This window comes from Streptomyces sp. VRA16 Mangrove soil (assembly GCF_017377775.1).
GTDB lineage: Bacteria > Actinomycetota > Actinomycetes > Streptomycetales > Streptomycetaceae > Streptomyces.
Map to the genome: position 1 here is coordinate 1 of NZ_JAFVLN010000008.1, position 57671 is coordinate 57671.

47 protein-coding genes and 2 tRNA genes (1 of these 49 running past the window's edge) are annotated in these 57671 nt (G+C 71.3%); 10 read left to right on the top strand and 39 right to left on the bottom strand.

From position 1 onward, the window contains the following. Positions 1-17: 17 nt before the first annotated feature. From J3486_RS22025 to leuS, 5 genes are all read right to left on the bottom strand, one after another. Entirely contained in the window at positions 18-2669 is a 2652-nt protein-coding gene (locus J3486_RS22025) for a ComEC/Rec2 family competence protein (protein WP_374194760.1), read from the bottom strand. Positions 2670-2890: 221 nt separating this feature from the next. After that, positions 2891-3970, bottom strand: a complete 1080-nt coding sequence (locus J3486_RS22030; RefSeq protein ID WP_207822843.1) for a ComEA family DNA-binding protein — start codon at positions 3968-3970, stop codon at positions 2891-2893. A gap of 263 nt (positions 3971-4233) precedes the next feature. Beyond that, entirely contained in the window at positions 4234-5082 is an 849-nt protein-coding gene (locus J3486_RS22035; protein WP_207822845.1) for a DegV family protein, read from the bottom strand. 84 nt (positions 5083-5166) lie between these two features. Then, positions 5167-5871 (bottom strand): hypothetical protein, encoded by a 705-nt coding sequence (locus J3486_RS22040; RefSeq protein WP_207822847.1) that lies wholly within the window; start codon positions 5869-5871, stop codon positions 5167-5169. Positions 5872-6011: 140 nt separating this feature from the next. Then, positions 6012-8912 (bottom strand): leucine--tRNA ligase, encoded by a 2901-nt coding sequence (gene leuS / locus J3486_RS22045; protein ID WP_207822849.1) that lies wholly within the window; start codon positions 8910-8912, stop codon positions 6012-6014. Between the two features lie 513 nt (positions 8913-9425). On the opposite strand from leuS, the gene J3486_RS22050 reads away from it, so the two are divergent. Together J3486_RS22050 and J3486_RS22055 are read left to right on the top strand one after the other, a co-directional pair. Beyond that, the gene (locus tag J3486_RS22050) at positions 9426-10574 is read left to right on the top strand and encodes a cytochrome b/b6 domain-containing protein (RefSeq protein WP_307804894.1); all 1149 of its coding nucleotides are present in this window, start codon (positions 9426-9428) and stop codon (positions 10572-10574) included. Then, entirely contained in the window at positions 10571-12154 is a 1584-nt protein-coding gene (locus tag J3486_RS22055) for an NADH-quinone oxidoreductase subunit NuoF family protein (protein WP_207822850.1), read from the top strand. Before J3486_RS22050 ends, J3486_RS22055 begins: the two co-directional genes overlap by 4 nt. Before the next feature lie 64 nt (positions 12155-12218). On the opposite strand, the gene J3486_RS22060 is transcribed toward J3486_RS22055, so the two are convergent. Continuing rightward, positions 12219-12291 (bottom strand) — tRNA-Ala (locus J3486_RS22060). A gap of 156 nt (positions 12292-12447) precedes the next feature. On the opposite strand from J3486_RS22060, the gene J3486_RS22065 reads away from it, so the two are divergent. Continuing rightward, a complete protein-coding gene (locus J3486_RS22065; RefSeq protein WP_207822853.1) occupies positions 12448-13638 on the top strand; it encodes a glycosyltransferase 87 family protein in 1191 nt (396 codons plus the stop codon). On the opposite strand, the gene J3486_RS22070 is transcribed toward J3486_RS22065, so the two are convergent. From J3486_RS22070 to J3486_RS22080, 3 genes are all read right to left on the bottom strand, one after another. Continuing rightward, positions 13607-13840 carry a hypothetical protein gene (locus tag J3486_RS22070; protein ID WP_207822855.1) on the bottom strand — a complete coding sequence of 78 codons (234 nt, stop codon included), beginning with the start codon at positions 13838-13840 and terminating at the stop codon, positions 13607-13609. The two genes, J3486_RS22065 and J3486_RS22070, sit on opposite strands and share 32 nt — an antisense overlap. A gap of 10 nt (positions 13841-13850) precedes the next feature. Continuing rightward, entirely contained in the window at positions 13851-14051 is a 201-nt protein-coding gene (locus tag J3486_RS22075) for a hypothetical protein (protein ID WP_207822856.1), read from the bottom strand. A gap of 89 nt (positions 14052-14140) precedes the next feature. Continuing rightward, positions 14141-15502: an MFS transporter gene (locus tag J3486_RS22080; protein WP_207823546.1), complete on the bottom strand. Its 1362-nt coding sequence runs from the start codon at positions 15500-15502 to the stop codon at positions 14141-14143. A gap of 231 nt (positions 15503-15733) precedes the next feature. On the opposite strand from J3486_RS22080, the gene J3486_RS22085 reads away from it, so the two are divergent. Then, entirely contained in the window at positions 15734-16609 is an 876-nt protein-coding gene (locus tag J3486_RS22085) for a helix-turn-helix transcriptional regulator (protein WP_307804911.1), read from the top strand. Positions 16610-16651: 42 nt separating this feature from the next. On the opposite strand, the gene J3486_RS22090 is transcribed toward J3486_RS22085, so the two are convergent. The 7 genes from J3486_RS22090 to J3486_RS22120 form a co-directional block, all read right to left on the bottom strand. After that, positions 16652-16724 (bottom strand) — tRNA-Ala (locus J3486_RS22090). Positions 16725-16866: 142 nt separating this feature from the next. Further along, positions 16867-17514 (bottom strand): histidine phosphatase family protein, encoded by a 648-nt coding sequence (locus J3486_RS22095; RefSeq protein WP_207822860.1) that lies wholly within the window; start codon positions 17512-17514, stop codon positions 16867-16869. Continuing rightward, positions 17511-17966, bottom strand: coding sequence for a ribosome silencing factor (gene rsfS / locus J3486_RS22100; protein WP_207822862.1), 456 nt, complete (start codon positions 17964-17966; stop codon positions 17511-17513). The genes J3486_RS22095 and rsfS overlap by 4 nt, the downstream gene beginning before the upstream one ends. 183 nt (positions 17967-18149) lie before the next feature. Then, the gene (locus J3486_RS22105; RefSeq protein ID WP_207822864.1) at positions 18150-19787 is read right to left on the bottom strand and encodes an LCP family protein; all 1638 of its coding nucleotides are present in this window, start codon (positions 19785-19787) and stop codon (positions 18150-18152) included. A 25-nt stretch (positions 19788-19812) separates the two neighbouring features. Beyond that, positions 19813-20475: a nicotinate-nucleotide adenylyltransferase gene (nadD, locus tag J3486_RS22110; RefSeq protein ID WP_207822866.1), complete on the bottom strand. Its 663-nt coding sequence runs from the start codon at positions 20473-20475 to the stop codon at positions 19813-19815. Positions 20476-20519: 44 nt separating this feature from the next. Next, positions 20520-20684: a hypothetical protein gene (locus tag J3486_RS22115; protein ID WP_181512755.1), complete on the bottom strand. Its 165-nt coding sequence runs from the start codon at positions 20682-20684 to the stop codon at positions 20520-20522. A gap of 163 nt (positions 20685-20847) precedes the next feature. After that, positions 20848-21006: a hypothetical protein gene (locus tag J3486_RS22120; RefSeq protein ID WP_207822868.1), complete on the bottom strand. Its 159-nt coding sequence runs from the start codon at positions 21004-21006 to the stop codon at positions 20848-20850. A 118-nt stretch (positions 21007-21124) separates the two neighbouring features. Between J3486_RS22120 and J3486_RS22125 the strand changes: the two genes are divergently transcribed. Further along, positions 21125-22228: a M48 family metallopeptidase gene (locus J3486_RS22125; protein ID WP_207822870.1), complete on the top strand. Its 1104-nt coding sequence runs from the start codon at positions 21125-21127 to the stop codon at positions 22226-22228. Between the two features lie 57 nt (positions 22229-22285). Here J3486_RS22125 and J3486_RS22130 read toward each other — a convergent pair whose 3' ends face one another. From J3486_RS22130 to proB, 5 genes are all read right to left on the bottom strand, one after another. Next, positions 22286-23362: a hypothetical protein gene (locus tag J3486_RS22130; protein ID WP_207822873.1), complete on the bottom strand. Its 1077-nt coding sequence runs from the start codon at positions 23360-23362 to the stop codon at positions 22286-22288. Between the two features lie 78 nt (positions 23363-23440). After that, the gene (locus J3486_RS22135) at positions 23441-24055 is read right to left on the bottom strand and encodes a hypothetical protein (protein WP_207822876.1); all 615 of its coding nucleotides are present in this window, start codon (positions 24053-24055) and stop codon (positions 23441-23443) included. 41 nt (positions 24056-24096) lie between these two features. Continuing rightward, positions 24097-25386, bottom strand: a complete 1290-nt coding sequence (locus tag J3486_RS22140; RefSeq protein ID WP_207822879.1) for a glutamate-5-semialdehyde dehydrogenase — start codon at positions 25384-25386, stop codon at positions 24097-24099. Positions 25387-25533: 147 nt separating this feature from the next. After that, the gene (locus J3486_RS22145; RefSeq protein WP_207822882.1) at positions 25534-26034 is read right to left on the bottom strand and encodes a hypothetical protein; all 501 of its coding nucleotides are present in this window, start codon (positions 26032-26034) and stop codon (positions 25534-25536) included. Positions 26035-26240: 206 nt separating this feature from the next. Continuing rightward, positions 26241-27347, bottom strand: coding sequence for a glutamate 5-kinase (gene proB, locus J3486_RS22150; RefSeq protein WP_207823547.1), 1107 nt, complete (start codon positions 27345-27347; stop codon positions 26241-26243). A 273-nt stretch (positions 27348-27620) separates the two neighbouring features. On the opposite strand from proB, the gene J3486_RS22155 reads away from it, so the two are divergent. Beyond that, positions 27621-29729, top strand: coding sequence for a hypothetical protein (locus tag J3486_RS22155; protein WP_207822885.1), 2109 nt, complete (start codon positions 27621-27623; stop codon positions 29727-29729). 108 nt (positions 29730-29837) lie between these two features. Continuing rightward, positions 29838-30830, top strand: a complete 993-nt coding sequence (locus J3486_RS22160; protein ID WP_207822887.1) for a teichoic acid biosynthesis protein C — start codon at positions 29838-29840, stop codon at positions 30828-30830. A gap of 77 nt (positions 30831-30907) precedes the next feature. Here J3486_RS22160 and obgE read toward each other — a convergent pair whose 3' ends face one another. The 7 genes from obgE to J3486_RS22195 all read right to left on the bottom strand — a co-directional run bounded on the left by obgE (position 30908) and on the right by J3486_RS22195 (position 41226). Then, positions 30908-32356, bottom strand: coding sequence for a GTPase ObgE (gene obgE / locus J3486_RS22165; protein WP_207822889.1), 1449 nt, complete (start codon positions 32354-32356; stop codon positions 30908-30910). A gap of 154 nt (positions 32357-32510) precedes the next feature. Continuing rightward, a complete protein-coding gene (gene rpmA, locus J3486_RS22170; protein ID WP_207822891.1) occupies positions 32511-32768 on the bottom strand; it encodes a 50S ribosomal protein L27 in 258 nt (85 codons plus the stop codon). Between the two features lie 16 nt (positions 32769-32784). Further along, positions 32785-33105, bottom strand: coding sequence for a 50S ribosomal protein L21 (gene rplU, locus J3486_RS22175; RefSeq protein WP_166630448.1), 321 nt, complete (start codon positions 33103-33105; stop codon positions 32785-32787). A gap of 198 nt (positions 33106-33303) precedes the next feature. Beyond that, complete coding sequence (locus J3486_RS22180) at positions 33304-34632, bottom strand: phospholipase D-like domain-containing protein (protein WP_207822893.1); 1329 nt, start codon at positions 34630-34632, stop codon at positions 33304-33306. A gap of 267 nt (positions 34633-34899) precedes the next feature. Then, positions 34900-38898 carry an Rne/Rng family ribonuclease gene (locus J3486_RS22185; protein WP_207822895.1) on the bottom strand — a complete coding sequence of 1333 codons (3999 nt, stop codon included), beginning with the start codon at positions 38896-38898 and terminating at the stop codon, positions 34900-34902. Between the two features lie 248 nt (positions 38899-39146). Further along, a complete protein-coding gene (locus J3486_RS22190; protein WP_207822897.1) occupies positions 39147-39950 on the bottom strand; it encodes a TIGR03936 family radical SAM-associated protein in 804 nt (267 codons plus the stop codon). A gap of 46 nt (positions 39951-39996) precedes the next feature. Then, on the bottom strand, positions 39997-41226 hold the full coding sequence (locus J3486_RS22195; RefSeq protein WP_207822899.1) for a hypothetical protein: 1230 nt from the start codon (positions 41224-41226) through the stop codon (positions 39997-39999). An 86-nt stretch (positions 41227-41312) separates the two neighbouring features. Between J3486_RS22195 and J3486_RS22200 the strand changes: the two genes are divergently transcribed. After that, positions 41313-41900: a TerD family protein gene (locus J3486_RS22200; RefSeq protein ID WP_207822901.1), complete on the top strand. Its 588-nt coding sequence runs from the start codon at positions 41313-41315 to the stop codon at positions 41898-41900. 96 nt (positions 41901-41996) lie between these two features. Here the strand turns inward: J3486_RS22200 and J3486_RS22205 are convergent, their stop codons facing one another. The 10 genes from J3486_RS22205 to J3486_RS22250 all read right to left on the bottom strand — a co-directional run bounded on the left by J3486_RS22205 (position 41997) and on the right by J3486_RS22250 (position 54868). Then, the gene (locus J3486_RS22205) at positions 41997-43952 is read right to left on the bottom strand and encodes a TIGR03960 family B12-binding radical SAM protein (protein ID WP_207822903.1); all 1956 of its coding nucleotides are present in this window, start codon (positions 43950-43952) and stop codon (positions 41997-41999) included. A 41-nt stretch (positions 43953-43993) separates the two neighbouring features. After that, a complete protein-coding gene (locus J3486_RS22210; protein WP_207822906.1) occupies positions 43994-45520 on the bottom strand; it encodes a CYTH and CHAD domain-containing protein in 1527 nt (508 codons plus the stop codon). A gap of 246 nt (positions 45521-45766) precedes the next feature. Beyond that, positions 45767-46972, bottom strand: coding sequence for a rod shape-determining protein RodA (rodA, locus tag J3486_RS22215; protein ID WP_207822908.1), 1206 nt, complete (start codon positions 46970-46972; stop codon positions 45767-45769). A 6-nt stretch (positions 46973-46978) separates the two neighbouring features. Continuing rightward, positions 46979-49162, bottom strand: coding sequence for a penicillin-binding protein 2 (mrdA, locus tag J3486_RS22220; protein WP_207822910.1), 2184 nt, complete (start codon positions 49160-49162; stop codon positions 46979-46981). 98 nt (positions 49163-49260) lie between these two features. Further along, positions 49261-49935: a rod shape-determining protein MreD gene (gene mreD, locus J3486_RS22225; protein WP_207822912.1), complete on the bottom strand. Its 675-nt coding sequence runs from the start codon at positions 49933-49935 to the stop codon at positions 49261-49263. A gap of 18 nt (positions 49936-49953) precedes the next feature. Continuing rightward, positions 49954-50892: a rod shape-determining protein MreC gene (gene mreC, locus J3486_RS22230; protein WP_307804895.1), complete on the bottom strand. Its 939-nt coding sequence runs from the start codon at positions 50890-50892 to the stop codon at positions 49954-49956. A gap of 176 nt (positions 50893-51068) precedes the next feature. Beyond that, positions 51069-52088 (bottom strand): rod shape-determining protein, encoded by a 1020-nt coding sequence (locus tag J3486_RS22235; protein WP_059131610.1) that lies wholly within the window; start codon positions 52086-52088, stop codon positions 51069-51071. Between the two features lie 307 nt (positions 52089-52395). Next, the gene (ndk, locus tag J3486_RS22240) at positions 52396-52809 is read right to left on the bottom strand and encodes a nucleoside-diphosphate kinase (RefSeq protein ID WP_207822916.1); all 414 of its coding nucleotides are present in this window, start codon (positions 52807-52809) and stop codon (positions 52396-52398) included. A 169-nt stretch (positions 52810-52978) separates the two neighbouring features. After that, complete coding sequence (locus J3486_RS22245; protein ID WP_207822918.1) at positions 52979-53326, bottom strand: DUF4233 domain-containing protein; 348 nt, start codon at positions 53324-53326, stop codon at positions 52979-52981. 6 nt (positions 53327-53332) lie between these two features. After that, entirely contained in the window at positions 53333-54868 is a 1536-nt protein-coding gene (locus J3486_RS22250; protein WP_207822920.1) for a folylpolyglutamate synthase/dihydrofolate synthase family protein, read from the bottom strand. A 144-nt stretch (positions 54869-55012) separates the two neighbouring features. Here J3486_RS22250 and J3486_RS22255 point away from each other — a divergent pair, with 144 nt between their 5' ends. Beyond that, positions 55013-56026, top strand: a complete 1014-nt coding sequence (locus J3486_RS22255) for a rod shape-determining protein (RefSeq protein ID WP_207823548.1) — start codon at positions 55013-55015, stop codon at positions 56024-56026. Positions 56027-56321: 295 nt separating this feature from the next. On the opposite strand, the gene J3486_RS22260 is transcribed toward J3486_RS22255, so the two are convergent. After that, a complete protein-coding gene (locus tag J3486_RS22260; protein WP_229378421.1) occupies positions 56322-57515 on the bottom strand; it encodes a sensor histidine kinase in 1194 nt (397 codons plus the stop codon). A gap of 111 nt (positions 57516-57626) precedes the next feature. Here J3486_RS22260 and J3486_RS22265 point away from each other — a divergent pair, with 111 nt between their 5' ends. Next, positions 57627-57671, top strand: the beginning of a protein-coding gene (locus J3486_RS22265) for a response regulator transcription factor (protein ID WP_207822924.1). The gene runs 699 nt beyond the window's last position; the window shows 45 of its 744 coding nt (coding positions 1-45); its start codon is at positions 57627-57629; its stop codon lies beyond the right edge, outside the window.

Consider the following 57671-nt stretch of genomic DNA (forward strand, 5'->3'; position numbering starts at 1 on the left):
CACCCCCACCCGCTCATTCAGGGGCCGATATGCGCCACCTCCAACCCCTCTCCCCCTCCCCCGTCCGCACCCCTCCCGCCGCCCACGACCGCGATCGCCCCGTCCCGGTCCGTGCGCAGCACCTGCGCGCCCCGGGACCGCAGCGCCGCCACGGTGCGCGGGGCCGGATGCCCGTACGGGTTGTCCGTCCCTACGCTGATCAGCGCGAGCCGGGGCGCGACCCGCCGCAGCAACTCCGGGTCCTGGTACGCCGACCCGTGATGCGCGACCTTGAGCACGTCCACCGGGGGCAGCCGGGCCCCCGCCTCGGTCCTCAACAGGGCGCGCTGCGCCGCCGGTTCGAGATCGCCGAGCAGCAGCATCGTCAGCCCTCCGACGCGCACCAGCAGCGTGACGCTCGCGTCGTTCGGCCCGTCCGGAGCGGGCGCGGGCCTCGGCGGCGGCCACAACACCTGCCAGTCGAGCGGCCCGCTCCTGCGCCGCTCCCCCGCCCCGGCCCGCACCAACGGAATCCCGCGCGCCGCCGCGAGCCCCCGCACGAACCGGACCTGGTCCGCCGGTTCGTCGAAGTCCGTCGTCTCGATCGCCCCGACCGACCGCCCCCTCAACACCCCCGCCAGGCCCGCCACATGGTCCGCGTGAAAGTGGGTGAGCAGCACGAGCGGGATCCGGGTCACACCCAGCGACCGCAGGCACCGGTCGACGAGCACCGGGTCGGGCCCCGCGTCCACCACGATCCCGGCACCCGCGCCGGCCGCGAGCACCAGCGCGTCCCCCTGCCCCACGTCGCACATCACCAGGCGCCATCCCGGCGGCGGCCAGCCCGTGACGATGCGGGCCAGCGGCGCCGGCTGCACCACGACCAGAAGCAGCAGCACCACGCAGGCTCCGCTGATCCAGGCCGACTTGAGCACTCTCCTTCCCACCACGACCAGCACCGCCGTACCGGCAGCGAGCAGCACTCCGCCGCGCCAGCCGCCCGGCCAGTCCACTCCACCGCCCGGCATCGACGCCCCGGTCCGCGCGATCCCGACGATCCAGCCGGTGGGCCAACTCGCGCACCAGGCAAGGAACTTCGCCACCGGCATCGCCACCGGTGCGGCCGCGAGAGCCGCGAAGCCCAGCACGGTCGCGGGCGCGACGGCGACTTCCGCCAGCAGATTGCACGGCACCGCCACCAGGCTCACCCGCGCCGCGAGCACGGCGACGACGGGCGCGCACACCGCCTGCGCCGCGGCCGCGGCCCCGAGCGCCTCGGCCACCCGCCCCGGCACCCCGCGCCGGTGCAGCGCCGCGCTCCAGCGCGGGGCGAGAGTGAGCAGCGCCCCGGTGGCGAGCACCGACAGCAGGAACCCGTAACTCCGCGCCAGCCAGGGGTCGTACAGGACGAGCAGCAGCACGGCCGTGGCCAGCGCGGGGATCAGCGATCTGCGTCGTCCGGTGGCGACGGCGAGCAGGGCGATCAGCCCGCACGACGCCGCCCGCAGCACGCTCGGTTCGGGCCGGCACACCACGACGAAGCCGAGTGTCAGCGCTCCCCCGCACAGGGCGGTCGTCCTGAGGGAGAGCCCGACGCGGGGTGCGAGACCCCGTCTCTCGGCGAGGTGCGCGGTGCCCGGTGGCCCGATCAGCAGTGCCAGCAGGATCGTGAAGTTGGCACCGCTGACCGCCATCAGGTGCAGCAGGTCGGTGGCCCGGAACGCCTCGTGCAGTTCGGGTGTGACCCGTGCCGTGTCCCCGACGACGAGTCCGGGAAGCAGCGCCCGTGCGTCCGCGGGCAGCCCGTCCGTCGCTGCGCGCAGTCCCGCGCGCAGGTCGCCGGCCAGTCGCTGCGGTCCGCTGGGCGCGCCGACCACGCGAGGTGTCTCCCCGTGCCCGACGCGCAGGACCGCCGCAACCGGGTCACCGTCCAGCAGGGGCGGTGCGAGCCCTCCCTCGACCCGTACCCGGGTGGACGGCAGCAGGGACAGCCAGGGGCTGCCGCGCGGGGCGCCGGACCGTGCCGTGGGCGCGTCCGCGACGGCCAGGACCGGAGATCTGGTGCGGGTGACCGCTCCGTCCGGCGCCGTGACCCGCACCAGGTCCGCCTCGATGAGCACGGCGGTCGGCGCGGTGTGGTCCCCAGTGATCCGGGGCCGGGTGAGCCTCGGGTCGGCGGTGATCTCCAACTCGGCTTCGACGTGGGCATATCGGGCGGCGAGCTCCGGCACGGGGCCACGTCCGAGATCGGCTCCGTGCAGTCCCGCGGAGGCCGCCGCCGCAGCGGTGCAGAGCAGCAGCACCGCGGCGGACGGGCCGCGCCAGGCACGGGACGGCCAGGTGTCGGGGTGGGGCGGGGTGAGTGGGGTCCGGTCGGGGGTGCGGTCTGAGGTGCGGTCACGGGTCGGGGCTGAGGTCCGGTCGGGGGTGCGGTCAGGGGTCGGGGCTGAGGTCCGGTCGGGGGCCCGGTCGGGGGCCCGGTCTGAGGTGCGGTCAGGGGCGCCGTCCGGGATCCGGTCAGCGGCGCCGTCTGATGTGCCTTCCGGTGTGCGGTCGGTCGAGGGTGGCGTTCCCCGCGTTTCGTCCAGGGTCCGGGTGCGGGACCGGGACCGGGACCGGGACCGAAACCGGGTGCGGGTCCGGGACCGGGTCAAGGTGCGGGTCCGGGTCCGGGTCCGGGTCCCGTTCATGCGCCTGCTCGTCCGTCCGGCCACCAGCAAGGCGATGCCGGCGGTCGCGCACAGGCCTGCCACGGCTCCGGCCCACCGTCCCGGGGCCGTCAGCAGCAGTGCCGCTGTCGCCCACGCGGCCAGTGCGGGCGGCACCAGTCGCAGGTCCGCGGGTCCTTCCTCCCGCGAGTCGGCGGTCCCGGGCCGGTCCTCGGCCCGCTCTCCCCTCACGTCCATAGGAGTCACGGGCGTACAAGATTCTGCAGGTCCTCGAAGCGGCGGTCCCCGATGCCGTTGACCTCGCGCAGTTCGTCGACCGAGCGGAAGCCTCCGTGCCGGGTGCGGTAGTCGACGATGTGCTGGGCCAGGACCGGTCCGACGCCGGGCAGCGTGTCGAGTTGTTCCACGTCGGCCGTGTTCAGGCTGATCGGTCCCGCGGGTGCCGCCGCCGGGTTCCCGGTCGTGCCGCCGCCCGGTGGGGCCACGCCCATGCCCGCCGGTGCGCCGACCAGGACCTGCTCGCCGTCCGTGAGCAGCCGCGCCCGGTTGAGGCCGGCGGTGTCCGTGCCGGGGCGTACCCCTCCGGCGGCCCGCAGCGCGTCCGCCACCCGGGACCCGGCGGGCAGCCGGTGGATGCCGGGGCGGCGCACCTTCCCGCTGACGTCCACGACGATGCCGACGGCGGCGCTCGGGGCCTGGCCCGGTGTCGGTGAGGGAGCGGGCTCGTCCGTGGGCTCGGCGGCGACCGGCCCCGCCGCCCGCACGGTCTGCGGGGGCCGGACCGGTTGCGTGCGTCCGGCCCAGAAGTGCTGGGCGGCGAGGAGTGCCGCGACGCAGAGGACCGCGACCAGGGCCAGCGCGCCCCGTCGTTCGACCGCGCAGCGGGTCTGCACCCACAGGGGCAGCCGGTCGCGCACGGTGAGGACCGTGCGCTCCCGCCACGAGGGTGCGGCCGGAGCCACAGGTGCGGTGTCCGGTCCCGGTCCCGGTCCCGGTCCCGGTCCCGGTCCCGGTCCCGGTGCTGGTGCCGGTGCCGATGCCGGTGGCTCGGGTTCGCCGTCGGGTGGCGGCGCGGGGGCTTTCGGCACCGGGTCCCGTGCCGAGGGGCCGTCCCAGCGGGCCGGGCCCGGCGCCCTCTCGTGGCGCGGCTGAGGAGCGAAGAGGGCCTCTGCCCGCAGTCGTGTCTCCTGGGCCGCGGCGCGGGTGCGTCCGCGCCGTGCGCGACGCCGGGCCTGCCGGTGCCGGACGCGGCCGTCGGAGGTGGGGCCGCGGCCGGGTCCGCTGGATACGTGTGCTGTTCGGGACAGTGATCGAAGTGCCATGTCCGAGACGGTAGGCGTCACGGAACGAGCCTGTGGATCTTGGTCAATTTCCGGGGACAACAAGGCAGTTGTGGATAACTCCGTCACTCACACAGGCGACAGAACCCACGGCCCGGTGACAGAACCCACGGCCCGGCGACGGAACTCACGCCGCGGCGCCAGAACCCACGGCCCCGCGACGCAACCCACAACCCGAGGACAGAACCCACGCCCCGGCGCCAGAACCCACCGCCTCAGCGAAGCCTTCCCCCCGCCCTCGACCACTACGTGCGCGGCGAGATCACCGCTCCGAGCAGCCCCGGCCCGGTGTGCGCCCCGATCACGGCCCCGACCTCGCTGACGTGCAGCTCGGCGAGGCCCGGGACCCGCTCGCGCAGCCGGTCCGCGAGGGCCTCGGCCCGTTCCGGCGCGGCCAGGTGGTGCACGGCGATGTCCACCTGCCCGCTGCCGGCCCGCTCGGCGACGATCTCCTGGAGCCGGGCGATCGCCTTGGACGCCGTACGGACCTTCTCCAGGAGTTCGATGCGGCCGCCGTCGAGCTGCAGCAGCGGCTTGACCGCGAGCGCCGACCCGAACAGTGCCTGCGCGGCGCCGATGCGGCCACCGCGGCGCAGATAGTCGAGGGTGTCGACGTAGAAGTACGCGGAGGTGCCCGCGGCCCGTTTCTCCGCCGCGGTCACCGCGTCGTCGACGGTGCCTCCGGCGTCGGCCGTCTCCGCGGCCGCGAGCGCGCAGAAGCCGAGCGCCATGGCGACCATCCCGGTGTCCACCACGCGCACCGGGACCGGGGCCTCACGGGCGGCCAGGACGGCGGCGTCGTAGGTTCCGGAGAACTCGGAGGACAGGTGCAGGGAGACGATCGCCTCGGCGCCGGACTCGGCGACCTGGCGGTAGTGCGCGGCGAACAGCTCGGGGCTGGGTCTCGACGTCGTGACCGGCCGGCGCTTCTGCAGGGCCTCGGCGAGCGAGCGGGCGGAGATCTCCGTGCCCTCCTCCAGCGCCCGGTCGCCCAGGACCACGGTCAACGGCACCGCCGTGATGTTGTGGCGCTCCATCGTCCGCTGCGGCAGGTAGGCCGTTGAATCGGTGACGATCGCGACATGGCGGGACATGCACCGGAGATTACCCGGCGCGGCCCGCCGTCGGCAGCCCGGCCCCCGGTGACCGGTGTCTGTCGGCCAACGGCCGGCCGTCGATCAAGTCGTGCTCTCCGGACGGGGGTTCTTCTGCCACGGATATACAGGGCGCACACCTGGCGGGGTGATCGAGGGCCGTTCGGGCTGCTGCTGCGCGGGCCCGGCCGTCTCGCTGTCGGCCGCCGTGCCCGGCGGCTCGGTGGGCTGCGTGGTCGGGGTGGGCTCGGTCGTCCAGTGCCGCAGCGCGCCCGCCTCGACGTCGATCTGGGTGCTCAGCGCGTCCAGGTCGTCGCTCGCGAACCTGCTGGCCCGGTCCCGGGCGGCGTGCCGCAGGGCGTCGGCGGAGTTCGTGATCTGCTCCGTGCGCACCCTCAGCTCCGGCAGCAGGCGTGCCACGTGCGTCTTGTCGGGCTCTGTCTCCAGACGCTTGAGCTCGTCGTCCAGTTCGTGTCCGTGCGTGCTCAGCCGCTCGAAGAGGCCGATGGACTCCTGGAGGCCGGCGTCGTCGGCCACGCGCGCGTGCAGCGCGTCCTGTGTGGCCCGCATGGAGCCGCGCAGCTTCAGCCGCAGCCGTGCCAGCTCGCTGGCCCCGCCGGGCTGGAAGCTCTTGGCGCGCAGCGTGGTGTCCTCGACGGTCCTGCGCGCCTGCGCCACCGTGCGGTCCACTCCGCGCTTGGCCGCGCCGACCGCTTTCACCGTCGCGTACGCCCCGAGCGCGACGAATGCGATGAAGATCAGCGCCACGATCACCAGCACAGCTTCCACGGCGCTCCTCCGATTCGTCCGTCCGCCCCGCCCGGCCTCCCGGCCCGTCTCTCCACCGTAAACGGAACGGGCAGGCCGAGGGTTCCTGATGAACCCCCAACCTGCCCGTAGGGAACAACCCTGAGCCCGGGTCGCGAAGGCTACGCCGGGACGATGTTCACCAGCTTCGGCGCCCGCACGATGACCTTGCGGATGCCGGCGCCGTCCAGCGCGGCGACGACCTTCTCGTCGGCCAGGGCGACCTTCTCCAGCTCCTCGTCGGAGATCGACGGGGGGACCTCCAGCCGGGCCTTGACCTTGCCCTTGATCTGCACGACGCAGGTCACGGCCTCGTCGACCACGTAGGCCGGGTCGGCGACCGGGAAGTCCTGGTGGACGACCGTGTCGGTGTGGCCCAGCTTGCGCCACAGCTCCTCGCCGATGTGCGGGGCCAGCGGCGCGATCAGCAGCACCAGGCGCTCGGCGACCGAGCGCGGCAGGGAGCCGCCCGCGTAGGCCTTGACCAGGTGGTTGTTCAGCTCGGTGACCTTGGCGATGGCGGTGTTGAAGCGCATGCCCTCCAGGTCGCCGCGCACGCCGTCGATCGCCTTGTGCAGGGCGCGCAGCGTGGTGTCGTCGATGTCCGCCTCGGCGACGTCGGCGACGGTGACGTCACCGGTCGCCTCGTCGACGATGTTGCGCCACAGGCGCTGCAGCAGCCGGAACTGGCCGACCACCGCGCGCGTGTCCCACGGACGGGAGACGTCCAGCGGGCCCATCGCCATCTCGTACAGGCGCAGGGTGTCCGCGCCGTACTCCTCGCAGATCTCGTCCGGCGTGACGGCGTTCTTCAGGGACTTGCCCATCTTGCCCAGCAGCCGGGAGACCTTCTCGCCCTGGTAGTAGTACGCGCCGTCGCGCTCCTCCACCTCGGCGGCGGGGACGGCGATGCCGCGCGCGTCCCGGTACACGTAGGCCTGGATCATGCCCTGGTTGAACAGCTTGTGGAACGGCTCGGCCGAGGAGACGTGACCCAGGTCGAACAGCACCTTCGACCAGAAACGCGCGTACAGCAGGTGCAGCACGGCGTGCTCGGCGCCGCCGACGTACAGGTCGACGCCGCCGGTGGGCTGGCCCTCGCGGGGGCCCATCCAGTACTGCTCGACCTCGGGGTCGACCAGCTTCTCGCTGTTGTGCGGGTCCAGGTAGCGCAGCTCGTACCAGCAGGAGCCGGCCCAGTTGGGCATGGTGTTGGTCTCGCGGCGGTACTTCCGCGGCCCGCGGCCGTCGCCCAGGTCCAGGGTGACGTTGACCCAGTCCTCGTTGCGCGACAGCGGCGTCTCGGGCTCGGTGTCGGCGTCGTCCGGGTCGAAGGTGCGCGGGGTGTAGTCGTCGACCTCCGGCAGCTCCAGGGGCAGCATCGACTCGGGCAGCGGGTGCGCGATGCCGTCCTCGTCGTAGACGATCGGGAACGGCTCGCCCCAGTAGCGCTGCCGGCTGAACAGCCAGTCGCGCAGCCGGAAGTTGACGGTGCCGTGGCCGATGCCCTTGCGCTCCAGCCACTCGGTCATGCGGGCCTTGGCGTCGGCGACGCCCAGGCCGTCCAGGGAGACCTCGTCGCCCGAGGAGTTGACCAGCTTCGCCTCGTAGGCGACGAACGCGTCGTCCCACGTCGACGGGTCGGTGCCGCGGTCGTCGCTCGGCTCGACGACGCAGCGCATCGGCAGCTCGAAGGCGCGCGCGAACGCGAAGTCGCGGGCGTCGTGCGCCGGGACGGCCATGATCGCGCCGGTGCCGTAGCCCATCAGCACGTAGTCGGCGATGAAGACGGGGACCTGCTCGCCGCTGACCGGGTTCGTCGCGTACGCGCCCGTGAAGACGCCCGTCTTGTCCTTGGCCTCGGCCTGGCGCTCGACGTCCGACTTGGCGGCGGCCTGCTTGCGGTACGCGGCGACGGCCTCGGCGGGGGTGGCGTGGCCGCCGGTCCACACGTCGTGGGTGCCCTCGGGCCAGGCGGCCGGGGTGATCTTCTCGACCAGGTCGTGCTCGGGCGCCAGCACCATGTAGGTGGCGCCGAACAGGGTGTCCTGGCGGGTCGAGAAGACGGTGATGACCTCGTCCGAGGAGTCGAACCCGAAGTCGATGCGGGCGCCCTCGGAGCGGCCGATCCAGTTGCGCTGCTGCAGCTTGATCGCCTCGGGCCAGTCCAGGCCGTCCAGGTCGTCGATCAGGCGGTCCGCGTAGGCGGTGATGCGCATGTTCCACTGGCGCAGCTTCGCCTTGAAGACGGGGAAGTTGCCGCGCTCGGAGCGGCCGTCGGCGGTGACCTCCTCGTTGGCCAGGACGGTGCCCAGGCCGGGCGCCCAGTTCACGGGCGCGTCGGAGGCGTAGGCCAGGCGGTACTCGCCCAGGATGTCGGCGCGCTCGGCCGCGCTCAGCGCGGACCACGTACCGCCGCCGGGAACCCCACGCTCACCGGTCTCGAACTGCTGGACCAGGTCGGCGATCGGACGGGCCTTCTTCAGCTCGTCGTCGTACCAGGAGTTGAAGATCTGCAGGAAGATCCACTGCGTCCACTTGTAGTACTCCGGGTCGATCGTGGCGAACGACCGGCGCTTGTCGTGGCCCAGGCCCAGGCCGCGCAGCTGCGCCTTCATGTTCTCCATGTTGGCCTCGGTCGACGTGCGCGGGTGGGTGCCCGTCTGCACGGCGTACTGCTCGGCCGGCAGGCCGAACGCGTCGAAGCCCAGGGTGTGCAGCACGTTGTGGCCCGTCATGCGCTGGAAGCGCGCGAAGACGTCCGTGGCGATGTAGCCCAGCGGGTGGCCGACGTGCAGGCCCGCACCCGAAGGGTACGGGAACATGTCCATGATGAACTTCTTGGGGCGGGCGGCGATCGCCGGATCCCCGGCCAGGTCGCCCGTCGGGTTCGGCGCCTCGTAGGTGCCGTTCTCGTCCCAGAAGTCCTGCCAGCGTGCCTCGATGTCGGCGGCCATGGCCGCCGTGTAGCGGTGCGGCGCGACCGCCGCCTCGGAAGCGGCGGCGGTGTTCGTCTCGCTCATGATCCTCAAAGCTCCATCGATCGTGTCTGCCTGCGGCCCGTGCCCAGGAAATGAAAAAACCCCTCGCACAGGAGGGGACGCCGCGCCGATTCCGACCACACGCCCGGGGGCGGTTCGGGATTGATCAGCGCGGCTCGCTAAGCAGAAGGCGTACGGCACGCATGGCGTCAGGGTACCGCAGCCCTCCCGCGGGCCGCGACGGGCTTCCTTCCGCCCCGCCGGACACCGCGGGTTACTCCGCGTACCGCCCTCTATCGGGGCAACACAAATACCAGGCTTCCTCTAGATAACAGCGAGATAACTCAAACCTCGTACCGGTGGGTATTCGGCGACTTAGAGTGCGGGCTGTGGGTCCACTGTGCCGAACCTTTCGGAGTCGCCCCCATGAACCCTCGAACCCCTCACATAGTGAACTCCCCTCGTACGCTTCGGAGTTCACGCACCACCAGCAGTAACCGCCGCACGACCACGGGGGTGATCTGCGCGGCGGTCCTCCTGCTCATCCCCCTGTCCGTGGTCACAGGGAGCGACGCCTTCAGAGCGGCGCTCGACTTCGGTGCGGGGGTGCTGTCCCTGGTCTCCCTCACGGCGTCCGTCGTGTGGGGTCTGGTGGCCTCGGACACCCTCTTCCTCACCTCGCGGCAGCGGCTGCTGTCACAGGCCGTCCACCGGACGACCGCGGTCGCCTCGCTGGGCTTCCTGCTGCTGCACATCAGCGTGAAGCTGGCGCTCTCCCATGTGACGCTCATCGGGGCACTCATCCCCTTCGGCAACGGCGTCACCGGCAGCAACGGCCTGATCGGCCTCGGTGTGCTCGCCGGACTCCTGATGATCACCACGGGCATCACCGGCGCGCTGCGCAGCTCGATGGCCTCCCCGGCCCGCCTCGCCGCCCGCTGGCGCGCGACCCACATGCTCGCCTATCCGGCGTGGTGCTTCGCCCTGCTGCACGGCCTGAACGCGGGCCGGCCCGCCAAGGCGTACGTGATCGTCCTGTACAGCCTGAGCCTGCTCGTGGTCGCCGGCGCCGTGGGCCTGCGCGCCGCGCCGCGGCCGGTGAAGGCCAAGGTGGCCGTCCGGGTCCTCGCCTTCCTGGACCGCGACCGCCTCGGCCGGGCCCGCCCCGTCCGTGCCGAACGCACGGACCGCACAGAACCCACGGGACGCGCCGAGCGGGACACCCGCACCGTCCGCGCACCGGGCCCGGACGACTTCACCGCCGAGTTCGCGCAGCCCGCGCCCGAGATCCCGGCGCGGCCCGCACCCGCCGCGTCCGACGCCGGGTTCGCCGCCGCCTACCGCGCGGTGTCCGCGACCCCGCGCGCGGAGGCGGCCACCGAATCGTTGCCCTACGTGCAGACCACCCCGTACGTGGACGCCCTGGACCCGCTGGAATCCGTCGAATCGGTGCCCACTCAGCGCTGGCCCGCGCCTTCGCCCCCGCCGCCCATGGAGGCCCCTCCGTCCGCGTACGACCCCGCGTACGACACGCCCTATGGAGGCGTCCCCACGTACGAGGCCGCCTACGGAGGCGCGTACGGGACCGACGCCACCTCTCAGGACGCCGGTGCGCACGGCGCTCCCACCGAACCGCTCCCCGGCCCCTTCCAGCCACCGTCGTCCGGTGAGCCCTGGTCCACGCCCTACGGAGGCACGCAGTGAACACGGCACTGCCCGACGTCCCGGAAGTACGCGTCGTCGGTCTTCCCCAGCTCACCGCCGGGTTCGACCTGGTGGAGCGGCTCGACCTCGACATGCACCTGAAGGTGCACGGCCCGCTGGAGGCGATGGGCGGCGAGCAGCTCGCCCAGCTGTCCCAGGCGGTGTCGCTGCGCGGCCGGGGCGGCGCCGGCTTCCCGTTCACCAAGAAGCTGCGCGCGGTCGCCGAGTCCGCGATCCGGCGCGGTGTGCGTCCCGTGGTCGTCGTCAACGGCAGCGAGGACGAGCCCGCCTGCCGCAAGGACACGGTGCTGCTCAACCGGGCCCCGCACCTGATCCTCGACGGCGCCCTCCTGGTCGCCGAGGCGCTCGGCGCGCGCACCCTCGTCGTGGGCGTGACCCGCGACTCCACGGAGGCCTCGATGCAGGCGGCCCTCGCCGAACGGGGCCTGACCAATCGCCGTAACGCGCCGCTCCGCGCGCGCGTGCAGCGCAATCCGGTACGGATGGTCACCGGGGAGTCCTCGGCGCTGATCCGCTCGGCGGACGGCGGGCCGCCGATGCCGCCGGGCCGCAAGGTGCGCGCCTCCGACTCGGGGGTGGGCGGCGCGCCCACCCTCCTGTCGAACGCGGAGACCTTCGCGCAGCTCGCCGTCGCCGCCCGCACGGGCCCCGAGCGCTACTGCCGCACCGGCCTGCACGACGAGCCCGGCACGGTGCTCCTGACGCTGTCCGGCGCGGTGGCCCGCCCGATGGTCCTGGAGGTCCCCTCCGGTGTCCCGCTGCGGTACGTCCTTCAGCTCGCCGGTGCCCCGCCCCTCCCCCAGGGCGTGCTCACGGGCGGCTACCACGGCAAGTGGCTGGACGGGGTGGGCGCGCAGGACGCGATCGTCTCCCGCGCCTCCCTGGAGGCCTGTGGCGGCGCTCTGGGCGCGGGCGCGATCCTGCCGATCGGCCCGGACACCTGCCCGCTGGGCGAGGCGCTGAAGGTCGCCCAGTGGCTGGCCGCGGAGAGCGCGGGCCAGTGCGGTCCCTGCTACCTGGGGCTGCCGGCGGCGGCGCGCGGCCTGGAGGACGTCCTGAACGGCGGCGGGCCGACCGCCCTGGAGGCGCTGCGCGAGGTCACGCGCGCGGTGAAGCGCCGGGGCGCCTGCAAGCACCCCGACGGTTCGGCGGCGTTCATCGAGTCGACGATCGCGGCGTTCACCGACGACCTGGCCGCGCACGTCCTGGGGGCGGGCTGCGGCCGCCCGGTGCGCGGGGTGCTGCCGCTGCACACGGAGGCACCGGCGAACTCGGCGCCCAGCGGCAAGCGTCTCGCCGTCGACTGGACGCTGTGCCAGGGCCACGGCCTGTGCGCGGACATCGTGCCGGAGCTGATCCAGCTGGGCCCGGACGGTTTCCCCGCGGTCGCGGAGGCGGCGGTGCCGCGCTACTCGGAGGCGAACGCGGTGCGGGCCGTGCGCCGCTGTCCTGCGCTCGCCCTGCGCATCGAGGAGGACCCGGCGGCGCTCCAGCAGCGCCCCGCGCTGCCGCTCGCACTGCCCCCGGGCCGCAGCGGCCGGGCACGCGCCCGCAAGTAGGAGACCCGTAGCCGGGAACACGAAAGCGGGCCATCCGAATCGGATGGCCCGCTTTCAATTCCTGTGGAGCTAAGGAGAATTGAACTCCTGACCTCCTGCATGCCATGCAGGCGCTCTACCAACTGAGCTATAGCCCCTTGCGGTGTGCTGCCCGGTTCCTTCAGGTTTTCCCTGTCGGTTTCCCCGGCGGCGACGCCAACATTACACGGTCACAGGGGTGCACCACCAAATCGTTTCCGATCTGCCCCACCTTGTTGGGAAAAGATCCTTATGGGGCCACTACGGTGCCTCCCGTGACCGCGCTCGTCCTGCCCCGTACCCACCGCCGCGTCTCCGTATCCCTGGGAGTCTGTCTGCTCTCCTTCGTGAGCTTCTGGATCGCCCAGCGCGCGGCTCACGTCTCGATGATCGATCTGCTCGTCTACAGAGCGGAGGGCGCGACCGTGCGGGCCGGGGGCGACCTGTACGCGCTCAGAGCGACGCACGCCGGGCTGCCGACCACGTACCCGCCGTTCGCCGCGCTGCTGTTCACCCCGCTGACGTTGCTCGACGTGGCGACCGTGCGCGCCGCGGCGACCCTGCTGAATCTCGCGCTGCTCGTCGCGTTCGTGCATCTCTCCTTGCTGCTCGTGCGCCGCCACGCGCGCGTGGAGCACTCCTTGTGGGTGGCCGCAGGCGCCGTGTGGTGCGAGCCGGTGTGGACGACGCTCCGCTACGGCCAGGTCAATCTGCTGCTCGCCGTGCTGGTCCTGTGGGACCTGACGCGGCGGCCCGGGCACCGCTGGGCGGGCGTGGGCATCGGGGTCGCCGCCGCGATCAAGCTGACGCCCGCGCTGTTCGTGGTGTTCCTGTTGGGCACGGGCCTCGCTCTGGCGGTCACCGGGGGCGGCTGGCGGCCGTGGCTGCGTGCGGCGGCCACGGCGGTGGGCAGTTGCGCCGGTGTCACCGCGCTGACGGCCGTGGTCCTGCCGCACGACTCGCGGCTGTTCTGGACCCGGATGGTCTTCGAGGCGAGCCGGGTCGGGCACGCGGAGGAGACCGCGAACCAGTCGCTGCGCGGTGTCCTGGCCCGCCTACTGCACACCGACGACCCGGGGCCGTGGTGGGTGGCCGCCGCCGTCGTGGCGGGTGCGACAGGCCTCGCGGTGGCCGTGGCCGCGGCGCTGCGGGGGCGGCGGGCGCTCGCCGTGGTGGCCTGCGCGACGACGGCTCTCCTGATCAGCCCGGTCTCGTGGTCGCACCACTGGGTGTGGTGCGTGCCGCTCGTCCTCCTGGTGTGGGAGACGGGCCGGCACCGCGTCGCCGCCCTCATGGCGCTGCTGTTCTGCTCGTACGCGCTGTGGTGGGTGCCGCACGGCACGGGCCGGCCCGAACTGCACCAGAACGGTGTCGAGTTGGCGCTGTCGGCGCTCTACGCAGTCGTGGGCTGCGCCTTCCTCGCGCGGTCCGGGGTCAGGCTGTGGCGAACGAGTAGAACCGCTTGAGCGTGCAGTGCTCGTCCAGGAGGCGGCCGTAGATCGGCTCGCCCTCCAGCTCGCGGTACGTCTCGATCGGGTCGCCCTTTATGATCAGCGCCCGCGCGCACTCCTCGCACCAGTACTGGTACTCGGGGTTCACCGGCTCCATGTCGCGCACGATGGGCGTACCGCTGTCGCACCAGTCGCACTTCCTCCTGTGTGACCCCATGTCGATCCGTTCAGCTCCAGCTGTGGCCGCAGGCCGTGCACACGTACGAGATCCCGCCGTTGTCGCCCAGCATCTGGGCGACGTGGGAGGAGCCGCAGGACGGACAGTTGAGAAGAAGCGGGGCATCGCCCTGGGACGGGGTCGGGGGCTCGGCGGATATCGCCGTCACGACAAGGAGGCGGTCGGCCTCCTCGGTGATGCTCGCGGGCATCGTGCGCTCCCTCCCGTCGGGCCGTCTTTCGTCGATCGGACGCAGCCCCCTTCCGGCCGTCCGATTCTGCCACGGCCGGAGCAATACGGTCAGCGACGCATGCGTACCAGTCCGGATACGGCACCCAGAGCCGCCACCCCGGCCAGCGCATAAGCGCATGCCAGGAGCGCGTCCGAAGATATATACGCCCCGGAAGCCCCCAACGCCTCAGACCGGTTGAGGAAAAGCGTTCCGAAGGTGGCGACGCCGGTCAACTGGCCGAGCTGGGTCACGGTGGTCAGCAGTCCGCTGGCGTCGGCCGCGTCCTCGGGCCGCACCGTCGCGAGCGCCCCGGTGAGCGTCGGGCTGAAGGCGAGCGCGAGGCCCGCGCCCATCGCGACGAAGGCTGGATACAGCAGGGCTCCGCCGTGGCCGCCGCCGTGCAGGGCGAGCCCGGTACCGAGCGATCCGGCCGCCGCGAGGGCGAACCCGCCCGGGATCATGGCCCGTTGCCATCGCTGTGGCCAGCGCCGCCAGGTCAGCCCCACGACGCCGAACGCGGCCGCGGTGGGCACGACGCTGAGCCCGGCGCGCAGCGCGCTGTAGCCGAGGCCGCTCTGCAGATGCAGGGTGAGCGCGAAGAGGAAGCCGGCGTTCACGGCCATCGCGGCGAGCACCCGCAAGGCGGCCGTGCCGATGCCGGGCAGCCGCAGCACCCGCGGCGCGATCAGCGGCGCCCCGCCGCGCCGGGCGAGAGCGGACTCGTACCCGCAGAACAGGGCGAACAGCACGACGGACGCGGCCAGGCAGAGCCAGGACCACAGCGGCCAGGCCTCCTCCTGGCCGAGGACGAGCGGCACGGTCAGCAGCGACACCGAGGCGCCGAGCAGGACGAGCCCGACCAGGTCGAGGCCGCGCCCCGGGCCGCCGCGGCCGGCGTCGCGGGGCAGCGCGCCGCGGCCGACGACGAGCAGGGCCGCGCCGACGGGCACGTTCACCAGGAACGCCGAGCGCCAGCCGGTGCCGAACAGGTCGGCGCTGACCAGCACCCCGCCGAGCACCTGCCCGGCGGCGGCGCCCACGGCGAGGACGGCGGCGTAGACGCCGAGCGCCCGGGTGCGGGCCTGCCCGGTGAAGTTCCGCTGGATGAGGCTGAGCACCTGCGGCACGAGCAGCGCCGCACCGGCGCCCTGCACCATGCGGAACGCGATCAGCTGGCCGTCGCTGCGCGCGAGACCGCAGGCGAGCGAGGCCGCGGTGAAGACGGTGAGCCCGGCGAGGACGGCCCGCCGGTGGCCGAGCAGGTCGCCGAGGCGTGCGCCGGTGATCAGCAGCACGGCGTACGTGATCGTGTATCCGGCGACGACGAGTTGCAGCGCGGCGCCGGACGCGTCGAGTTCGGTGCGGATCGTGGGCGCGGCGACGTTCACGATGAACACGTCGAGAACCGCCATGAACTGGGCGGTCAGCACCACCGCGAGCAGCCGCCCGCGACCGGCCGCGGAGGCATTGTCAGTGCCAGGGGCTTTACTGGATCCGGGAGTTGGGGCCTTCGGACTTTCCGGGACGGTTGTCGTCATGCCTTCGAGACTGGGCGCGATCGGATACGGGTGCCGAGAGCCTGCTGATGCTGGTACCGGCAGCACCCGGTACGCGCCTTCCGGGGCGCGACACCGGCGCACACGATGGGGGATGTGACGACGATGACCACGACGGGACGGGCCACGGGCAGGCCGGCGGAGCGCCGCAGGCCCGAGCTGGCCGCCTTTCTGCGCAGCCGCCGCGCCAGAGTCACCCCGCAGGACGTCGGCATGCCCGCGGGCACGCGCAGGCGCACCCCCGGCCTGCGCCGCGAGGAGGTCGCACAGCTCTCCGGCGTGGGCGTCACCTGGTACACGTGGCTGGAGCAGGGCCGCCCGATCAACGCCTCGCCGCAGGTCCTGGACGCCGTGGCGCGCACGCTGCGCCTGGAGCGCCCGGAGCGGGAGCACCTGTACCACCTGGCGGAGGTGGCGTACGAGCCGACGCGGGAGGCCGCCACGCAGGACGTCGGGCCGGAGGTCCAGACGATCCTCGACGCGATGGACCCGCTGCCGGCGGTGGTCTACAACGCGCGCTACGACCTGCTGGCCAGCAATGCCGCGTACCGGGATCTGTTCACCGTCCAGGAGGGGTCCCCGGGCCATGCGTCCAATGCGCTGTGGACGCTGTTCGTGGGTCCCGAGCGGGACTGTCCGCTGGTGTTCCGGGAGGCCGAGCTGCCGGTGATGGTGGCGACGCTGCGCTCGGGGTACGGACGGCATGTGGGCGAGCCGGCCTGGGAGGACTTCATACGCGAGCTGGCGGCGGCCAGCGGTTACTTCACCGAGTTGTGGGAGAGCGGTGACGTCGTGCCACCGGGGCGGCGCGTGAAGACGTTCCGGCACCGGGCCGTGGACGGGGAGCTGCGGATGGCGACGACGTCCCTGTCGATCAACGGGATGCCGGAGTGCCGGATCGTCGCCTACTCCCCCGCGGACGAGGAGACCCGGGCGAAGACGGCATTGCTGCGTGCGGGAAACGAAAAATCCCGCCCCTGACGGGACGGGATCTTCATTTCCTGATCTCTCAGGAACTTGCTGTGGAGCTAAGGAGAATTGAACTCCTGACCTCCTGCATGCCATGCAGGCGCTCTACCAACTGAGCTATAGCCCCTTGCCTTCATTCGTTCCCCCGGGTTTTTCCCCGGCGGCCCGAACAAGAAGAACTTTAGCCTGCCTCCCGCCAGAAAGTGAAATCCGGTCCCCGTGCCCCCGGGGACCGGCCCCACACCGACGTTCCCGCAGGTCAGTCGGCGCTAGTCATCGTCGCCGAGGACCGGCTCCGGCAGCGTGCCCGCGTTGTGCTCGAGCAGGCGCCAGCCGCGCGCGCCCTCGCCGAGCACGGACCAGCAGCAGTTCGACAGACCGCCGAGCCCCTCCCAGTGGTGGGACTCGAGACCCAGGAGGCGACCGATGGTGGTGCGGATGGTGCCGCCGTGGCTGACCACGACGAGCAGGCCGCCGTCCGGCAGCTTGTCGGCGTGCCGCAGCACGACGGGCGCGGCCCGGTCGGCGACCTCGGTCTCCAGCTCGCCGCCGCCGCGCCGCACGGGCTCGCCGCGCTTCCACGCGGCGTACTGCTCGCCGTACTGCGCCTTGATCTCCTCGTGCGTGAGTCCCTGCCACTCGCCGGCGTACGTCTCGCGCAGACCCTCGTCGTGTGCGATGTCGAGGCCGGTCAGGGCGGCCAGCTCACCGGCGGTGGCCGCGGCCCGCTTGAGGTCGGAGGCGACGATCGCGTCCGGCTTCAGGGAGGCGAGGAGCCGGGCGGCGCGCCTGGCCTGCGCGATGCCCGTCCCGGTCAGGTCGATGTCCGTGGTGCCCTGGAAGCGGCGCTCCAGATTCCAGGAGGTCTGGCCGTGCCGCCACAGGACGACCCGGCGGCCGCGCGGAGCGGCCGTCAAAGGACCTCACCGCCGAATTCCCGGATCTCCTCGGCCGCGGCCGCCTCCTCGCTCTGGGCGTGCTCGGCGGCCTTGCCGCGGGTGGCCTTGGCCTCCTCGGGCAGGTCCAGCTCGGGGCAGTCCTTCCACAGCCGCTCCAGGGCGTAGAAGACGCGCTCCTCGCTGTGCTGGACGTGGACGACGATGTCGACGTAGTCGAGCAGGATCCAGCGGGCGTCGCGGTCGCCCTCGCGGCGGACCGGCTTGGCGCCGAGCTCCTTGTTCAGGCGCTCCTCGATCTCGTCGACGATCGACTTGACCTGGCGGTCGTTGGGCGCGGAGGCCAGCAGGAAGGCGTCCGTGATGGACAGCACGTCGCTGACGTCGTAGGCGATGATGTCGTGCGCGAGCTTGTCGGCGGCCGCCTGCGCGGCGACGTTGATGAGCTCGATGGAACGGTCAGTGGCGGTCACTACAAGGCTTTCGTTCGGCGGGTCGGATCCGGTGCGCTCTGGTGTCGGCTCCGGTCGGGTTCCCCCGGACTGTCCCTCACTGGGCCCTCACGGGGTATCTCAAGGGTCTCACGGACCGCCGCCGGGCCTCACGGCATTACCGGCGCCCCTCGGAAGGGGCGCCGGCAGGGCGGGTGAGCCGGGTCACTTGCCGGTGTAGTCCTGGCCGAGGACGACGGACACGTCCGCGTTCGCGGTGGTCTCGCCCTTCTTCACGGCCGAGGTCGGCAGGTTCAGGGTCTTGGCGACCTCGACGGCGTCGTCCTTGCTGCCGGCGTCGGCGTAGGTGACGCGGGAGGTGGCCACCGTGGTGCCCGTGCCGCCGGAGACGAAGGTGTAGCCGCCGTTGACCAGGGTGACGCGGGCGTCATCGGTGTGCTTGGTGTCGCCGGTGGCGTTCTGGACGGAGACGCGCGGGGAGTCGCCCGAGGACGGGGCCTTCACGGTGCCGCCGAGGACGTCCTTGACGACGGAGTCCGCGGTCGACCGGGAGACGCTGCCGTCCCGCTGGACCGGGAGCACAGCCGTCTTGTAGTCGCCCTGCTTGGCGTGGTCGGCCAGCTTGGCGAGGAAGGCGCCGAGGTCCTTCTCGGTCAGCGGCGGCTCGATGATCTGGGTGAGGGTCTGCACGGTGGTCGTCGCGGCCTGCGGGTCCGAGGAGATCTTGCGCAGCACGCCCTGCATGACCTGGCCGAACCGCATGAGCTGCGCGGTCTGCGCCTCGCCCTTGGCCCGGTAGGTGGCGTAGGCGACGGCCATCGCGCCGCTGAGCGTCTGGTCCTGGCCCTTGTGGACGAGGGTGGTGCCCTTCTTGTCCGGGTCGGGGACGTCGGTGTCCGTGTCGACCTCGACGTTGCCGACGAGTTCGACGAGGTTACTGAGGAAGGGGGTGTCGAGGCGCCAGGTGCCCTCGATGTCGGTGCCGAGGAGGGTGTCGATCGCGTCGCTGGTGCCCGAGGAGCCGTCGTCGGCGACGGACTTGGCGAGGGTGGTGGCGCTGCCCTCGTCGTCGGTCAGGGAGAGGGCGTTGGGCAGCAGGACGGTCGTGCCCTGCTTGGTCGTCGTGTTGTTCACGAGCAGGGCCGTGGAGGTGGCGCCGCCCTTGGTGTTGTGCAGGTGGACGACGATGACGTCACGGTTCTGCGGTCCGACCGCGTCCGCGGCGGTGGACTTCTTGGAGTCGTCGGACAGGAACGGCAGCTTGCCCGCGTACCAGAGGTAGCCGACGCCGCCGGCCAGGCACAGGGCGAGGACGACGACGAGGGCGACGACCCGGTTGCGACCGCGGCGCCTGGCCTCCTCGCGGCGCTCGGTGCGCGACTCGGTGAACTTCAGCCAGTCGATGACGTCTTCGGAGTTCTCGTCCGGCTCCTCGACGAAGTCGAACTGCTCGGTGCGGTGGTCGCGCGGCGCGGACCCGGCACCCGACTCCTCGGCGGCCGGCGGGGCCTGCTGCGGGATGTACGCGGTGGCCTGCGCCTGCTGCTCAGGGTGCGGGGCAACGCGCTGCTGCTGCCCGGTCCCCGCGGCCGCGCCGTAGGGGTCGTAGCCGCCCGAACTCCCTTGCTGCGCACCGCCGTAGGGGTCGTACCCCTGAGGCTGCGCGGGCTGCTGCACGGGCTGCTGCTGGCCGGTCGCGTACGGATCGTAACCGTATCCGTACCCGGAGCTCTGGTCGTACGACGGCGCCTGCCGCACCTGCCGGTAAACCGGCTGGCCGAATTCGTCATAGCCGACCAACTCGTAATTCTGCTGGTCGTAACCGTCGTATCGGTCGTTCACCAATGCCCCTCTCGGCGGTGCAGGGTCATTCGCCTCGGTACAGCTGGCGTTTGTCGATGTAGCGCACCACACCGTCCGGTACGAGGTACCAGACGGGGTCGCCCTTGGCGACCCTGTCACGGCAGTCCGTGGACGAGATCGCGAGGGCGGGGACCTCGACGAGCGAGACACCGCCTTCCGGCAGGCCCGGGTCGGTGAGTGTATGCCCCGGCCTTGTGACGCCGATGAAGTGTGCCAGGGAGAAGAGCTCTTCGGTGTAGCGCCAGGTGAGGATCTGCCCCAGGGCGTCGGCGCCCGTGATGAAGAAGAGGTCCGTGTCCGGGTTGAGCGCGCGCAGATCGCGCAGCGTGTCCGTGGTGTAGGTGGGTCCGCCGCGGTCGATGTCGATGCGGCTGACCGAGAACTGCGGGTTCTCGGCGGTCGCGATGACCGTCATCAGATAGCGGTCCTCGGCGGGCGAGACCTTCTTGTCGCTCTTCTGCCACGGCTGCCCGGTCGGGACGAACACCACCTCGTCCAGGTGGAACTGCGAGGCGACCTCGCTGGCCGCCACCAGGTGTCCATGATGGATCGGGTCAAACGTTCCGCCCATGACGCCGAGACGTCTCTTGGCCGGTGAGGCCCACTCACGATCCGGGCCGCCGGTCGGGCTGTTGACCGGGCCGGTAGGCATGTCCTGCGCTCCCATGCGTGCAGAGCCTACTGGCCCGATCCGAGTGGTCTCGTTCCGGACTAGCGGTCGCGGTTGAAGCGCGTGGTGATCCACAGCAGCAGAAGCAGGATGATGAAGGCGGCGCCGCCCGTCATCAGGGGGCTGATGCTCTCGTGGTTGCCGCCGTGCTCGCCGCCCTCGGAGGCGAGGGTGGCCAGCTGGGCAGCGGTGGCGTGGAGGCTCATCGTCAGCAGGACCTATCCGGTGTGGGATCGGGTGTGATCGGGATAAAGACTTCTGACCCATCGTAAGCGGGGGTACTCCCGCCGCTCACGCCGACTCTGCCGTACGGGCTTCCCGGTCGCTCCGGGTCACCCGGATCAGCCGTACCGGGCGGGTCCTGCCGGATCAGTCGTCGCGGTCGTCGTTCTTGTAGCCGCGCAGCAGGAACCAGGCGAGCAGGACGGCTCCGAGCACACCGACGATCAGCACGATGCGCAACAGATTGCCGGGGCCCTGGTCGGCCGCGACCGCGCTGACGAGGTGATCGCTGATGTTGTGATCCATGACGGTTCGCTCCTTCTGTCTGCTGACCCGTCACGGTATCTCCGCCTAGGGTGGACTCCATCTCGGGGGCACGACCGGACGCGACAGACACCGGACACCACACGACATGGGGGGCCGCATGCCCGACGTACCGAACGAGCACGAGAACGTACCCAGCAGGCAGCGCCGGCGCTTCCCCGGCATCTCCTCGCGGGCGTACGAGCACCCGGCCGACCGCTCGGCGCTGGTGGCGCTGCGCAAGCTCAGCGGGTTCGACACGGTCTTCAAGGCGCTGAGCGGTCTGCTGCCGGAGCGCAGTCTCAGGCTGCTGTTCCTGTCGGACTCGGTGCGGGTCTCCGACGAGCAGTTCGCGCACCTCAACTCGATGCTGCGGGACGCCTGTTACATCCTGGACCTGGAGAAGGTCCCGCCGATGTACGTGAATCAGGACCCGCAGCCGAACGCGATGTGCATCGGTCTGGACGAGCCGATCATCGTCGTCACCACCGGTCTTGTGGAGCTGCTCGACGAGGAGGAGATGCGGGCGGTCGTCGGCCACGAGGTGGGCCACGCGCTCTCCGGGCACTCGGTGTACCGGACGATACTGCTCTTCCTGACCAGCCTGGCGCTGCGCGTGGCGTGGATCCCGCTGGGCAACCTCGCGATCATGGCGATCGTGACGGCGCTGCGCGAGTGGTTCCGCAAGTCCGAACTCTCCGCGGACCGCGCCGGGTTGCTGGTCGGCCAGGACCTGCAGGCCTCCATGCGCGGCCTGATGAAGATCGCGGGCGGCAACCACCTGCACGAGATGAACGTGGACGCGTTCCTCAAGCAGGCCGAGGAGTACGAGGCCGGGGGCGATCTGCGCGACTCGGTCCTGAAGATCCTGAACGTGATGCCGCGTTCGCACCCGTTCACCACGGTGCGCGCCGCCGAGCTGAAGAAGTGGTCCGAGACCCGCGACTTCCAGCGGCTGATGGACGGCCACTACCCGCGCCGCACCGAGGACAAGGACACCTCGGTGACGGACTCGTTCCGTCAGTCGGCCGCGCACTACACGGACCACGTGAAGAGCTCGAAGGACCCGCTGATGAAGCTGGTCAGCGACATCGCGGGCGGCGCGGGTGACCTGGGCGGCCGGGTCCGGCGCGGCTTCGGGGGCTTCGGCGGCGGCAACAACGGCAGCGGCGGGAACTCCGGCGGCGGCAACGACGGCAACCACGGCACCACCGACGACGAGTGACCGCTTCGTGAAGGTCGCTGCCTGAAGGTCGCTTCTTGAAGGTCGCTTCCTGAGAGGTCAGACGGACGGCTGGGCGCTCGGTGCGAGCGCGCCGCACAGCGCGGTCGCACTGCCCGTCGCGTACGGGTCGGTGCCCGCCGGGCCGTCCTGGGTGGCCCGCCGGCCCGCGAGCAGCGGGTGCAGATGGGTGGCGGAGTCGGTGGAGCAGGACAGCGGCCCGGCCTGGAGGTAGGAGACCATCAGCTCGGCCTGGTGGTTGCGCAGGTCGTCGCGGTCGAAGCGGAAGTGCAGCTCGCGGCGGACGGTGAACAGGGACGCCGCGGCGTCCGGCTTGTCGACGGGTCGCAGCGCGTACACGAACGTGTGGTCCGAGGTCACTTCGAGGGTGTCGGCGTCGGTCTCGGCGACGTGCAGGGTGCCGGTGACGCGGATGTGGTCGTCGGCGAGCGCGGCCTCGGCCGGGTCGAAGCGGACCAGCCAGCCGGTGGCGGCGTGCCGGCCGTCGGCGGCCGGTTTGTCGAAGCTCTGGTCGAACTGGTCGAGCTGCTGCGGGTCGACGAGCTGGCGGACCGGCCGCTGTGTCGCTCCCTTGAGCACGTCCGGGTCGAGCGAGGAGTCGACGAGGTAGTCCTTGGCCGTGGTCAGCGCGGTGACGACCTGGCTGTCGGAGAAATGCGCGGTGCGCCTGATCGTGGGCAGTGCGATGCCGTCGGCGGCGATGTGGAACTGGGCGGCGGGGCTGTGCCGGTACAGCTCGGCGGTGGAGTCGGCGCCGGGCACCTTGCCGGACGGCGCGAGGGGTATCACGGTCATCCGCAGCGGTTCGGTGTGCCGGGCGACCTGGGTGGTGCGGTACGGGCTGCGTATGCCCATGTAGATCGCCGTGCCGAAGGCGAGCACGATCATGACGACGAGGATGACGGCCTGCCGGGTCAGTCCGCGGCGCAGCGCGGGCGTGCGGCGCACGGCGGGGGCGTGGTCGGTGATGCGCTCCTGCGCGGAGAACTCCTGGAGCCGGGCAGCCCTGACGAACGATTCGTCGAACACGACGGATCGGTACTCGTCGTCACTTCCTCCGCCACCGCCGGGGCCGCCTTCCGGTGTCCCCTCCGGTGGGTCTGCTGGCCCGCCCATACCTTCAGGGTAGGTCCCCGGGACGTCACGTAAACGCCCTGGTACACGACAACTTCCGACAGCTCGGCGCGCGACGGCTCAGGGAGTACGCGGAACCGCCGAAACCGCAGGCCGTGAGTAGTCGGCGGAGGCGGAGGGACCCGGAAGGCTCTTCTCCAGTTCCGTGGTCGCCGGCGGGGGTACGCGGTCGTCCTGGCGGCCCGCCGATGCGCCGCGGTAGACGGCGGTGAAGGCGAGGGCGACCATGCCGATCCCCATCAGCAGCGCGAGCGCCCAGGCGACGGGCCGACGCCAGCGGACCCGGGCCGCGAAGGCGCCGGGCCTGCCGGGCCGGTCGAGCTCGTCGTCGTACAGGTCGTCGAGTTCGCGGCCGAAGTCGCCGGAGCCGTCGAGGCCGTAGCCGTCCGGGTCCGTGTCGTCGTAGAAGTCGTCGTCGGGTCCGCGGCGTATCCGCGCCCTGCGGGCCTCGGCCTCCTGGGCCTCGGCACGGGCCTGTGCCGCGGCGAGCAGGCGCTCGACCGCGGTGGGCTCATGGACCTTCGCCGCCTGCACGAAGTCCTCGTCGAAGACCACGGAGGCGAACTCTTCGTCCCAGCCCCCGCGGTCCTGGTCGTCGTCGGGCTCCCGGCCGTCCGAAAACGGCGTGCCCCCCACGTCCTCCGGCACCTGTCCAGAGTAGACCTGAGGGGTCATTTTGGGCAGACGGTAAGGGAATTCACCCCACAACCCGGTGATTAACGCGTGTGGCCGTCGCCGGTGACGATGTACTTGGTGCTCGTCAGCTCCGGCAGGCCCATGGGGCCCCTGGCGTGCAGCTTCTGCGTGGAGATGCCGATCTCGGCGCCGAAGCCGAACTGGCCGCCGTCGGTGAACCGGGTCGAGGCGTTCACGGCGACGGTGGTGGAGTCGACGAGCTGGGTGAAGCGGCGGGCGGCCTGCTGGGAGGTGGTGACGATGGCCTCGGTGTGGCCGGAGGACCACAGCCGGATGTGCTCGATGGCCTTGTCCATGTCGTCGACGACGGCGGCCGCGATGTCGTACGAGAGGTACTCGGTCTCCCAGTCCTCGGGCGTGGCCTCGACGACGGTGGCCTTGCTCTGACCGGCGTACGCCATGATCCGCGGGTCGGCGTGGACGGTGACTCCGGCGTCGGCGAGCGCGTCGAGGGCACGCGGCACGAACGCGTCGGCGACGTCCTGGTGGACCAGGAGGGTCTCGGCCGCGTTGCACACGGAGGGCCGCTGGGCCTTGGAGTTGACGAGGATGTCGACGGCCATGTCGAGGTCGGTGTCGGCGTCCACGTAGACGTGGCAGTTGCCGGTGCCGGTCTCGATGACGGGCACGATCGAGTTCTCGACGACGTTCTTGATGAGGGACGCGCCGCCGCGCGGGATGAGGACGTCGACGAGGCCGCGGGCGCGCATCAGCTCGGTCACCGAGTCGCGGGACTCGCCGGGCACCAGCTGGATGGCGTCGGCGGGCAGTCCGGCGCCGCCGACGGCGTCGCGCAGGACGCGCACGAGCGCGGTGTTCGACTCGTACGCGGACGAACTGCCGCGCAGCAGCACGGCGTTGCCGGACTTGAGGCAGAGGGCGGCCGCGTCCACGGTGACGTTGGGCCGGGCCTCGTAGATGATGCCGACGACGCCGAGGGGGACGCGGATCTGGCGCAGGTCGATGCCGTTGGGCAGCGTGTTGCCGCGCACGACCTCGCCGACCGGGTCGGGCAGCGCGATGACGTCGCGCACGTCGGAGGCGATGGCGCGGACCCGCTCGGGGGTCAGGGTGAGCCGGTCGATGATGGCTTCGCTGGTGCCGGCCTCGCGGGCGCGCGCGATGTCCTTGGCGTTGGCCTCGACGATCTCGGCCGTACGGACTTCGAGGGCGTCGGCGATCGCGCCGAGGGCGTCGTCCTTCTCGGCCCGGGTCAGCGGGGCGAGCGCGGTGGCCGCCGCGCGGGCACGGTAGGCGGTCCGGGCGACGGGGGTCATCGAGTCATACGGGTTGAGCGGCAGCGACGTCATGCCTCGCAGCGTAGCCGGGTGCGGGTGGGCGTCCAGATCCCGTTTCGGGGGGTGAGACATGGCCGAAAACGTTTCATTCGTGGAAGGTTCTGTTTCATCGCCGACCAGGCGTGACAGCGGCTGCTTCCGGGCGGCGGCCGGGCGCCTCTAGAAGGGGTGCACGCCGACCGGGGTGGCCGGCAGCGGCCCGTACCCCTCGGCGATCCGCTGGTGGTAGGTCTGCCGGTCGATGACCTCCAGGCCGACGATCTCCCAGGGCGGCAGCTGCGAGGTCTGCCGGTGCTCGCCCCACAGGCGCAGCGCGACGGCCGCGGCGTCGTGCAGGTCGCGGGCCTCTTCCCAGTAGCGGATCTCGGCGTGGTCGACGGCGTAGCGGCTGGTCAGCAGGAAGGGGTGGTCGTGGGCGAGCTGTTCGAGGCCACGGCGGACTTCGGCCAGGGGCGTTTCGGCGCCGGAGACGCTGAGCGTGATGTGCCACAGGCGGGGGCCCTCTTCGGTGGCCCCCGTGGACTCGCCGGTGGCGCCCGCCGTCTCGGAGGCCTCGCCGCCCTGCTCCTCGTACGTGTCCCCCGCGGCGACGCTCGTCAGCGCCCGCTCCGCCGACCCTCGGGCCCCCTTGGACACGGTCCCCGGGCGCGCTCGTCTCACGACGGCCTCCTTTGCGCAATGGTCGTGGTGGTCGTGGTGGTCGTGCGGACCTTCTCCGGGATGGACTCCCCGCAGAAAGATGAACTCCCTGCAGAAAGAGTTGAGCAGGACCGGACGCCCCGTGGGGGCGTTTTGGGGAAGGTCCCCCACGGGTGGCAGGCTTTCGGCCGTTTACACAGGTGGTTTCGAAGGCGGCCGAGGGTGTTTCAAGCCCGGAGGAGGACCAGGTCGTCCCTGTGTACGACTTCCCGTTCGTAGGCCGGGCCGAGGTCGCGGGCGAGCTCCCGTGTTGAACGGCCGATCAGCTGCGGGATCTCCTTGGCGTCGAAGTTGACCAGGCCGCGGGCGACGGCCACGCCGCTCTCGTCACGCAGCTCGACCGGGTCGCCGGCGCTGAATTCACCCTCCACGGCCGCGATCCCGGCGGGCAGCAGCGATTTGCGCCGCTCGACCACGGCCCGTACGGCACCGTCGTCGAGGGTGATCGCGCCCTGCGGGGTCGAGGCGTGCTGGAGCCAGAGCAGGCGGTCGGCGCTGCGCCGCCCGGTGCGGTGGAAGTACGTGCCCGTGTCGCGGGCGGCGAGCGCGTCGGCGGCGTAGGAGGAGGAGGTCAGCACCACCGGGATGCCGGCCGCGGCGGCGATGGAGGCGGCCTCGACCTTGGTGACCATGCCGCCGGTGCCGACGCCCGCCTTCCCGGCGCTGCCGATCTTGACGTGCGCTATGTCGGCGGGGCCGCGCACCTCGGCGATGCGGGAGGTGCCGGGCTTGGAGGGGTCGCCGTCGTAGAGCCCGTCGACGTCGGAGAGGAGCACCAGCAGGTCGGCGTGGACGAGGTGGGCGACGAGGGCGGCGAGCCGGTCGTTGTCGCCGAAGCGGATCTCGTCGGTGGCGACGGTGTCGTTCTCGTTGACGACCGGGAAGGCGCCCATGGCCAGGAGCTGGTCGAGGGTGCGCGAGGCGTTGCGGTGGTGGGCGCGGCGCGCCATGTCGTCGCTGGTGAGCAGGACCTGGCCGACGCGGACGCCGTAGCGGGCGAAGGAGGCGGTGTAGCGGGCGACGAGGAGGCCCTGGCCGACGCTGGCCGCGGCCTGCTGGCGTGCGAGGTCCTTGGGGCGGCGGGTCAGGCCGAGCGGGGCGAGTCCGGCGGCGATGGCGCCGGAGGAGACGAGGACGATCTCCCGCTCTCCCCCGCTGCGGTGCTTGGCGAGTACGTCCACCAAGGCGTCGACGCGGTCCGCGTCCAGGCCCCCCGCTGCGGTGGTGAGCGACGACGATCCGACCTTGACGACGATCCGGCGGGCCTCGGCCACACCCTGCCGCACCGCCTTCTTTGCTGCCCCTGACATGCTCCGCAATCTACGTGACGTGACCGCTCGGACGCGCTGGGGTTTCGAGGGGCGGACGCCCGCCGTCCACCCCTTCCGCACCTTGTGACCTTTGCCCCTATATGCCGTGATTGATCTCACCGAGGATTGCTAGAGCACCGCTGAAAGTCATACGGTCAGTGGTCAGCCTTTTCACCGAGGTGGATCAGCCCCCACCGCATCACCTCGTCCTCCGATCCCTGCCAGGAGCCCAGCCCCGTGCCCTCCGCCGGACTTGCCCCCCGCCGCGTCGTACAGCTCTCCGCGCTGTTCGCGATGTTCGCGCTCTATGTGGCCCAGCTCGTGAGCGCGCTCGTGCCCTACGTTCCCGTGTTCGTGGTGGCGAGCGCCGCCGGTCTCGCCCTCGACACGTATCTGCAGTACCGACAGCCGGGCCTGCTGTCGCTGCTGGGCAAGATCCGCTTCGACGTCACCGTGCGCCAGCTGCTGCGCGACATGCTGATCTTCGTCGGCCTGCTGCGCATCGACGGCATCGACCCGCTGGGCGAGCAGGCCCCGCTGCTGATCATGGTGCTCGCGGTGTACGTGCTGCACTTCGGCTGCCAGGCCGCGGCGGTCATGGTGCGCCGCACGCGCACGCTGCCGATCGTCACGCGCAACATCGACTCCACCCCGCTGCGCCTGTCCGCGGCGCCGCCGCGGCTCCTGGCGCGCCGCTCCAGCCACCGTCTGCTGACCTTCTCGATCCCGGCCACCGTCGGTCTGCTGGTGACGGCCGCGACGACCGACGCCCTGTGGGGCGGCATCGGCATCGGCCTGTCGATCGCGCTGCTCGGCGGCGGCACCGTCTACCTGGCGACCTGGCTGATGCCGAAGAAGCGCCCGCTGAACGACCAGAAGACCATCGAGTGGCTCGACCAGTGGCTGGCCGACTACCAGCCGACCGTGGCGATGTACTTCTCGGGCGGCACCACCTCCGCGTACCAGGCGAACATGTGGCTCTCCACCGTCGCCGAGCTGGACGGCAAGCCGCTGATCGTGCTGCGTGAGCGCTTCATGGTGAACAAGATCGACGCGACCGACGTGCCGATCATCTGCTTCCCGAAGGTCGCCACGATGTTCTCCCTGGAGAACTCGACGCTGAAGATGATGCTGCACCCGGCGAACGCCGCGAAGACCTCGCAGGTGCTGCGCATCCCGACGATCAAGCACGCGTTCATCAACCACGGCGAGTCCGACAAGCTCAGCTCCTGCAACCCGTACGCGAAGGCGTACGACGAGGTGTGGGTGGCGGGCCCCGCGGCCCGCGACCGCTACCAGCTGGCCGACGTCGGCGTCGAGGACAAGGACGTCGTCGAGGTGGGCCGCCCGCAGCTGTCCCCGATCAAGGTCGGCAGCGGCCCCGCCACGAGCGCGTACACGACGGTCCTGTACGCCCCCACCTGGGAGGGCTGGGACGGCAACCCGGGCAACACCTCGGTGATCCTGGCCGGCGAGAACATCGTGCGGCACCTGCTCGCCGACGACCGCGTCCGCCTGATCTACAAGCCGCACCCCATGACCGGTTCGCAGGTCCCCGCCGCGGGCGAGGCCAACCAGCGCATCATGGCGATGATCCGCGAGGCCAACACCCGCCGCTCCGGCGCCCGCCCGGGCCCGGAGGCCGCCGCCGAGCTGACCCGCGCCGCGGCCGCCCTCGACAAGCTGACCTCCACCTCCTTCCGCACCAGCGCGGACGAGATGGAGAAGATGCTGCTCCAGGGCAAGCCGTCGCACGGCCGGGCCGCAGCCGTGGCCGAGGCGACCGCCGCCTGGGAGGAGGCCTACTGGGCGTCCTTCCCGGAGTGGGAGCACCTGATCGTCACCGAGGCCCGCCCGGCGATCTTCACCTGCTTCAACCAGGCCGACGTGCTGATCTCGGACGTCTCCTCGGTCGTCTCCGACTGGCTGAGCAGCGAGAAGCCGTACGCCGTCGCCAACACCTCGGGCCTGTCCGAGGCGGACTTCCGCACCGGCTTCCCGACGGTGAGCGCCGCGACGATCCTGACGCCCGGGGCGAAGGGCGTGCCTGCCCTTCTCGCGGCCGTTCGCGGCGAGAAGGACGACGAGTACGCCGAGGCCCGTCTGGAGCTCAAGGAGCACCTCCTGGGCCCCTCCGACCCGCCCTCCATCGACCGCTTCAACGCCGCGGTGCGCGCCCTGTCCGCCGAGGCCGACGAGCGCCGGGTCCGGATGGCCGCCCGCGGCGAGACGGAGATCCCGGCGCAGCGCGAGGACTCCGTCGAGGAGCAGATCGCCGAGGCCGTCGAAGGGGACGCGAACGAGTCCGCGGAGGCGACGGACGCCGAGGACACCGTCACCGCGTGACCGAACACGCTCAAGGGCCCGGAAGTGATCTTCCGGGCCCTTTGCCATAGGCTCCGCGATCTGCACCGGCCTCCGCAGTGGCCGGTGATGTCTCGGGAGGATCCCCCCATGGCTCACATACCCCCTCTGCACCACTCCCCTCTCAGCCGCCGCGGCCTGTTCAAGGCGGGCGGCGGGCTCGGGATCGCCGCGCTCGGTCTGGGGCTCGGTGCGGCGCCCGCGTCGGCCTCGGTGCCGTCGTCCAAGCGGTTCGACCTGACGCAGCCCTCGTACGACCTGTTCCGCTCCAGGACATTGCACGACTCGACGGTCCAGCAGGGCTTCGCCTTCGACAACGTCAACCGGCGGCTGTTCGTCGCCCAGCGCGTCGACGGCGCGTCCGAGACCGGCGGCGACCTGTGCATCACGCAGCTCGACTTCGACGGCAACTACGTCGGCTACATGCATCTGCTCGGCTTCGGCCACGGCGTCTCGTTCGGCGCGCAGGGCGTGGGCTCGGACACGTACCTGTGGACCGAGGTCGAGGCGAACTCCAACGGCTACGGCACCCGGCTGGCCCGCTTCAAGTTCACCAACGGGCAGACGCTCGGCACCACCTCGTCGCTGCTGTCGAAGTACGCGCCGGTCTCCACGGCGAACGAGTACACCTGCGCCGTCGACCCGGTCAACAACCGTCTGATCGTCCGCTACAACGTCAGCGGCGACGGCAAGCACATCGCGGTCTACGACCTGGCCAAGGCGAGCAACGGCGACTTCTCCGGCACGCTTGCCGACTTCAAGCAGCCCTCGCTCGCCACCAAGTCGGCGACGTTCCAGGGGTACACGGCCTACGGCCAGTACCTGTACGTGATGACGGGCGACTCGTACGACGTCACGAACGGCGTGGTCAACTCCGAGGTGACCAGCATCAACATGAACACCGGCGCGGTCGCCCAGGGTCCGGTGATCACGAACGCGGGCTCGACGCTGTCCTTCCGCGAGCCGGAGGGCCTGGCGATCTACCAGACGGTCGACGGCGAGGTCCGGCTGTTCCTGGGCTTCGCGTCGGGCGTCGCGGGTGACCGCCGCTCCAACCTGTTCTACAAGAACGTGCTGGTCTGAGCAGCGCCCCCGGAACACGGACAGGGCCGCACCCCGGCGGGGGTGCGGCCCTGTCCGTGTTTCAGGGGGCGCTGTGCCTAGAACGGGTTGAAGTCCTCGAACTCCTGCTGCGCCTCGTCCCGCTCCGCCTGCCGGTCGCGGCGGCGCTGGGCGGCCGGGCGCGGCGCTTCCAGACGGTGGTCCTCGCCGCGGCGGCCGAGCATCTCGGCACCGGCCATCATGGTCGGCTCCCAGTCGAAGACGACCGCGTTCTCCTCGGGGCCGATGGCGACGCCGTCGCCGTTGCGGGCGCCCGCCTTCATCAGCTGGTCCTCGACGCCGAGGCGGTTGAGGCGGTCGGCCAGGTAGCCCACGGCCTCGTCGTTGTTGAAGTCGGTCTGGCGCACCCAGCGCTCCGGCTTCTCGCCGCGGACGCGGAACAGCGGCTCGCCGTCGACCTCTTCACGGGTGACGGTGAAGCCGGCGTCGTCGACGGCCTTCGGGCGGATGACGACGCGGGTCGACTCCTCCTTGGGCTGGGCCGCGCGGTGCGCGGAGACCAGCTCGGCGAGGGCGAAGGAGAGCTCCTTGAGGCCCTTGTGGGCGACGGCGGAGACCTCGAAGACCTGGTAGCCGCGCTCCTCCAGGTCGGGCCTGACCATGTCGGCGAGGTCCTGGCCGTCGGGGATGTCGATCTTGTTGAGGACGACGAGCCGCGGCCGGTTCTCCAGGCCCGCCCCGTACTCCTTCAGCTCCGCCTCGATGACGTCCAGGTCGGAGACCGGGTCGCGGTCCGACTCCAGGGTCGCCGTGTCGAGGACGTGCACGAGCACGCTGCACCGCTCCACGTGCCGCAGGAACTCGAGGCCGAGACCCTTGCCCTGGCTGGCGCCCGGGATCAGGCCCGGGACGTCGGCGATGGTGTAGACGGTGGCGCCCGCGGTGACCACGCCCAGGTTCGGGACGAGCGTCGTGAACGGGTAGTCGGCGATCTTCGGCTTGGCCGCGGAGAGCACCGAGATCAGCGAGGACTTGCCGGCGCTCGGGTAGCCGACCAGCGCCACGTCGGCGACGGTCTTCAGCTCCAGGACGACATCGCGCTCGTCGCCCGGGACGCCGAGCAGCGCGAAGCCGGGGGCCTTGCGGCGGGCCGACGCGAGCGCCGCGTTGCCGAGGCCGCCGCGGCCGCCCTGGCCCGCGATGAAGGTGGTGCCCTGGCCGACCAGGTCGGCGAGGACGTTGCCGTCCTTGTCGAGGACGACGGTGCCGTCCGGCACGGGCAGGATCAGGTCCTGACCGTCCTTGCCGGAGCGGTTGTCACCGGCACCGGGCTGGCCGTTGGTGGCCTTGCGGTGCGGCGAGTGGTGGTAGTCGAGGAGCGTCGTGACGTCCTGGTCGACGACCAGGATCACATCGCCGCCACGGCCGCCGTTGCCACCGTCCGGGCCGCCGAGCGGCTTGAACTTCTCACGGTGGACGGAGGCACAGCCGTGGCCTCCGCTACCCGCGGCGACGTGCAGTTCGACGCGGTCCACGAAGGTGGTCATGGTTCAGTGCCTCCAGATAGAGCCAGGTACAGCGGTACGTGAGCTACGCCAGCTACGTACAGGAATGTCTTTACTTCAACACGCGAAAGGCGGACCCGCTTCCCCGAAAGGAAGTGAGGTCCGCCTCGCGAAAAACTACCGGTCAGGCTGCCTTTCAGGCGGCGACCGGAACGATGTTCACGACCTTGCGGCCACGGTGGGTACCGAACTCCACCGCACCGGCGTCGAGCGCGAACAGCGTGTCGTCCTTGCCACGACCCACGCCGTTGCCCGGGTGGAAGTGGGTGCCACGCTGGCGGACCAGGATCTCACCGGCGTTGACGACCTGACCGCCGAAGCGCTTCACGCCGAGCCGCTGAGCATTGGAATCGCGACCGTTCCGAGTGGACGATGCGCCCTTCTTGTGTGCCATGTCTCAGTCCCTACCCTTACTTCGCAGCCGCGGGGATCTCAGTGACCTTGATCGCCGTGTACTGCTGGCGGTGGCCCTGACGACGGCGGTAGCCGGTCTTGTTCTTGTAGCGCAGGATGTCGATCTTCGCGCCCTTGTGGTGGTCCACGACCTCGGCCTGGACCTTGATGCCGGCCAGGACCCACGGGTCGCTGGTCACGGACTCGCCGTCGACAACGAGCAGCGTAGAGAGCTCTACGGTGTCGCCAACCTTGGCGGTGGAAATCTTGTCAACCTCAACGATGTCGCCGACAGCAACCTTGTGCTGGCGACCACCGCTGCGCACGATGGCGTACACGCGGATCTCTCTTTCGCTCGGAACGGAACCCCCGCAGTCCAGCCGCACGAGGCGGCCTCTCCGGGTTCTCACGGACTGACGTCACGGAGATCCCGGAGGAAGAAGGTTTACGGGAGTGAGGCGCGTCGATGGACACGCCGACGGTCAAGGTTACGGGTCACCCCTGAGAAGGGTCAAACCGGCCCCGCCCCGCCCGGCTCAGGTCGTCTTGGGCTCACCGTCCTGCGGGAGCGTGTTGACGCCCTTGCACAGGTTGGTGTTGTCGTTCGTCCCGGGGTACGCCACGTTCCACACCTGGTTGAAGTGCGTGACGTACGTGTTGTGCACCGAGTCGTCGTCGATCTTGACGTACGCCTCGTCGTTCTCGCGCAGCGCCGGGTTCGAGGCGTTCTGCGAGCCGGTGAACGTGATCTTGTTCAGGGAGCCGTCGTACGCGCCGTCGATCAGCACGTACTTGGTGTGGATGATGAACGGCGTGCCGAGCTTGGTGCCGGGGTTCAGCGGGTCCCGGTCGTCGTTGTAGCAGCGGCGCGGCGGGGCGCCGGTGGAGTGCATCGACGTCCAGGTGCCGCTGTCGGACGTCGCGTACTCGATGGAGACCGTGCAGCCGGCCTTCTTCAGCGCGACCAGCTTGTCCGCGATGGCCTGCCGGGTGATCTGGAAGATCGCGGCCCGGACGATCGTGTGCTTCGTCGCGCCCGCGGAGTCCTTGTACGTGCAGGACACGTTGTTGAGCACCGAGTACAGGGTGTCCGTGGAGTTCGTGGTGCCGGCGCGCGGATAGAAGTACGCCTTGTAGTGGCCGTTGCTGACCGTGCGGTAGTCCCAGTCCCCCCACTGCTTCGCCGCCATGTCGTCGAAGTAGTCCGCGTACGCGTTGTAGAGAACCGGGTTGTTCGGCAGCTGGAGCGCGTCGTTGAAGAAGCGGGTGCTGGCCGACGGCGTCGAGTTCGCCGTGGTCTGCACGACGACGTTCGTGGCGCCCTGGACCGCCGAGAACAGCCAGAACTTGTTGTGCATGATCGACTTGCCGAACTTGGGGTCGCCCAGGCAGGACTTGTCGGTCGGGCACAGCGTCACGTAGGACGAGGCGGCCGTGTTGGTGCCGAACGCCGCCGCCAGCTGGCCGTAGATCGGGTTGGTGGGGCGGTCCTTGACGCTGGACGAGTCGAGGATGATCTTGATGTTGACCCCGCGGCTCTTGGCCCGGATCAGGGCGTCCGCGATGGTCTGCTCCCACACGTGGTAGACCGCGACCTTGATGGTCGAGCCGGGCAGCGCCGCGTCCGTGAGGGCCACGAGCCGGGTGCGGATCGCGTACTGCTGCTCCGTCGTGCCCAGCGGGTTGTTGAAGATGGGCCCCTCGGTCCAGGTCGGCGTGTCGGCGGCGGACGCGACATCCGCGGAGATCCCCGCCTGCACTCCTGCCGCCGAGAGCACGGTGGCCAGCGCCACCGCCTGCCGAGCACCCTTGACCGGCTTCACGGCCCGGTGCTTGCCCGTGCCTCTGAGACGCGCGTGCGCCATCTCCATCCCCTCCCGTGGCACAGCCGCGGCCGTCTCCCCAACGGCCACCTGTGCTTTGCATTCACTTGTACTGATCCTTGAGTTTTACAGGTTGTTCCCGGCGCTCCAAGAGGCGGGGGCCGGATTACGCGCAATCCGGCACCTCAGGTGCCTCCCGGGCCGTGCCACACCCCGTGTCTCACCCGTACATCTCTCTCAGCGCACACGACGGCGCCCCTGTCACACCTCGGTGGTGGTGACAGGGGCGCCGTCGGTGCTGCTCGGGCCTTACTCGGCCGCGGCCGTGACGGCCGGCTGAGACTGCTGCTCGGCCGCCGCGGTCTTCTTCGCGGCCGTCTTCTTGGCGGCGGTCTTGGTGGCCGCCTTCTTGGCCGTCGTCTTCTTCGCGGCCGTCTTCTTGGCCGCGGTCTTCTTGGTGGCCGCCTTCTTCGCCGTCGCCTTCTTGGCCGTCTTACGGGCCGTCTTCTTGGCGGCGGGCGCCTCCTCGGCCTCATCGGCCTTCGGAGCCTCGGGCGCCTCGTCCGTGGCCGACGGGACGACCACGACGGCCGTCTCCTCGGACGCGGTCGGGGCGGTGGCCTTGCGGACCGCACGACGACGCGGGCGGGCCGGGGCCGCGGCCTCCTCCGCCGCCGGCTGAGCCTCGGCGGCCTCGGGCTCCTCGGCCTTCGGCTCCTCCGCCTTGGGCTCCGGCTCCACGACGGTCACCGCGGCGGCCTCGTCGGAGGACGCCTTCGGCGCACCGGCGGGCGCGGTGGCCTTCCGGGTGGCACGGCGGCGCGTCCGGGGCGCGGGGGCCTCGGCCGGCTGCTCCTGCACGGGCTCGGCCACCGGGGCGGCCTCGACCTCGACCTCGACGGCCGTCGGCTCCTCGGCCTCGACCGGCTTCGCGGCCCGGCCCGCCTTCTCGGCCTTGTCCGTCGTCCCGGTCTGCTCGGCCTTGTCAGCCTTCGGCGCACCGGCCGGGGCCGACGCGCGGCGCGTGGCACGGCGACGCGAGCGACCGCGGCCCGCCGCGGCCTCCGCCTCTGCGGGGCTGGAGTACAGCTCCTCCTCCGGCTTGAAGTCCGGCTCCGGGAGCGCCACCGGGGTGGCCAGCTCGGCGGCGACCTCGGCCTCGGTCTCGACGGTGTCCGCCGACTCCGGGGCCGTCTCGACGGCCTCGTGCTCGTGCAACTCGTGCTGGTGGTCCTGGTGGTCCGCCCCGCTGCCGCCGCGGCCGCGCTTCTTGCGCTTGCCGCCGCCACCGCCGGAGGAGGAGGCCTGCTCCATGTGCACGATGACACCGCGGCCGTTGCAGTGGACGCAGGTCTCGGAGAAGGACTCCAGCAGGCCCTGGCCCACCCGCTTACGGGTCATCTGGACCAGGCCGAGCGAGGTGACCTCGGCGACCTGGTGCTTCGTACGGTCACGGCCCAGGCACTCCAGGAGGCGCCGCAGCACGAGGTCGCGGTTGGACTCCAGGACCATGTCGATGAAGTCGATGACGACGATGCCGCCCAGGTCGCGCAGCCGCAGCTGGCGCACGATCTCCTCGGCCGCTTCGAGGTTGTTCCTCGTCACGGTCTCTTCGAGGTTGCCGCCCTGGCCGGTGAACTTACCGGTGTTGACGTCGACGACGATCATGGCTTCGGTCTTGTCGATCACCAGGGAGCCGCCGGAGGGCAGCCACACCTTGCGGTCGAGCGCCTTGGCGAGCTGCTCGTCGATCCGGTACGTCGCGAAGACGTCGACCTCGGACGTCCACTTGGACAGCCGGTCCGACAGGTCGGGCGCCACGTGGTTGACGTAGCCGTGGATGGTCTCCCACGCCTCGTCACCGCTGACGATGACCTTGGAGAAGTCCTCGTTGAAGATGTCGCGCACGACGCGGACGGTCATGTCCGGCTCGCCGTACAGCAGGCTCGGCGACGACGTCGAGATCTGCTTGGACTTCTTCTGGATGTCTTCCCACTGGGCCTGCAGACGCTCGACGTCGCGGCGCAGCTCGTCCTCGCTCGCGCCCTCGGCGGCGGTGCGCACGATGACGCCCGCGTCCTCGGGAACGATCTTCTTGAGGATGGTCTTCAGACGCGCGCGCTCGGTGTCGGGCAGCTTGCGGCTGATGCCGGTCATCGAGCCCTCGGGCACGTAGACCAGGTAGCGGCCGGGCAGCGAGACCTGGCTGGTCAGGCGGGCGCCCTTGTGGCCGATCGGGTCCTTGGTGACCTGGACCAGGACGGACTGGCCGGACTTCAGGGCGGACTCGATGCGGCGCGGCCCGTTGGCCATGCCGAGCGCCTCGAAGTTGACCTCACCGGCGTACAGCACCGCGTTGCGGCCCTTGCCGATGTCGATGAAGGCGGCCTCCATCGACGGCAGCACGTTCTGGACCTTGCCCAGGTACACGTTGCCGACGTACGAGGTCGACTGCTCCTTGTTGACGTAGTGCTCGACGAGGATGTTGTCCTCGAGCACGCCGATCTGGGTGCGGTCGCCGTTCTGCCGGACGACCATCACGCGCTCGACGGCCTCGCGGCGCGCCAGGAACTCGGCCTCGGTGATGATCGGGACGCGGCGGCGCCCCTGCTCACGGCCTTCGCGGCGACGCTGCTTCTTGGCCTCCAGACGCGTGGAGCCCTTGATGGACTGCACCTCGTCGGACGGCTTGTCGTCCTTGGCCTTGCGGGGCTCGCGGACCTTGACGACCGTGCGCTCCGGGTCGTCCGAGGACGGCTCGGCGTCGGCGGCCGAGTCACCGGCGCGACGGCGGCGACGGCGACGGCGACGGCTGCTGCTCGAACCGCCGGAGCCGGACTCGGCGTGCGCCTCGTCGTCGTCATCGGCGTGCTCGTCGTCGGCCTCGGCCTCGGCGTCGTGCTCGGCGTCCTCGTCGGAGGCGTCCGCGTCGGCATCGGCGTCGGCGGAGTCACCGCGGCGACGGCGACGGCCACCGCGACGGCGACGGCGGGCCGGGCGGTCGCCCTGCTCGTCGTGGTCGTCGTGGTCGTCCTGGGCCTCCGGCTCGTCGGCCTCCGTGTCGGCGGCCTCCTGCTCGGCGGCGGGCTCGGGCGCGACGACGGGCTCCGGCGCGGCCACGGGCTCGGCGGCGGAGCGCTCGTCGCCGGCGCGGCGACGGCGGCGACGGCGCGGCGTCTGCTCCTCCTCGACGACGTCGGCGACGGTGACGACCGCGGCCGACGGCTCCTCGACGCGCGCTTCCTCGGCCTCGGCGGCGGCAGCCGCGGCGGCGCGCTCCGGGGTCTGGAACATCGGCTCGGTGAAGACCGGCGCCTGGAACACGGCGACGGACGGGCGCTTCGGGCGACCGCCCTCCTCGGCGTCCGAGGCGTCCTTCTTCGTACGGCGCGGCTGCTTCGGCTCGGAGAAACCACCGGCGGCCTTGCGGGTGGCGCGGCGACGGGTGCGGCGCGGGGCCTCCTCCTCGGCGGCCTCGACCTGCTGCTCCTCGGCGGCGGGCTCGGCGACCGGCTCGGCGACCGGCTCGGCGGCGACGGCCTTCGGGGCCTCCTGGGCCTCGGCGGCCTGGGCCTCCGGCGCGGCGACGGCACGGGTGGCGCGGCGGCGGCTACGGCGCGGCGCGGCGTCCTCGGCCGGGGCCTCCTCGGCGACCGGCTCGGCGGCCTGCGGCTCCGCGACGGCCTGCGGCTCATCGGCGGCCGAGGCCTCGGCGGGCGTCTCGGCGGTCGGCGCGGACACGCTGCGCGTGGCACGACGGCGACGGCGCGGCGCGGGCGCCTCCTCGGCGGCCTGCGGCTCCTCCACGGCCTTCGGCTCTTCCGCGGCCGGGGCCTCGGCGGGCGTCTCGGCGGTCGGCGCGGACACGCTGCGCGTGGCACGGCGACGACGGCGCGGCGCGGGCTCGGCCGGGGCCTCCTCGGCGACCGGCTCGGCGGCCTGCGGCTCCTCGACGGCCTGCGGCTCATCGGCGGGCGCGGCCTCGGCCTGCGCGGGCGCACCGGCGGGCGCGGAGGCGCGTCGGGTGGCACGGCGGCGCGGGCGCGCGGCGGGCGCGGCCTCCTGCGTCTCCTGTGCCGGAGAAGTCTCGGGGGTGGCGGCCTCGGCCGCCTCTTCTGCGGTGTCGAGCTCGTCCTCGGCGTCCGCGGCAGCGGCCGGTATGGCCGGCGCGGTGTCCTCGGCGGCCTTCGACGCGCCGGTGACCGGCGGGCCCGCGGGGCGCGACGCGGCCCGGCGCCGGCGGCGCGGGGGCAGCGTGTCGCTGGGGCTGTCCAGCTCGGGGTTGTTCTGTTCGGTCGGCTCGGGCATGCGGGTGGATCTCCCGTCAGGCCCCCGGGCGCCGCGCCTCATCCATGACCGGTGACGTCCGCGGCTCCTGCTAGATGTCACTAGCGGTACCGCCGGTCCGGGGCGCGTGCGCCGCACGGGGGCTCTTCTGTCTGTTCTCGCCGGTTCCGGTACGCGATGTACGTACGGCCTGGCGAAAGTCCTTGGGTGGGTGCGCTGCCCGACCCAGGTGGCTCCCGAGTCCGAGGGCGGCGCGACGACGACCGTCCTTACGCGGAACCTTCCACGGCGGGCACCTTCGCGGCGGCAGAACCCGCGGCCTCCGTTTGTGGGGCGGCCTGGACTGCCTCGCGGTCGGGCGCGAGCGGGTCGGACACCGTGCCGATCTCTTCATCGAAAGGCCCCTGCGCCAGCCTGGTCACCGCTGCGGGGACCGGCGGCGCCAGGTCGGCCACGGCGCGGAGACCGGACAGGACGTCGTCGGGTCGAACGGCAGGCGTCACGTGCCGAACAACCAGGCGCAGTATCGCACAGGCCCTGTCGCCCGGCCTATCAGCCGGAACATCCGGGGTCTGTGCCGCTTCGTGCGCCTCCAGGGAGACCACGGCCTCGCGGGCGTCGAACGTCCGCATGCCGCTCTTGGTGCGGCGCTGGACCTCGACCGTCTCGGCGGCGCGGAACACGTCCGCGGCGCGCGCGGCCTCCTCGACCGTCACACCGTCGAGCCGGAGCTCCCACACGGAGGCGGTGAGCCGGTCGGCCAGGCCCGAGGTGCGGGCCTCGACGGCGTCGACGATGTCGAGGCCGTGCGGCATCGACTCGTCGAGCAGGGCACGGAGCTTCTCGGGGTCGCGCTGCGCGGTGAGCGCGATCTCCAGGTACTCGGCCTCACTGCCCGTGCCGGTGGGTGCGGCATTGGCGTACGACACCTTCGGGTGCGGCGTGAATCCCGCCGAGTACGCCATGGGCACCTCGGCGCGGCGCAGCGCACGCTCGAAAGCGCGCTGGAAGTCACGGTGGCTGGTGAACCGGAGGCGGCCGCGCTTGGTGTAACGCAGTCGGATGCGCTGCACCGCGGGTGCGGGCGGCGGGCCTACGGGCTGTCGCTTGCCCAGTGTCCTAATCCTTCGTGAAATGCGTGAACGCGGTGTTCGTGAGTGAGGTCGTACTGCTACCAAGAGTACGTCCCTGCGCGGCCTCCGGTTCCCGCACCTCCCTGACCTGCGGTTCAGGCGCCTTGTCGGAACCGAACAGAGCGCGCCGCACATCGGCGCGCGCCTGCCGGACACTGGCGCGGGCCGCCGCGAGCGCCTGCCGCACCCCGCGCCCGGCCTCCCGCAGCGCTCCCGCGGCGGGCCGCCACACCAGATCGCGCACGGCGTGTCCGACCGGGGTCAGCACGCTGCGGTACACCCACCGGACCGGCTCCACGAAGACCCACCGCAGCAGCGTGCCGAGGAACCGGCCGACGGCCAGCGACACGTACCCGGCCACGCGCCAGGCGACGGCGAGCGCGTCCACCGTCTCCCGGGCGACGAACGCGACCGCCCGCCCGACGGGCACGAGCACCCAGCGCCACAGCGCGAGCGCGGGCAGCACGAAGAGCCACCGGACGAGGGCCGCGACGCCGTGGCCGAGCGGGGTGAGCAGATACGCGTACGTCCATGCCGCGACCGGCACGGCCACGTACCGCCACAGCGCCGCCCACGGCCACACGAACACCGCCATGGCCAGCCACCGCAGGCAGAGCCCGATCCCCGTGACCAGCCAGGCGATCGCGTGCCCGACCGGGGTGAGGACGGACGCGTACAGCCACACCGCCGGAACGACGCACAGCACCCGCGCCAGCTGTCCGAGCGCGCGCCCCACGGCGGCGGCGCCGGCCGCCAACTGCCGCCCCAGCCAGGCCAGTCCACGCCCCATGGGCACCAGTACGTGCCGCCACAGCGCGACCCACGGCCACACGAACAACGCCATGCCCAGCCGGCTCAATCCGGTGCCGAGTGCGCGGCCGAGCGGCGCGAGCACGCGCGCGTACAGCCACACCGCGGGGACGACCACCCACACCCGTCCCAGCCGGGCGAGTCCGCGGCCGAGGGGCAGCAGGACGTACCGGCCCAGCATCACGAACGGCCACACGAAGACGCCGTACAGCGCCCGGCCGATGACGCGGCCGAGCGGCACGAGCGCCTTCTCGCAGAGGAAGCGGCCGCCCGTGACGAGCGCGTCCCACACCAGTCGCACCGGCACGACCACGACGAGCGCGACGATCCGCACCGGCATGCGGACCGCCGCCACCAGGCAGCCCTCGGGGGCGGGAGCGGGTCGGGGCTGCTTCTCCAGGTCCATGCAGTGTCAGACGCTGAACAGTGCCTTCCGGATCCGGATCGGACGCCGGTGCTTCACAAAGAGGCCGACCCAGGCACAATCTGCCCATGATTACGCTCACGAAGGAAGACGGCCCCGCGGATCTCGACGGTGTCACCCATCTCTCCATCGGGGTCTCCTGGGACCCGACCGCGGGCAGCAGCGGCGGCGTGCTCGGCGCGCTGCGGCGCAAGCAGGGCACCGACCTGGACCTGATCGCGATAGCCATCCAGGGCTCCGACCCGGTCCGGCTCGCGGGCCTGGACTCCCTGGACCCGCTGGGCAACGGCGGGCTGCTGCACAGCGGCGACAACCAGACCGGCAAGGGCGACGGCGACGACGAGACGGTCACCGTCGAGTTCGCCAAGGTGCCGCCGGTGATCACGTCGATCGTGTTCGTCGCGGCGGCCTACAAGAAGGGCAGCTCGTTCCAGAAGGCCCGGAACATCAGTTTCAAGGTGTACGACGCGACGGGCGGCAGCAGCCAGCAGGTCGCCGACATCTGGCCGAGCCTGCTCAGCGCGGACAACGGCTGCGTGGTCGCGAAGGCGGTGCGCGCCCCCGGCGACGTCTGGAAGCTGGAGGTCGTCAACGAGACGGGCAAGATCAAGCAGGGGGACGAGCGGGCGCTGATGCGTTTCGCCGTCAGCAAGTAGCCGACTCAGTACGTCACTTGCTCAGCATGCGATGAGGGGCGGCCGGTCGCACACCGGCCGCCCCTCGCGCGCGTCACATCCCGTCGGCGGGGACCGCTACTTCACGACCGTCAGCGGCAGCAGCTTCTTGCCGGTCGGGCCGATCTGGATGCTCGTGTCCATCTGCGGGCACACGCCGCAGTCGAAGCACGGCGTCCAGCGGCAGTCCTCGACCTCGGTCTCGTCGAGCGAGTCCTGCCAGTCGTCCCAGAGCCATTCCTTGTCGAGACCGGAGTCCAGGTGGTCCCAGGGCAGGACCTCCTCGTACGTACGCTCACGCGTCGTGTACCAGTCGACGTCGACGCCGTACTTGGCGAGCTCCTTGTCCGCGGACTGCATCCAGCGGTCGTACGAGAAGTACTCGCGCCAGCCGTCGAAGCGGCCGCCGTCCTCGTAGACGGCGCGGATGACGTCGCCGATGCGGCGGTCACCGCGGGAGAGCAGGCCCTCGACGATGCCGGGCTTGCCGTCGTGGTAGCGGAAGCCGATCGAGCGGCCGTACTTCTTGTCGCCGCGGATCTTGTCGCGGAGCTTCTCCAGGCGGGCGTCCGTCTCCGCGGCGGAGAGCTGCGGTGCCCACTGGAACGGGGTGTGCGGCTTGGGCACGAACCCGCCGATCGACACCGTGCAGCGGATGTCGTTCGAGCCCGAGACCTCGCGGCCCTTCTGGATCACGTTCATCGCCATGTCGGCGATCTGCAGCACGTCGTCGTCGGTCTCGGTGGGCAGGCCGCACATGAAGTACAGCTTCACCTGGCGCCAGCCGTTCCCGTACGCCGTCGCGACCGTACGGATGAGGTCTTCCTCGCTGACCATCTTGTTGATGACCTTGCGCATGCGCTCGCTGCCGCCCTCGGGGGCGAAGGTGAGGCCCGAGCGGCGGCCGTTGCGCGTCAGCTCGTTGGCGAGGTCGACGTTGAAGGCGTCCACGCGGGTCGACGGGAGGGACAGACCGATCTTGTCCTCCTCGTAGCGGTCCGCGAGCCCCTTCGCGATCTCACCGATCTCGGTGTGGTCCGCGGAGGAGAGGGACAGCAGGCCGACCTCTTCGAAGCCGGTCGCCTTGAGACCCTTCTCCACCATCTCGCCGATGCCGGTGATGCTTCGCTCCCGCACGGGGCGCGTGATCATGCCGGCCTGGCAGAAACGGCAGCCGCGGGTGCACCCGCGGAAGATCTCGACGGACATCCGCTCGTGCACGGTCTCCGCGAGCGGGACGAGCGGCTGCTTGGGGTACGGCCACTCGTCGAGGTCCATGACGGTGTGCTTGGACACACGCCACGGGACACCCGACTTGTTCGGTACGACGCGGCCGATCCGTCCGTCGGGCAGGTACTCGACGTCGTAGAACGCCGGGATGTACACATTGCCCGTCTTCGCGAGCCGGAAGAGGACCTCTTCGCGCCCGCCCGGCCGGCCCTCGGCCTTCCACGCGCGGATGATCTCGGTCATGTCGAGCACGGCCTGCTCGCCGTCACCGATGATCGCGGCGTCGATGAAGTCGGCGATCGGCTCCGGGTTGAAGGCCGCGTGGCCGCCCGCGAGGACGATCGGGTCGTCGAGCGTACGGTCCTTGGACGCCAGCGGGATGCCCGCCAGGTCCAGGGCCGTGAGCATGTTCGTGTAGCCGAGCTCCGTCGAGAAGCTGAGCCCGAAGACGTCGAACGCCTTCACCGGGCGGTGCGAGTCCACCGTGAACTGGGGCACCTGGTGCTCGCGCATCAGCGCTTCCAGGTCCGGCCAGACACTGTAGGTGCGCTCGGCGAGGACGCCCTCGCGCTCGTTCAGCACCTCGTAAAGGATCATGACGCCCTGGTTGGGCAGCCCGACCTCGTACGCGTCCGGGTACATCAGCGCCCAGCGGACGTCGCAGGACTCCCACGGCTTGACCGTGGAGTTGAGCTCTCCGCCGACGTACTGGATCGGCTTCTGCACATGCGGGAGCAGCGCTTCGAGCTGCGGAAACACAGACTCGACCGCTTGGGGCGCCGCGGCGGCGGCTTCGGCAGGCATAACCGTGGACCTTTGTGAGCTGACAGGGGTGACCCTCAAGCCTAACCCGCCGAAAGGCCCGCTTCCGCCGCGCTTTCCCACACCCCCGGCAGCTCCCGCTCGCGGTCGGCGGCCGCGGCCTGTTCCTGGCCGTACAGCAGGCCCCAGGTGAACGCCGTCTCGCCCGCCGCGTGGGCCTGGATCGCGATGTGGCGCAGGGCCTCGCGGGCGACGACCGAGTCCTGGTGGTCGCCGAGGAGGGACTGGACCTTCTTCATCCGCTTGGCGAACTTCTTGGCCTGCTTGCCGAGGGCGGGGACGGCGGCCTCGCCCGCGTACCGGGCGCGCTTGGCGGCCTTGCGGGCCTCGTGCATCGCGACGTCGCGGTCGGTGCCGGGCGGCAGGGACAGGGCGTGCTCGACGCGGGTGGCGAGGCGCGCGTGGTCCTTGAGGGCTGCCTTCGCGAGGACCTCGGCCGCGGGGCCGTCCGCCTTCGCGGTGAGCGGCGGGGCGGCGAGGAACGCGTCCAGCGCGTCGAGCAGGGCCAGGTAGCGCTTGCCGTCGAGCACGGCGACCGTGTGGCGGCGCGAGCCCTGGCGGCGGGCCACCGCCCAGATCCGCAGGCGGCCGCGGACCGGGCCGAGCAGCAGGGTGCGCGGCACGGCGTCGATCCGGGCCGTGAGCCGCTCGGTCAGCACTTCGCGGTCGCGGTCGATGCCGAGTTCGGTGCCGAGCCATTTCAGTTCCTCGGCGAGGGGCTCGGTGACGGCCGGGTCGAGGAGTTTCTTGTACGTCTTGAAGGCGCTGCGCGTCCGGCGGGCGGCGACCCGCATCTGGTGCACGGAGTCCGGCAGGTCGCGGCGGACGGCCGGGTCGAGCTCGACGAGGGCGTCGCGCTGGGCGCGGAGGTGGGCGATGACGTGGTCGCCCGCGGTGCGGGGTTCCGGCGCGGTCTGCTTGTCCCGGTCGGCGCGTACTCCGGTCTCCTCCAGGGCGCGGGCCAGTTTGGAGTGGGACGCGGAGCGGTCGGCCCCCGCCTTGCGGAGGCGTTTTTCGACCTTGCCGAGGAAGGCCGGGTCGCCGTCGTCCGCCAGCTCGACCTCGATCTCGGTCCAGGTGGTGGCGGCTCGGCCGTCGGGGCGTTCGGCGCGGACGGCGTCGACGCTGACCTCGGCGAGGAGGGTGCCGCCGGCGCCGGTGAGGTGGGAGACGTCGCGGGAGGAGAGGAGGCGGATGACCGGAGTGAGGCGGTCGTCCCGGACGCGGGAGCGGACCAGGCCCGCGAGGGAGCGGGGGATGTCGTCGGAGAGCGGGGCGCGGATCTCGTCCCTGATGCCCTCGCTCAGGGATACCGGGAGTTTCAGGTGCCAGCCGGCGTCGTCGCCGCCGGTGCGGCGGCGCAGGGTGATGTTGTCCGCGGCGAGGCGTTGGTCGGCCGTGTCGTAGTAGACGGCGTCGAGTTCCACGACGCCCTTGGCGATGATCTCCTCGACGCCGGGGACCTTGTGCAGGTCGGGCAGTCGGAAGGGGGTGTCCGTGGGGCTCGGGGCGTCGTACTTCCGCTCGATCTCGCGCTTCGTCTCCGCCATGACCTGAATTTAGTCGGTGAGGAGGGGGCCCCGTAAGGGGCGCGGGGCGGTGGCCGGGCCCCGCCGCGGCGCGGGGCTGTGGGGGTGCCCCGCAGGGGCGCGGGGCTGTATCGATCTGCGGCTCCGCCGCGCGGGCGCGACCAGCCCCCACCGGGCCTGCACCCGGCAATCAACGCGACCGGGACCGAGCTGGACGCCGGACGGGAGCGCTCACCCCGCGCTGGGGGGGCCGCCGGTGCGGAGCGGTCAGGCCGACATCGGCCGCTGCACCCTGATCGACTGGAGCAACCCGATCGCCACCCATACCGCGAACATCGATGAGCCTCCGTAGGAGACGAAGGGCAACGGCAGGCCCGCCACCGGCATGATGCCGAGCGTCATGCCGATGTTCTCGAACGCCTGGAAGGCGAACCACGCGATGATGCCGGCGGCGACGATCGTGCCGTAGAGCTCCGTCGTCTCGCGGGCGATGCGGCACGCGCGCCACAGGACGATGCCCAGCAGGAGAAGGATCAGACCGGCGCCGACGAAGCCGAGCTCCTCGCCCGCCACCGTGAACACGAAGTCCGTCTGCTGCTCGGGCACGAACTGGCCCGTGGTCTGCGAGCCGTGGAAGAGGCCCTCGCCGGTCAGGCCGCCGGAGCCGATCGCGATGCGCGCCTGGTTGGTGTTGTAGCCGACGCCGGCCGGGTCGAGCGCCGGATTGGCGAACGCGGCGAAGCGGGCGATCTGGTAGTCGTCCAGGACGCCGAGCTGCCAGATCGCGACCGCGCCCGCGGCGCCGACGCCGATCAGGCCGAGCACCCAGCGGTTGGAGGCGCCCGACGCGAGGAGCACGCCGAGCACGATCATCACCATGACCATGACGGACCCGAGGTCGGGCATCAGCATGACGACCATCATGGGGACGGCGGCGAGGCCGAGGGCCTGGAGCACCGTGCGGTGGTCGGGGTGTTCGCGGTCGCCCGCGTCGACGCGCGCCGCGAGCAGCATCGCCATCCCGAGGATGATCGTGATCTTCGTGAACTCCGACGGCTGGAGCGAGAATCCGCCGCCGATGATGATCCACGCGTGCGCGCCGTTCACGGTCGCGCCCAGCGGGGTGAGGACCAGCAGGACCAGGAAGACCGAGATGCCGTAGAGGATCGGGACGGCGGTGCGCAGCGTGCGGTGGCCGAGCCAGATCGTGCCGATCATCAGGGCGAAGCCGATGCCGGTGTTGAGCAGATGGCGGAAGAGGAAGTAGTACGGGTCGCCCTGGTTGAGCTCGGTGCGGTTGCGGGTCGCCGAGTAGACGAGGGCCGAGCCGATCAGGGACAGCGCGATCGCGGAGAGCAGGATCGGCCAGTCGAGGCGCCGGACGACGGAGTCACGGGCCATGAGCCGGGACATCGTCGAGCGCTGCTGCGGCCCGTACCCGGAGACGGAGAAGCCGTTGGTGCTGCCTGCCATGGCGGGTCAGTCCCTCCTGCCGGTGTACGTGGCGACGGGCAGTCCGGCCGCCAGCTCCTGCTGATCGGGCGCCTGCTGCTTGCTCGGGTCGTACGTCTCGATCGTCGGGGCGTCGATCGAACCGTCCTTCTGGATCTTCGGGAGGGACTTCTCCGGCGACGGCAGCAGGGCCTTCTTCAGGTCCTGGTTGCCCTTCTCGTCGAGGCCGTACATCGCGTCGTAGATCTTGCGGACGGCCGGTCCCGAGGCACCGGAACCCGTACCACCCTGGGCGATCGTCATCACGATCGCGTAGTCCTTCGTGTAGGACGCGAACCACGACGTCGTCTGCTTGCCGTAGACCTCGGCCGTACCGGTCTTGGCGTGCATCGGGATCTTGTCCTGGGGCCAGCCGCCGAAGCGCCAGGCCGCCGTACCGCGGGTCGCCACTCCCGCCAGTGCTTCGTCTATCTGGTCGCGGGTCTGCCTGGTCATCGGGAGCTTGGCGTTGACCTTCGGCTGGATCGCCTGGACCTGCTTGCCGTCGGCGCTGACGACGGCCTTGCCGACCTCGGGCTCGTGCAGGGTGCCGCCGTTGGAGATGGCCGCATAGATGGACGCCATCTGGATCGGGGTGACGAGGGTGTCGCCCTGGCCGATGGAGTAGTTGACCTCGTCACCGGCGCGCATGAGATTGCCTTCGAGGCAGTTCTCGTAGTTGAGGCGCTGGACGTAGTCGCCGTCCTTCTTGCCGGACTTGCACCAGGAGTCCTTGTTGGCCTTCCAGAAGCGCTGCTTCCACTGGCGGTCGGGGACGCGGCCCGTGACCTCGTTGGGGAGGTCGATGCCGGTCTCCTTGCCGAGGCCGAACTGGTGGGCCGTCTTGTAGAACCAGTCCTTGGTGTTCTTGTTGCCCTTCAGGCCGCCGTCCTTCTTCCACTCCTTGTGGGCGAGGCCGTAGAAGACGGTGTCGCAGGAGACCTCGAGAGCACGGCCGAGCGAGATCGGGCCGAAGTTCTCCGACTCGAAGTTCTTGAAGACCTGGTTGCCGATCGAGTACGAGCTGGTGCACGGGTAGCCGCCGTTGAACGGGTAGCCCGCGTTGACCGCCGCCGTGGTCGAGATGACCTTGAAGATCGAGCCGGGGGCCGCCTGGCCCTGGATCGCCCGGTTCAGCAGCGGGTAGTTGGAGTTCTTGCCGGTGAGCTTGGCGTAGTCCTTGCCGGAGATGCCGCCGACCCAGGCGTTCGGGTCGTACGTCGGGTTGGACGCCATGGCGACGACGCGGCCGGTCTTGGCCTCCATGACCACGACGGCGCCGGAGTCGGCCTTGTAGTTGGTGCCGGTGTTCTTGTCGAACTCGTGGCGGGCGGCCTTCATCGCCTCGTTCAGCTCGTACTCGGCGACGCGCTGGACGCGTGCGTCTATCGACGTGACGACGTTCGCTCCCGGTTCGGCCTTGTCGCTCTTGGCGCGGCCGATGACGCGGCCGAGGTTGTCGACCTCGTAGCGGGTGACGCCGGCCTTGCCGCGCAGTTCCTTGTCGTACGTGCGCTCAAGGCCGGAGCGGCCGACCTGGTCGGAGCGGAGGTACGGCGAGTCGGAGTCCTTCGCCTTCTCGATCTCGGCGTCGGTGACCGGGGAGAGATAGCCGAGGACCTGCGCGGTGTTGGAGCCGCCGGGGCTGGCGTAGCGGCGCACGGCGGTCGGCTCGGCGGTGATGCCGGGGAAGTCCTCGCCGCGCTCGCGGATCTGCAGCGCCTGCTTGGGCGTGGCCTCGTCGGTGATCGGGATGGGCTGGTACGGCGAGCCGTTCCAGCAGGGCTGCGGCGTCTTGGCGTCGCAGAGGCGGACCTTCTCCTCGACCTCCTTGGGCTGCATGCCCAGGACTCCGGCGAGCTTGGTGAGGACGGCCTTGCCGTCGTCCTCCATCTTCATCAGGTCGGTGCGCGAGGCGGAGACCACGAGCCGGGTCTCGTTGTCGGCGATGGGCACGCCGCGGGCATCGAGGATCGAGCCGCGCACGGCGGGTGTGACGACCTGCTGGACGTGGTTGCCGGAGGCCTCCTTGGCGTACTCCTCGCCGTTGCGGATCTGGAGGTACCAGAGGCGGCCGCCGAGGGTGAGCAGGAGGGAGAGGACGAGGATCTGGAGGATGACGAGACGGATCTGGACGCGCGGGGTCCGGCCGGTCTCCGGGATGTTGGTCATGGTGGCCCGTGCTCCCCCTCAGTGCGTGTGCGTGTACGAGTACGTGTACACGCGGAAGCTGTGTGTGTCCGGGATCGGCGACGTCAACTGCCGTGCGCTCACAGGCGCTTGACCCCCTTGATCCGTCCGGCGCGGGCGGCGCGGGCCTTGACCGACTTCATCCGCAGGCCGCCGCGCTGACTGCCGATGCTCAGACCGGTGCCGGAGGAGAGCCAGCCGGAGGAGACGTCGGCGGCCTTGCCGGTGCCGCCGCCGGCCTCGGCCAGCGGGTTGTTCTCGGCGCGTCTGGCGAGCGCCATGACGCCGGGGACGACGAACGGGGCGAGCAGCAGGTCGTAGAGCGCGGCGGTGAACAGCAGGCTGCCCAGGCCGACGTGGCGGGCCGCGGTGTCGCCGACGAGGGCGCCCACGCCCGCGTACAGCAGGGTGGTGCCGATGGCGGCGCCGACGACCACGGCCATCGGTCCGGTCGCCGAGCGGAGCTGTCCGTTCTCGGGCTTGGCGAGTCCCGCGAGGTAGCCGATGACGCACAGCACCAGGGCGTAGCGCCCGGCGGCGTGGTCGGCGGGCGGGGCCAGGTCGGCGAGGAGGCCCGCGCCGAAGCCGATGAGGGCGCCGCCCACGTGGCCGTAGACGAGGGCCAGGCCGAGGACGGTCAGGAGGAGCAGGTCCGGTACGGCGCCCGGGAGTTGGAGCCGGGCCAGGACGCAGACCTGGACGACGAGGGCGACGACGACGAGGGTCGTGGACAGGAGGATCCGGTTGAAGCGCATGGTGGTCAGCTCCTCCTGTTACTGCTGCTGGGTGCCGGCGGCGGGCGCGGACGGGGTGACGGTGACCGTCACGGTCGGCGCGGGCTTCGGCTTCGCGGGCTTGGACGGCAGGACATCGTCGCGCGGGTCGGTGCGCGGCGGCTGGACGACGACGCCGACGATGTCGAGCTTGGTGAAGCCTACGTACGGCTCGACGTAGATCGTGCGGGTCAGGTCGCCGCCGGACGGGTCGACGCGGACGACCTTGCCGACCGGGACGCCGGGCACGAACGGCTTGTCGGCCTGCGAGCCGAAGGTGACGAGCCGGTCGCCCTTCTTGACCTTGGCCTTGCCGTTGAGGAGCTGGACGCGCAGCGGGCGGTCGCCCTGGCCGGAGGCGAAGCCGAGCTCGTCGGTCTTCTCCATGCGGGTGCCGACGGTGAAGTCGGGGTCGTTGGCGAGCAGCACCGTCGCGGTGTTGGGGCCGACCGTGGTGACGCGGCCGACGAGTCCGTCGCCGTTCAGCACGGTCATGTCGCGCTTGATGCCGTCGTTGGCACCGGCGTCGATGGTCACGGTCCAGGAGAAGCCCTGCGCGGACCCTATGGCGATGACCTGGGCGCCCTTGATGCCGTACTGGCCGGCGCCGGCCGTCTTCAGCATGGTGTCGAGCTGGTGGATCTTGCTGCGGTTGCGGTCGTCGCTGCCGAGCTTGGCCTTCAGCGCCGCGTTCTCCTGCTCCAGCCGGCTGATCCGGTCGTGGCGCTTGCCGGAGTCCCGGACCGCGCTTATGGCGTTGCCGATGGGGTCGACCGCGCCGGAGACTCCGCTCTCCACGGGGCCGAATACCTTGGCGGCGGCCTGGCGGGCACCGTCGACCGGCGAATCCTCACCACCGCGGATGTCCACCGTGATCAGTGCGAACGCGATGGCGATCAGCAGCACCAGGAGCAGCCGGCTCTCTCGTGTGTCCCTCACGTGCGGCGGCCGTGCCTTCCTCATTCAGAAATCGGGTGTTGGACGATGTCTGGGGCGTTCAGGGGGCTGTGGGGCTTCTGCGGGAATTCTTATGTCTTGCCTATATATCAACGATCCGCCGCACGAAGTGGCAGGCACTCGTACGGCGGACCGCCCGTTTGGGTGTCGCGCCCCGCTCATCTGCGCGGCTGGGCGTCCAGCACCTGCTGCAACGCCTCGAACTCCTCGACGCACTTTCCCGAGCCGAGTGCCACGCTGTCCAGCGGGTCCTCGGCGATGTGGATCGGCATCCCGGTCTCGCGGCGCAGCCGCTCGTCGAGGCCGCGCAGCAGAGCGCCGCCGCCGGTGAGAACGATTCCGCGGTCCATCACGTCACCCGACAGCTCGGGCGGGCACTTGTCGAGGGTGGTCTTGACCGCGTCCACGATCGCGTTGACCGGTTCCTCGATGGCCTTGCGGACTTCCGCCGCCGAGATGACGACGGTCTTCGGCAGGCCGGACACCAGGTCGCGGCCGCGGATCTCGGTGTGTTCGTCGGAGTCGAGGTCGTACGCGGAACCGATAGTGATCTTGATCTGTTCGGCGGTGCGCTCACCGAGGAGCAGCGAGTACTCCTTCTTGATGTGCTGGATGATCGCGTTGTCCAGCTCGTCGCCCGCGACGCGGATGGACTGCGCCGTGACGATTCCGCCGAGCGAGATGACCGCGACCTCGGTGGTGCCGCCGCCGATGTCGACCACCATGTTGCCGGTGGCCTCGTGGACCGGGAGGCCGGAGCCGATGGCCGCGGCCATGGGCTCCTCGATGATGTGCACCTGGCGGGCACCGGCCTGCGAAGAGGCTTCGATGACCGCGCGGCGCTCGACGCCGGTGATGCCGGACGGTACGCAGACGACGACTCGGGGCCGGGCGAGGTAGCGCCGCTTGTGGATCTTCAGGATGAAGTAGCGGAGCATGCGCTCGGTGATCTCGAAGTCGGCGATCACGCCGTCCTTCAGCGGGCGCACGGCGACGATGTTGCCAGGGGTGCGCCCGATCATCTTCTTGGCTTCGGCGCCGACCGCGAGGATGCCACCGGTGTTGGTGTTGATCGCGACCACGGACGGTTCGTTGAGCACGATCCCGCGACCCCTGACGTACACCAGCGTGTTGGCGGTCCCGAGGTCGACAGCCATGTCACGGCCGATGAACGACATTGAGTTCCCCATCAGGATTCGTCTGGCCTTCCCAAGTGGAGCGTTTGATTGCTTGTCAGGTAGGCGAGAGGGTGGACGCGGTGTGGCGTGGAGGCTTCCATCGTAGTCTCGCCTGCACGATCACGGCGCGAGGGTCTTCGCCATTGTCAGCAGATGAATCCTCGCCCCGCTAATGGGGACGTGCCGACGGAGGGTTGCGTTCCCCCAATCGGGGCGCATATGCCAAAGAGCGGCCCGAATTCTCGGACCGCTCCAGGTCAGTGGCGCTACGTGACTGACGAATCGTCAGAAACTGACTTTCCGAAAGTTATGCGAGCCCGGGGAAGAAAATCTTCAGCTCACGCGCGGCCGACTCCTCGGAGTCCGAGGCGTGGATCAGGTTCTCGCGGACGATGCTGCCGAAGTCGCCACGGATGGAGCCGGGGGCCGCGGCGATCGGGTCGGTCGGGCCCGCCAGCTGGCGGACGCCCTCGATGACGCGCTCGCCGTCGACGACCAGGGCGACGACCGGGCCGGACGACATGAACGCGACCAGCGGCTCGTAGAACGGCTTGCCCTTGTGCTCGCCGTAGTGCTGCTCCAGCGTCTCCTGGCTCAGCTCGCGCAGCTCCAGGGCGCTGATCGTCCAGCCGGCCTTGCGCTCGATACGGCCGATGATCTCGCCGATCAGGCCTCGGCGGACGGCGTCGGGCTTGAGCAGGACGAGCGTGCGCTGGGTCATTGTGGCTGGACTCCTTGTGCGGCCTTGATGTGCGGTGGGCCCCGAGATTACAGGGGGTCATCGGAGGCCCGGCACCGGGGTTTCGCCGCCCGGGCGCCGTAGAGGGGTGTGCGAGGGGGCGACCAGCCACGACGAGAGCCGCAGACGACAGCCGGACCCTCGATACGGCTCAGGCCGCGCCGGGCTCCTGCTGGGCGGCCCAGCGGGCCTTCGCCACGTCGATCTTGCGGCCGAAGTGGACCGAGGCCCACCACAGGGCGCCGAAGCACGCGCCGAGGAAGAACATCACCGGGACCCAGAAGCCACTGACGATCAGGGCGATCTGCAGGGCCCAGCCGAGCTGGACGCCGCCGGGGCGGGTGACCATGCCGCACAGCAGGACACTGAGCACCATGGCGACGCCGCAGACCGTCCACACCAGCGTGTTCGACAGGTCCGGGTCCTTCATCGCCACCAGACCGGCGAAGCCGATGATGAAGAACTCGCCGATCAGGGTCGAGGAGCACAACGTACGCACAGCGGATCAGCCCTTCCCCAGGAGCAGCCGGGCCTCGCCGACCGTGATCACGGAACCGGTGACGAGGACGCCGCCGCCCGCGTACTCGCCCTCTTCCTCGGCGAGCGTGATCGCGGCCTCCAGCGCGTCGTCGAGTCGCGGCTCGACCTGGACCCGGTCCTCGCCGAAGATCTCGACCGCGATGCCCGCCAGCTCGTCGGCGTCCATGGCGCGGTGGCTGGAATTCTGCGTGACGACGATCTCCGCGAAGATCGGCTCGAAGGCTTCCAGGAGCCCTCGTACGTTCTTGTCGGCGCTGGCGCCGACGACACCGATGAGGCGGCTGAAGTCGAAGACCTCGCTGATCGCCTCGGCGGTGACCCGGGCGCCCGCCGGGTTGTGCGCGGCGTCCAGGACGACGGTGGGCGAACGGCGGACGACTTCGAGGCGGCCCGGCGAGGTGACCGACGCGAACGCGGTGCGGATCGTGTCGATGTCGAGCAGGCGCGCGTGCTGCGAGCCGATACCGAAGAACGCCTCGACGGCGGCCAGCGCCACCGCCGCGTTGTGCGCCTGGTGGGCACCGTGCAGCGGGAGGAAGACCTCCTCGTACTCGCCGCCGAGCCCGCGCAGCGTGACCAGCTGGCCGCCGACGGCGACCTGCCGGGAGACGACGCCGAACTCCAGGCCCTCGCGGGCCACCGTCGCGTCCGCCTCCACGGCCTTCTTCAGGATCACCTGCGCCGCGTCCACCGGCTGCTGCGCCATGATCACCGTGGCGTCCTGCTTGATGATCCCGGACTTCTCCGTCGCGATCTCACCCGGCGTGGAGCCCAGGCGGTCGGTGTGGTCCAGGTCGATGGGGGTGATGACGGCGACCGAGCCGTCGTTCACGTTCGTCGCGTCCCAGCTGCCGCCCATGCCGACCTCGACGACCGCCACGTCGACGGGGGCGTCCGCGAAGGCCGCGTAGGCCATGCCGGTGAGCACCTCGAAGAAGGACAGCCGGTACTCCTGCTGGGAGTCGACCATCTCGACGTACGGCTTGATGTCGTTGAACGTCTCGATGAAGCGCTCGTGGTCCATCGGCGCGCCGTCCAGGCTGATGCGCTCGGTGATGGACTGGACGTGCGGCGACGTGTACCGCCCCGTGCGCAGGTCGAAGGCGGCGAGCAGGGCCTCGATCATGCGGGCCGTGGACGTCTTGCCGTTCGTCCCCGTGATGTGGATCGAGGGGTACGCCTTCTGCGGCTCGCCCAGCACGTCCATGAGCGCCGCGATGCGGGCCACGGACGGCTCCAGCTTCGTCTCGCCCCAGCGGGTGGCCAGGTCCGCCTCGACCGCGCGGAGCGCCTTCTCCACCTCCGGGTCCTGGGGGCGGGCCGGGACGCCGTCGCCCTGCGGCGCGCCTCCCTGAGTCCGCAGGGTGCGGCTGCCGGCCTCGATCACCGCGAGATCGGGATCGCGGGTCGTCTCGGCGTCGACGATGTCCTCGAAGGCGTCGAGGGCGTCGTCGGCGGGCTCGTACTCGTCGCTGCTGTCGCGCGGGGGGAGGTCACTCACGTACGCCAGTCTACGGAGGCCCCCGGCAAGCAACGACAGCGGCGCGGATGCCGCCCGCCGGGACGGAACGGGACCTTTGCCCTGTCCGTTTCGGGACCTTGGTCCCGCTCGAACGCACAGCAACACCCTGCAAACTTGGCGATCATGGACATAGGCATCGATCTCGGCACCGCCAACACACTTCTCTACGTACGCGGTCAGGGCATCGTGCTGAACGAACCGTCGGTGGTCGCCGTCAAGGAGGGCGGCAAGCACGGGTCCGTCCTCGCGGTGGGGACCGAGGCGAAGGAGACCATCGGGCGCACCCCGGGCTCCATCACGGCGATCCGGCCGCTGCGCGACGGGGTCATCAGCGACTACGAGGCGGCCGAGGAGATGATCCGGCACTTCGTGCGCAAGGTCGCGCCGGGGCGTCGTCCCCGTACGCGGATGGTGGTGTGCGTGCCGAGCGGGGTCACGCCCGTCGAGCGGCGGGCCATCGTGCACGCCGCGCAGCGCTCCGGCGCCAAGGCCGTCCACCTGATCGAGGAGCCGATGGCGGCGGCGATCGGGGCCGGGCTGCCGGTCTCCGAGCCGCGCGGCTCGATGGTCGTGGACATCGGCGGCGGGACGACCGAGGTGGCCGTCATCTCGCTGGGCGGGGTCGTCACCGCGCAGTCGTTGCGGGTGGGCGGTGACCGGCTGGACGAGGCCATCACGGATCACGTCCGCAAGGAGCACGGACTGCTCATCGGGGAGCGGACGGCCGAGGACATCAAGATCGGCATCGGGTCGGCCTGGCCGGTGCCCGGGGAGGACTCCTTCGAGATGCGGGCGTTCACGGTGCGGGGGCGGGAGAAGGTCGCCGGGCTGCCGAAGACGGTGGAGCTGACGGTGCGCGAGGTGCGCTCCGCGCTGAACGAGCCCGTCGAGGCGATCATCACCGCGGTGCGGGCCACTCTGGAGTCGTGCCCGCCGGAGCTGTCCGGGGACGTCATGGAGCACGGGATCGTGCTGACGGGTGGCGGTGCGCTGCTTCCCGGCCTGGACCTGCGGCTGGCGTCCGCCACCGGGATCCCGGTCTTCGTCGCCGACGAGCCGCTGGACAGCGTCGCCCTGGGCTGCGGCAAGTGCGTGGAGGACTTCGACGGCCTGGAACGCATGCTCGGCGCCGCGTAACCGCTGTCGACCGCCGGAGCCTCGGGCAATCTGCCGCCCGCCTCGGCCGCCTTGGGCAATCTGCCGCCATGGGCGGCAGGGTGGGCAAGGCGGCACCCCGGCGCGGGGTGAGCGCTCCAGGCGGCGTTCAGCTCGGTCCCGGCCGCGGCGTTGCCGGGTGCGGCTCCGGTGGGGGCTGGTCGCGCCCGCGCGGCGGAGCCGCAGATCGACACAGCCCCGCGCCCCTGACGGGGCCGATGCCGCCGCCGACCGGGTGGCACCCCTCCCTGGGCGACGCCCTCGGCTCCCCCGCCCCCTACGGAGTCCGCCTGGCCGGGAGGTCGGCCCGGACCTCGTAGTGGGCGCCGGCCAGGACACCGGCCCGGAACTCGCCGCCCATCGCACGCACCCTCTCCTCCATCCCCGCCGTCCCGGTCCCCGCGGACACCGGCAGCGTCTCGGGGGCCGACGGCGGGAGCGGGTTGGTCACCGTGACGTGGAGGCGGTCGGCCGACAGGGTCACCGTCACCTCCACCGGCTGCCCCGGCGCGTGCTTGGCCGCGTTCGTGAGGCACTCCTGGACGACCCGGTGCACCGCGGCCTGCCGCAGCGGCGACTGTGCGCGGGCCGCCTCATCGACGTGGACGGTGACCTTGTTGCCGGTGCGGGCGCTCTCCTCGGCGAGCCGCGGCAGGCCCTCCAGGCCGGGCGTGGGGGCGGCGCCCCCGCTGCCCCGGCGCACCACGATCTCGTTCAGCAGCAGATGGGCCCGGCGCGCCGTCTCCGCGAGGTCGTCGAAGTCCTGCTCCCAGCGCTCGCCGCGGGCCCGCCGCGACAGCACCTCCGCGCGCACCGACAGCATCGTCAGCTCCCGGCCGACGAAGTCGTGGACGTCGCCCGCGACGCTGCCGCGCTCCTCCTGGACCGCCTGGAGCAGCGCCGTCCGCGTGCGCTGCCGCTCCAGCGCGCGGACGAGGTCCTGCCGGTTCGCGGCGATGCCGACCCCGGTGGCGAGCACGCCGATGGGCACGACCAGGGCGAGGAACTGGCTCACCGTCTCGCCCCTGTGCACCGGCCACTGCGGCAGCGCGTACGAGACACAGGCCACCACGAAGTAGCCGCAGCACGACAGGACGCCCGCGCCGCGGCCCCGGTAGCGGGCCACCGAGTACAGGGCGAACTGGACCAGCGTCAGCTCGTGCAGCCATCCGAGGAAGACCAGCGACACCACGTACGGCAGCCAGGGCCCCCACGGCACCCGGCGGCGCAGCAGCAGCGTGGCCGCGCCGAGCGCGAGCACGACCGTGGCGGTGGCGCCCGTCAGCGCGTTGTCCGCCGTGGCCAGGCCCGGGATGTCGAGGCTCATCAGGGCGAAACAGCCCGCGGCCGTCGCCAGGTCGAGGGCGTGCGGGGTGCCGCGCCACTCCGCGAGGCGTGGCCAGAGCCGGTCGAGCCGGCGGCCCGCGGCCGTCGCCCGGCGGACCACCCGTGACCCGGCCTTGTCGTGCATGAGATCCATCATCCAGGGTCCGGGCAGGTCGTGTGCGGATGCAGGACCCGCAGTCGTGCGCCGACAATGCTGGGACGCGGCTCGTACGTCGCCGAGGAGGTGCGCGACAGCATGTCCCCACGCGTTCCCTCCCCCGTCACCCGGGCCACCCCGGTG

Bases quoted from the DNA above. Each gene is read 5' to 3' on its own strand.
- J3486_RS22025 (WP_374194760.1), bottom strand. From the start codon at position 2,669: ATGAACGGGACCCGGACCCGGACCCGGACCCGCACCTTGACCCGGTCC.
- J3486_RS22030 (WP_207822843.1), bottom strand. From the start codon at position 3,970: ATGGCACTTCGATCACTGTCCCGAACAGCACACGTATCCAGCGGACCC.
- J3486_RS22035 (WP_207822845.1), bottom strand. From the start codon at position 5,082: ATGTCCCGCCATGTCGCGATCGTCACCGATTCAACGGCCTACCTGCCG.
- leuS (WP_207822849.1), bottom strand. From the start codon at position 8,912: ATGAGCGAGACGAACACCGCCGCCGCTTCCGAGGCGGCGGTCGCGCCG.
- J3486_RS22070 (WP_207822855.1), bottom strand. From the start codon at position 13,840: ATGGGGTCACACAGGAGGAAGTGCGACTGGTGCGACAGCGGTACGCCC.
- J3486_RS22075 (WP_207822856.1), bottom strand. From the start codon at position 14,051: ATGCCCGCGAGCATCACCGAGGAGGCCGACCGCCTCCTTGTCGTGACG.
- J3486_RS22085 (WP_307804911.1), top strand. From the start codon at position 15,734: ATGACCACGACGGGACGGGCCACGGGCAGGCCGGCGGAGCGCCGCAGG.
- nadD (WP_207822866.1), bottom strand. From the start codon at position 20,475: ATGGGAGCGCAGGACATGCCTACCGGCCCGGTCAACAGCCCGACCGGC.
- J3486_RS22115 (WP_181512755.1), bottom strand. From the start codon at position 20,684: ATGAGCCTCCACGCCACCGCTGCCCAGCTGGCCACCCTCGCCTCCGAG.
- J3486_RS22120 (WP_207822868.1), bottom strand. From the start codon at position 21,006: ATGGATCACAACATCAGCGATCACCTCGTCAGCGCGGTCGCGGCCGAC.
- J3486_RS22125 (WP_207822870.1), top strand. From the start codon at position 21,125: ATGCCCGACGTACCGAACGAGCACGAGAACGTACCCAGCAGGCAGCGC.
- J3486_RS22130 (WP_207822873.1), bottom strand. From the start codon at position 23,362: ATGGGCGGGCCAGCAGACCCACCGGAGGGGACACCGGAAGGCGGCCCC.
- J3486_RS22135 (WP_207822876.1), bottom strand. From the start codon at position 24,055: ATGACCCCTCAGGTCTACTCTGGACAGGTGCCGGAGGACGTGGGGGGC.
- J3486_RS22140 (WP_207822879.1), bottom strand. From the start codon at position 25,386: ATGACGTCGCTGCCGCTCAACCCGTATGACTCGATGACCCCCGTCGCC.
- J3486_RS22160 (WP_207822887.1), top strand. From the start codon at position 29,838: ATGGCTCACATACCCCCTCTGCACCACTCCCCTCTCAGCCGCCGCGGC.
- obgE (WP_207822889.1), bottom strand. From the start codon at position 32,356: ATGACCACCTTCGTGGACCGCGTCGAACTGCACGTCGCCGCGGGTAGC.
- rpmA (WP_207822891.1), bottom strand. From the start codon at position 32,768: ATGGCACACAAGAAGGGCGCATCGTCCACTCGGAACGGTCGCGATTCC.
- J3486_RS22180 (WP_207822893.1), bottom strand. From the start codon at position 34,632: ATGGCGCACGCGCGTCTCAGAGGCACGGGCAAGCACCGGGCCGTGAAG.
- J3486_RS22185 (WP_207822895.1), bottom strand. From the start codon at position 38,898: ATGCCCGAGCCGACCGAACAGAACAACCCCGAGCTGGACAGCCCCAGC.
- J3486_RS22195 (WP_207822899.1), bottom strand. From the start codon at position 41,226: ATGGACCTGGAGAAGCAGCCCCGACCCGCTCCCGCCCCCGAGGGCTGC.
- J3486_RS22200 (WP_207822901.1), top strand. From the start codon at position 41,313: ATGATTACGCTCACGAAGGAAGACGGCCCCGCGGATCTCGACGGTGTC.
- J3486_RS22205 (WP_207822903.1), bottom strand. From the start codon at position 43,952: ATGCCTGCCGAAGCCGCCGCCGCGGCGCCCCAAGCGGTCGAGTCTGTG.
- J3486_RS22210 (WP_207822906.1), bottom strand. From the start codon at position 45,520: ATGGCGGAGACGAAGCGCGAGATCGAGCGGAAGTACGACGCCCCGAGC.
- rodA (WP_207822908.1), bottom strand. From the start codon at position 46,972: ATGGCAGGCAGCACCAACGGCTTCTCCGTCTCCGGGTACGGGCCGCAG.
- mrdA (WP_207822910.1), bottom strand. From the start codon at position 49,162: ATGACCAACATCCCGGAGACCGGCCGGACCCCGCGCGTCCAGATCCGT.
- mreD (WP_207822912.1), bottom strand. From the start codon at position 49,935: ATGCGCTTCAACCGGATCCTCCTGTCCACGACCCTCGTCGTCGTCGCC.
- J3486_RS22235 (WP_059131610.1), bottom strand. From the start codon at position 52,088: ATGTCGTTCATCGGCCGTGACATGGCTGTCGACCTCGGGACCGCCAAC.
- ndk (WP_207822916.1), bottom strand. From the start codon at position 52,809: ATGACCCAGCGCACGCTCGTCCTGCTCAAGCCCGACGCCGTCCGCCGA.
- J3486_RS22255 (WP_207823548.1), top strand. From the start codon at position 55,013: ATGGACATAGGCATCGATCTCGGCACCGCCAACACACTTCTCTACGTA.
- J3486_RS22260 (WP_229378421.1), bottom strand. From the start codon at position 57,515: ATGCACGACAAGGCCGGGTCACGGGTGGTCCGCCGGGCGACGGCCGCG.